Below are 53,518 nucleotides of genomic sequence, written 5' to 3' on the forward strand. Positions count from 1 at the left end.
AGCTCTCCGCTGCGGCTATCGGAGGTTTCACCCTCGCATTCCCTGGCCGATTGCGTCAATCGACCCTGAGCGCTCGCGTCATTGAGGCCGCGCGCGGCCAGCACCTACCCTGCGGGCACTCAACCCACCGGGAGTCGACCATGCTGCGCAATCACTTCGAGACCGAGCACAACCTGTTCCGCGATGCGTTCCGATCCTTCCTCGACAAGGAAGTGGTGCCCCACCAGGAAGAATGGGAGGAGGCCGGTGTGGTGGACCGCAGCGTCTGGCGCAAGGCAGGGGAGATGGGCTTCCTGTTGCCCTGGGCGGAGGAGGAGTACGGCGGAACCGCGCTGAAGGATTTCCGCTACGAACAGATCATGTGTGAGGAACTGGCCGCTATCAACGAGCCGGGCTTTATGATCCCGCTGCACTCGGCGCTGTGCGGTCCCTACATTGCCGAGTACGGCAACGCCGAGCAGAGGGCCCGCTGGCTGCCGGGCATCATCCGTGGCGAGAGCATCCTGGCGGTGGCGATGACCGAGCCGTCGGCCGGCTCCGATCTCGCCGGGATGCGCACCACGGCAGTGGACAAGGGCGACCACTTCGTCCTCAACGGCTCCAAGGTGTTCATCTCCAATGGCCTGCTGGCGGACCTGGTGATAGTCGCGGCGAAGACCGACCCTTCGAACAAGCATGCCATGGGCCTGTTCGTGGTCGAGCGCGGCATGGAAGGCTTCGAGCGCGGGCGCAACCTGAAGAAGCTGGGCATGAAGAGCCAGGACACCGCCGAGCTGTTCTTCAACAACGTCAAAGTGCCGAAGGAAAATCTGCTGGGCGACGCCAAGGGCGGCTTCTTCTACCTGATGAACATGCTCGCCCAGGAGCGCCTGACCAACGCCTGTGGCGCGGTGGCTGGCGCCGAGGCGGCGCTGAACGCGACCATCGACTATGTGAAGGAGCGCAAGGCCTTCGACCGTCCGGTCGCGCACTTCCAGAACACCCGCTTCAAGCTCGCCGAGATGCGCACGCAGATCGACGTGGCACAGGTCTTCACCGACCGCTGCGTGATGGACCACAACCAGAAGAAGCTCACCCCCGAAGTCGCCGCCGAGGCCAAGCTATTCACCACCGAGCTGTTGTGCAAGGTGGTCGATGAGGGCGTGCAACTGCATGGTGGCTGGGGTTACATGTGGGAGTATCCGATCTGCAAGATGTACGCGAACGCGCGTATTCAGCGCATCTTCGCCGGTACTTCGGAGATCATGAAAGAGATCATCAGCCGCGGCATGAAGCTCTGAGGCGCGGCGCCCACGCATCGATTGAGCGAAACAGGAGTGCCCATGAACGGCCCGCTCGCCTCACTGAAGATCCTCGATTTCTCCACCCTGCTGCCGGGGCCGTTCGCCTCGCTGCTGCTGGCCGACATGGGTGCCCAGGTGCTGCGGGTGGAGTCGCCCACGCGCATGGATCTGGTGCGTGTGCTGCCGCCGCACGCGGACGGCACCTCCGCCAGCCACGCCTACCTCAACCGCAACAAGCGTTCCATCGGCCTGGACCTCAAGCAGCCCCAGGCGGTGGAGGTGGTGAAGCAACTGGTGCAGGAATACGACATCGTGCTGGAGCAGTTCCGCCCCGGTGTGATGGACAAGCTGGGCGTGGGCTACGAGGCGCTCAGGGCGATCAACCCGAAGCTGATCTACGTGTCGATCACCGGCTATGGCCAGACCGGCCCGTTCCGTGATCGCGCCGGGCACGACATCAACTACCTGGCCCTGGCCGGCGTCGCCAGCTACACCGGCCGCCGCGACACCGGCCCGCTGCCGCTGGGCGTGCAGTTGGCGGACATCGGCGGCGGGTCGCTGCATGGCGTGATGGGTTTGCTGGCCGCGGTTATCCACCGCCAGCAGACGGGAGAGGGGCAGCAGGTCGACGTGAGCATGACTGACTGCGCCTTCAGCCTGCATGGCATGGCCGGCGCGGGCTTCCTCGCAGCGGGTGTGGAGCCGGAGATGGAAGGCCTCGCACTCAACGGCGGCAGCTTCTACGACTACTACCGCACCCGCGATGGCCGCTGGTTTTCGGTGGGCAGCCTGGAGCCGCAGTTCATGCAGCAGTTCTGTGCCGCCATCGGCCGCCCGGAGCTAGCCGCACGCGGGCTGTCGCCCAAGCCGGAGGATCAGCGGGCGCTCAAGCGTGAGATCGCCATCGAGTTCGAGAAGCACGATTTCAGCGAGTGGCAGGAACGCTTTGCCGTGCTGGACGCCTGCGTCGAGCCGATGCTGTCGTTGTCCGAGGCCGTCGAGCATCCACAACTGCGCGAACGCGGCGTGGTTACCGGCGTTCCTAATGGCAAGGGTGGCGAGCAGCGGCAGATCGCCTGTCCGATCCACTTCTCCGCCGGCCTGCCCGAGCCGCGCCATATCGGTGTCGCATTGGGCGCGCACACGGTCGAGGTGATGGCGGAGCTGGGCTACTCGGCCGAGCAGGTCGAGGCGCTGAAGGCGGCGAAAGTCATCGCCTGAGCGGCATCACTCGCGGCGGGTTTCGCCGGTGAAGATCAGCGTCGCGCGGCAACGCCGGCAGTAATAGCGGCGGCCCTGGGTGACCAGGTTGTGGCGCTGGGCGGAGAAGGGGAATTCGTTGCCCTCGCCGCAGTGGCAGCGGTAGAGATAGCGGGTGGCGCGACGGCGCTTGATCTCGTAGGTGTGGCAGCGGTCCGGCGGCAGCCCATAGATGCCGCGCATGATCAGTTGCCACTCCTCGCCGTGCGGGCGGATGCGCGGGCCGAACATCTGGTGGGCGATCAGGTGGGCCACTTCGTGGGCCACGGTCTGTTGCAGGAAATGGTCGCGGTTTTCCCGGTATAGCTGCGGGTTGAAGCGCAGCAGGTTCTCATCGAGGTGGGCGACGCCGGCCTTCTGGCCGCGTAGCCGGAAGCTCACTTCCGGGCGGGGAAAGCGCCGCTGGAAGAAGGCTTCGGCCTGCTGGTAGCAGGCTTCGACGCGAGCGTTGAGCTGTTCAGGCATACAGTGGTTCTCCGACGGGGGCAGATTATGCCGCAGTCGAAGCGCGGGTGGAGCATTTCTCGTGGCCGCTCGTCCGGGGTGCAGGTTCAGGCAAGCCAGGCGAGTTTCAGGCAAGCGCGCAAAAGAAAACCGGGCCACTGGGGCCCGGTCGTTCATTTCGTGGTCAGGATCAGGTGTATTCCGGGCCAACGCCGCTGCCCCAGAGGATCACCGACAGGGCGATCATCGCCACCAGCACCACCAGTCCCACCGCCAGCACCGAGCTGGAGAACAGGAAACCTTCATCCTTGGGAATGTTCATGAAGGTCGGGATGCCGACGTAGAGCAGGTAGACGGTGTAGCAGATCGCGGCGGTGCCGATGATCATGCCCAGCCACAGGTGCGGATAGAGCGCCGCCAATCCGCCGATGAACAGCGGGGTAGCGGTGTACGCGGCAAATACCACGCACTGGGTCATCGAGGGCGCGGCGTCATAGGTCCGTGCCATCCAGTGGATGAAGGCGCCCATCACGGCGACGCCGGCGAGCATGGCGATATAGGTCATGATGGTCAGCTGCATCGCACTGGCGGCCGTGAGCTTGACCGGTCCTGCATTGCCCAATACCCAGCCGACCTGCGTGGTGCCGATGTAGGCGGAAATGACCGGGATGGCAGCGAGGATCAGGACGTGGGTCAGGTACATGTGGCTGATGGATTCTTCCTCGCCACGGATTTCCTGCCATTCCTGATCGGGATGGGTGAAGAGCCCCCACACATGATGGATCATGTCAGCATTCTCCTCTTCTTATAGAAGGTCGCCCCCCAGCGAAGCGCCGGAGACGCGTAGCCAGCGTCATCCGGTGCTCGGCCGACCTATGCGACCTTAAGTCGCAGTATAGGGAGGGCTAAAGGCCTCGTCGTCCGTGGGTTTAGAGCAAATGGAAGTTTCACGGGCGGCTGTAATAGCGCTCCAGAATTTCCATCGCCTTGTTGATCGATTGCAGTCGCGTGGTGCTGCCGCCCCGGTCCGGATGGTGCTGGCTGACCAGCTGGCGGTAGCGCAGCTTGATCAGCGCATAGTCCACCAGGCCGTCTTCCAGCTCGAAGAGGGCCAGCGCGGCGGCCTTTTCCTCGTTGCCCTGCATGCGCGTCCAGAAGCTTTCCAGCAGCTTCTCCACGTCGCGCTCGGTGGTTTCCTTCAGGTGTTTTTCATCGAGGTAATAGGCACGCAGGGCATCCTGCTCACCGAGAGCCTGCACCCCGCTTATATAAGGCGAGAGGCGGATCTGCAGCGGGCCGATCTCAAGATGCGCGGCGTTCTCTTCCCACAGCCGGTCACGCAGGCGATAGAGCGCGTTGAACACCAGGAAGTGGGTGCGGAACAGCACCAGCTTGTCGATCAGCGGAAGGTTCGGAACATGCGTGGAGTGCCGCGCCTTCAGTTGCTGGATCAGCTGGAATTCGGAGAGCCCGTCAGGCGCTTTGCGCAGCAGCTCGAGGAGCTGGTCGGCGAGGTCGAGGCTGGGGTTGAGGTCGGGAGTCATGTTGTCAGATTAGCAGTGGCCCGATAGAGGGGCTGGGGTACGCGTCGCTTTGCGCGTAGAACTGCTGGCCTGTTCTCGTTAATGGTCATGAATGGCCAAGGCTGGGCAGCACTGAGGCTGGAGAGGAGAGGGCGGGCTACGTTCTGTGCTATGCCGGCCTGTATTGGCGAGTGATTTCGACACTTTTTCGACACGTGGAAGGGGGCTACCTCGCTGGTCCTGGTGCGTTCACCTTGCCCCGGATCGTCTTCAGGACCCCGTGCGCTTCGGTCCGTTGTCGGGAAACGGTCACTTTCAGTAGGATTCCTTTGATGGAATATTCCATGGAGGTTATATTTTGTGGCGTGGGATATCGAGTACACCGACGAGTTCGGTGATTGGTGGGGTTCCCTGTCCGAGGCTGAGCAGGAGTCTCTGGCTGTGACTGTTCGCCTGCTTGAGGAGCGAGGTCCATCCTTGGGGCACCCCTACAGCAGCGGTATCAATGGCTCCCGTCATGGGCATATGAGAGAGCTACGGACTCAACATGGCGGGCGACCTTTCCGAACGCTTTACGCGTTTGATCCCAGACGCTCGGCGATACTGCTGATCGGTGGCGACAAGACTGGCGATGATCGTTGGTACGAATTGAACGTACCCATTGCCGACCGCCTCTATGACGAACACTTGCACCAGCTCCGTGAGGAGGGACTGATCGATGGCTAAGAAATTCTCCGACCTTCGGGCGCAAATGTCGCCTGAGGCACAAGCCCGCGTCGAGGCCAAGGCCCAGGAACTGCTGGCTGAAATGCCGCTGAATGAGTTGCGCCAGGCTCGGGGCTTATCGCAGAAGATGCTGTCTGAAGTGCTGCACGTGCAGCAGCCCGCTATTGCCAAGATGGAGCGGCGTACGGATATGTACATTTCCACCTTGCGCAGCCACATCGAAGCCATGGGCGGTCAGTTGGAAGTGATTGCACGTTTCCCGGATGGCGCGGTGAAGATCAGCAATTTTGGGGATATTGAAGAGGCGGGCGCCTAAGGCGAGTCGTTTCGACAGTTCTTCGGCATTCTGACGCTGTAACGAAAGAGCTCCTGAAGTTCGCTAGGAAAATCAGGGGCTTATCGTTTGCATTTGGGGCGGGGATTTGAACCCATTCTTTGACACCGCCGTTAATGGCGATTACTGGTAAAATAACCGGCTTTTCGTCTTGCCCTTCGGATTCCAGAGCACCATGGCCAGCACCCTTTCGGTCAACCAGAACAAACTGCAGAAACGCCTGCGCCGCCAGGTTGGCGAAGCGGTCACCGACTTCAACATGATCGAGGATGGCGACAAGGTGATGGTCTGCCTGTCCGGCGGCAAGGACAGCTACACCCTGCTGGACATCCTGCTGTACCTGCAGAAGGTGGCGCCGATCCAGTTCGAGATCGTCGCGGTGAACATGGACCAGAAGCAGCCCGGCTTCCCCGAGCACGTGCTGCCGGCCTATCTGGAGTCCATCGGCGTGCAATACCACATCATCGAGAAGGACACCTACTCGGTGGTGAAGGAGAAGGTCCCGGAGGGCAAGACCACCTGCTCGCTGTGTTCGCGTCTGCGCCGTGGCACCCTCTATACCTACGCCGACGAGATCGGCGCGACCAAGATGGCGCTGGGGCACCACCGCGACGACATCCTGGAAACCTTCTTCCTTAATATGTTCTACGGCGGCACCCTCAAGGCCATGCCGCCCAAGCTGCTGTCCGACGACGGCCGCAACGTGGTGATCCGCCCCTTGGCGTACTGCAACGAGAAAGACATCGAAGCCTACTCGGTGCTCAAGGAGTTCCCGATCATCCCGTGCAACCTGTGCGGTTCGCAGGAAAACCTGCAGCGCCAGGTGGTCAAGGAAATGCTGCTGGACTGGGAGCGCAAGTCGCCGGGCCGCACCGAGATCATGTTCCGCGCGCTGCAGAATGTGGTGCCGTCGCAACTGGCCGACCGCAACCTGTTCGACTTCAACAGCCTGCGCATCGACGAGACCGCCACCCCGCGCTTCCTCGATGTGATGAATCTGTAAGACCTCCGCAAGGACGCCCGATGCGCGATTACCCGTGGCTGTACGAATACTGCCTGAACCGTTTCGGCTCGGTCGAAGCCCTGGAGGCCCGTCTGCCTCAAGCCAAGTCCGCGGCCGAGCTGGCGGCGGTCAGCGATGATCGCTACCTGTCGCTGATCAGCCTGCGCATCTTCCGCGCGGGCCTCAAGCACAGCCTGGTGGATGCCAAATGGCCGGCTTTCGAGGAAGTCTTCTTCGGCTTCGATCCGGAGAAGGTCGTGCTGATGGGCGGCGAGCGCCTGGAAAACCTGATGCAGGACGCCCGGCTGATCCGCCACCTGGGCAAGCTCAAGAGCGTGCCGCGCAATGCGCAGATGGTCCTGGATATCGCCCGCGAGTACGGCAGTTTCGGCAAGCTGCTGGCGGACTGGCCGGTGACCGATATCGTTGGCTTGTGGAAACTGCTGTCAAAACGCGGCAACCAGTTGGGCGGACTATCGGCACCACGCTTCCTGCGGATGGCCGGCAAGGATACCTTCATCCCCACCGACGACATGGTCGCCGCGCTCAAGGCGCAGGAAATCATCGACAAGGCGCCCACCAGCCAGAAAGACCTGGCGCTGGTGCAGGCGGCCTTCAACCAGTGGCACGAACAGAGCGGACGGCCGCTGTGCCAGCTCTCGGTGATGCTGGCGCACACGGTCAACCACTGACGCGCGGCCCGGCCGCGGAGGAGAGCGCATGGAATCGGCCATCGAACGCACCGGCGCAGCACTTGCCCGCGCCGAACGCATTCTGGTGATCACTGGTGCCGGGCTCTCCGCCGATTCCGGCATGCCCACCTATCGGGGGCTCGGGGGCCTCTACAACGGTCGCACGGCAGAGGGACTGCCCATTGAGGCGGCGCTTTCCGGACCGATGCTGCGTGACAACCCGGCGCTGTGCTGGAAGTACCTGGCGGAACTGGGCAAGGCCTGCCTGAATGCGCAGCCCAACGCCGGCCACGACGCTATCGCCGAACTGCAACGGCTCAAGCCCGAGTGCTGGGTACTGACGCAGAATATCGATGGTTTCCACCGTCGTGCCGGCTCGCCCCCTGAGCGGCTGATCGAGATTCATGGCGAGTTGGCGCCGTTGTACTGCCAGTCGTGCGGATTGGAGTGCGCCGAGTTGGCCGGGCATCTGGACGGCCCGCTGCCGCCGAAATGCGCGCGCTGCGCAGGCGTGCTGCGCCCGCCGGTGGTGCTGTTCGAGGAGATGCTGCCGGAGGCTGCGATCGACACGCTCTACGCGCAATTGCGCAAGGGATTCGATGCCGTACTGCTGGTGGGGACCACTGCGAGCTTCCCCTACATCATCGAGCCGGTGCTGCGCACACGGGAGGCGGGAGGCTTCACCGCCGAGGTGAATCCGGGCCTGACTGACCTGAGTTCAGTGGTCGAAGAAAGAATGGTGGGTCGAGCCTTAGACATTATGCCGCGCCTGCTGAGTCACATTCCGCGATAAAAAACTTGCATTGAGCCGATTGAGCGGGCAAATTAGCCCGCTATTAAATGGAACTAATGAGACACGGTCGTGCCCATGCTTAAACGCTTCGCACCCCTCGTGCCCATGAGTTTCGTTCTGTTGCTGGCAGCTTGTGCCAGCCATTCGCCGGAATCGCAGCAAAGCCAGGCAGCCGTAGCGCCGACCAGCCGAGCCGCTTTTCTCCAGATTGACCAGAATAAGGTCACGCAGGCGGATGAGTCGCAGAACGAGGGGGCCAAAAACTATAACGGCAGTTCGACCACGCACGTATCCGACATCCTGGATCGCGCGTTCTCGCTGATCGGTACTCCGTATCGCTTCGGTGGGAAATCGGAACGAACTGGTTTCGATTGCAGCGGCTTCGTGGGCTATTTGTTCCGCGAGGAAGCAGGCATCAACCTTCCGCGCTCCACGCGTGAGTTGATCACCATGGACGTCCCGCTGGTCTCGAAAGAAGACCTGCAGCCGGGCGACCTGATCTTCTTCAACAATCGTGGTCGCGGTCGGGTGAGCCATGCCGGTATCTATATCGGTGATGGTCAGTTCATCCACTCCGCCAGCCGCCGTGGCGGTGGTGTGCGGGTGGACAGCCTGGACGAGAGCTACTGGCGCCTGAGCTACATGGAAGCCAAGCGCGTACTCGAACCGGGTTACGAGCCCAAGACGGTGACTCGCTAAACTTAAAGTATTACTTTAAGTATTGCGTTCAAGTCACTGCCGGTGCAAAGTGATGGCATTCCTTAGCAGGGATGCCATCACATGCTCGCTCCACAGCGCGTCATTCTCTTCGCTCTTCTCGCCTCCCTGGCCGCCTGCGCCAGCCGCACTCCGCCGTCGCCTCCGCCCGTGGTGAACGCGCCTTCGCTCCCTGCCTACAATTCGCAAGCGGCCGATGATGTCCTGATCCGTGCCATTGGCCTGGTTGGCACGCCGTATCGCTGGGGGGGCAACACGCCCGATGGCGGTTTCGATTGCAGCGGCCTGATCGGCTACGTCTACCGCGATGCCACCGGTCTGCAACTGCCGCGCTCCACCCGCGAGATGATTACCCTGCGCGCGCCCAGCATCGGTCGCGAATCGCTGCAGAGTGGCGATCTGGTGTTCTTCGCTACCAGCGGTGGACGTGGCGTGAGTCATGCGGGTATCTATGTCGGAGAAGGGCGCTTCGTTCATGCGCCCAGGACGGGCGGGACCGTACGCCTGGACAGCCTCGACAGCGCCTATTGGCAGAAGGCGTTCCTGGAAGCCAAGCGCGTCCTGGCCGTGCAGAGTCTCGCCCTGCATCCCTGATCTTGTCCGGGAGGGGCCATGACCACGCGCACACTGAATCTGGACGATTCCCTCTACCAGTACCTGCTCGATGTTTCCCTGCGCGACTCGCCGATCAAGGCCCGCTTGCGCGAGGAGACCGCCGCATTGCCCATGTCGCGCTGGCAGGTTGCCCCGGAGCAGGGGCAATTCCTCGCGTTGCTGGTGAAGTTAATCGGTGCCCGGCGCCTGCTCGAAGTGGGTACCTTCACCGGCTACAGCGCACTGTGCATGGCCGAGGCGCTTCCCGCTGGCGGGCACCTGCTGTGCTGCGATCTGCCTGGCGACTACAACGAGACTGCGCGTTCCTATTGGCAAGAGGCGCGCGTCGACGGCCGCATCGAGCTGCGCCTGGGGCCGGCGCTGTCCACCCTGGAGAGCCTGGTGGCTGGCGGTGAGGACGGAACGTTCGATCTGGTCTTCATCGATGCCGACAAGGCGCGCTATCCCACCTATTTCGAATACGCCCTGAAGCTGCTGCGCAGCGGCGGGCTGGTGGTCTTCGACAATGTGTTGTGGAGCGGGCGGGTGCTGGAGGTTGAACCGGAGAGCGACGACACGCGGGCCATCCAGCAGCTCAATCGGGCCTTGAAGGAAGATATCCGGATTGACTACTCGCTGGTGCCGATCGGTGACGGCATGAGTCTTTGCCGCAAGCGATGAAATTGCCGGCCTGGCCGCGCGGGGCTAGATTGCTTTGTATCGGGCCGATAGCTCAGCTGGGAGAGCGCCGCGTTCGCAATGCGGAGGTCGTGAGTTCGATCCTCATTCGGTCCACCAGAAACAAAAAGGCACGCCCAATGGCGTGCCTTTTCATTTCTACCGCGTGCCGTCAGGCGATGTCGACCAGGATGACTTCACTGTCTTCCAGGGCGGTCACCGTGACCACTGCTTCATTGGATATCGCAGCACCGTCACGGGCCTCCAGTGCCACGCCGTTGACTTCCACCTTGCCGGTCGCCGGTACCAGGTAGGCGCGGCGACCGTCGCCGAGCTCGTACTCGGCGCTCTGGCCGGCCTTGATGGTCGCGGCGACCAGGCGGCCCTCGGCGCGGATGCGCAGGGCGTCGGCGTCGTTCTCATAGCCGCTGGCCAGGGTGACGAAGCGCCCGGCGCGGTCGCCCTTCGGGAAGGGTTTGGCGCCCCAGGACGGCGTGCCGCCGCGTACCGAGGGGATGATCCAGATCTGGAAGATCTTGGTCACATCCTTCTCGAGGTTGTACTCGGAGTGCACGATGCCGGTCCCGGCGCTCATGACCTGTACGTCGCCGGCTTCGGTACGGCCCTTGTTGCCCAGGCTGTCCTGGTGGGTGATCGCGCCCTGGCGGACGTAGGTGATGATTTCCATCTCGCGGTGCGGGTGCGGCGGGAAGCCGGTGCCGGCGGCGATTTCGTCATCGTTCCAGACGCGGAGGTTGCCCCAGTCCATACGCTCGGGGTCGTAGTACTCGGCGAAGGAGAAGTGGTGCTTGGCATTGAGCCAGCCGTGGTTGGCACCGCCGAGTTGCTGGAAGGGTCTGCGTTCGATCATGGCGAAGTCCTCATGGGCACGGCCGGCGGGATCACCGGCTCGTGCGGTTCATGGGGGCTATGTTCTCTCGCAATCGATCGATATAAAAGCGCAAATATCCGAGCAAATGAATCGATTTTGTCGATTTATTTGCGGCGGGTCAGGACCCGCCCTGGGTGAGGAATTTGCTGAGGAACTGCCGAGTCCGCTCTTCCCGTGGATTGGCGAAGAGCGCCTTGGCGTCGCCCTGTTCGACGATCACGCCCTTGTCGATGAAGATCGCCCGGTTCGCCACGTCGCGGGCGAAGCTCATCTCGTGGGTGACGATGACCATGGTGCGCTTTTCCTGCGCCAGGCCACGGATGGTCGCCAGCACCTCGCCGACCAGTTCGGGGTCGAGCGCCGAGGTCGGCTCGTCGAACAGGATCACGTCCGGCTGCATCGCCAGCGCCCGTGCGATGGCGACACGTTGTTGCTGGCCGCCGGAGAGACGCTTGGGATACGAGTCCTCCTTGCCGGCCAGCCCGACCTTGGCCAGCAACTGGCGGGCGCGCTGGATGGCCTGGGCGCGCGGCTCCTTCTTCACGATCACTGGACCTTCGATCACGTTCTCCAGCGCCGTGCGGTGCGGGAACAGGTTGAAGTTCTGGAACACGAAGCCCACATGCTGGCGCAGCTTGCGGATCAGCCCCTGCTGGCCGCTGAGCGGACGCGAGGCGTCGATGCGGATCTCGCCGACCTGGATGGTGCCGCCGTTGGGCACCTCCAGCAGATTGAGGCAGCGCAGCAGGGTGGTCTTGCCGGAGCCACTGGGGCCGATGATCGCAACCACTTCGCCGGGCTCGACGGTCAGGTCGATACCCTTGAGCACCTCCTGGCCGCGGAACTGCTTGGTGAGCTGGCGTACTTCGATCATGCATCGTGCTCCTGGTCATGGCGGTTGACCCGCTCTTCCAGGCGGTTCTGCAGGTGCGACAGGATGCTGGCGAGCACCCAGTAGAGGAGCGCGGCGGCGAGGTACATGGTGAAGACCTCGAAGGTGCGCGCGGTAATGAGTTGGGCTTGGCGGAACAGTTCGGGCACCTGGATGGTGGCGGCCAACGCGGTGTCCTTCACCAGCGAGATGAAGCTGTTGCCCAGCGGCGGCAGCGCGGTACGCGCGGCCTGCGGGAGGATCACCCGGCGCAATGTCTCGGCGCGGGTCATGCCGATGCTGGCGGCGGCTTCCCATTGGCCACGGTCGATGGAGCCGATGGCGGCGCGCAGGATCTCGCAGACATAGGCGGCCATGTTCAGCGAGAAGCCGATCAGCGCCGCGGGCAGCGGGTCGAGCTCGATGCCCAGTTGCGGCAGACCGTAGTAGATCATGAAGAGCTGGACCAGCAACGGCGTGCCGCGGAAGAACGACACGTAGATGCGGGCGAGCCAGCTCAGGGCGGTGAAACCGTACAGGCGCATCAGCGCCAGTCCGAATCCCAGCAGCAGTCCGAAGAACATGCCGCCTACGCTGAGGACTACTGTGAAGACCGCGCCCTTGAGCAGGAAGGGCGCGGAATCCAGCGCAAGCTGCAGGCTTGCGTCGATCATTGGGTCACGTCAGCCTTGAACCATTTTTCCGACAGCTTTTTCAGGGTGCCGTCGGCACGCAGCTTGTCGATGGCCTTGTTCAGCGCCGCGAGCAGTTCCGGGTTGCCCTTGCGCAGGGCGATGCCGGCTTCCTGGCGAGCGAAGGGCGCGCCGGTCAGGGCCATGGCGCCATTGGTCTTGTTGACCATGTCGAAGGCGGCCAGGCGGTCCACCAGGATCACGTCGATACGGCCGCTGCGCAGGTCCTGGAACTTGGTCGGATCGTCCTCGTAGGTGCGTACGTCAGCCTGCGGAACGTGCTCCTTGAGCCACTGTTCGTAGTTGGTGCCCAGGCCGACGCCGACTTTCACCCCGGCGAGCTTCTCGGGAGTGTCGTACTTGCTTTCGTCACCCTTGCGCACCAGGGCCTGGATGCCGGAAACGGTGTAGGGCTCGGAGAAGTCGTACTTCTTCTTGCGCTCCTCGGAGATGGTCACCTGGTTGATCACCAGGTCCAGGCGCTTGGATTCCAGTGCGGCGAGGATGCCGTCCCACTTGGTCGGCTGCAGCTTGGCCTTGACGCCCAGCTCCTTGGCGATCAGGTCGGAGAAGTCCACTTCGAAGCCGGCGAGCTTGCCGTTCTCGTCCTGGAAGCTGAAGGGCGGATAGGTCCCTTCCAGACCGACGCGGACTTCGCCCTTGGCTTTGATCTGGGCGAGCTGGTCTTCGGCGGCCTGGGCCTGGCCGAACAGGCTGGCGCCAAGGGTGAGGGTCAGGCTGGCAAACAGGAAGTGACGGCGCAGTGCAGTGAAGGTCATGGTGAGCCCCGTTTTTGGTGTTTTAAGCAGGTTAGTCAACGCGTGGCGACTATAGGGTTGTAGTTGTTATTCTATAAAATAATAAAAAATTACATGCTTAGGCTTATTTGATCAAGGATCAAGTCGCCGGGTGGTAGGCGAACAGTGCCGGCGAGCCTCCGGTGTGCAGGAACAGCAGCGGCCCCTGGGCAGCAAAGCGCTGGCGGGCGACGCCATCGAGCAGGCCGGCCATGGCCTTGCCGGTGTAGACCGGGTCGAGCAGCAGCCCTTCGTGGCTGGCCAGCAGGCGCACCGCATCGAGCGTGCCGGCATTGGGCTCGCCGTAGCGCGGGGCGAAGTATTCATCCCAGAGTTCCACCTTCGGCGCCTTGGCCACGTCCTGGCCGAGCAGTTCCAGCGTGCGCTGGATCAGCCCCTCCACCTTGGGCCGCTGCGCAGCGTCGGTGCGCGAAACGGTCACGCCGATGACCGGCAGTTCCGGCAGGGCATCGGCCAGCGCCACGGCCAATCCGGCATGGGTGCCGGCGCTGCCGGAAGCCAGTACCACGGCGGCGAAACGCTGGCCGCTCTGGCGAATCTGATCGGCCAGTTCCAGCCCGGCGCGCACATAGCCCAGCGCGCCGAGGGCGTTGGAGCCGCCGATGGGCACCAGGTAGGGCTTGCGGCCTTCACGCAGCAGGCGTTCGCCGGTCTGCTGCAGCAGTTCGTCGGCGTTGTCCAGATTGGGTACCAGTTCGACCTCGGTGCCGAACAGGTCGAGCAGCAGGCGATTGCCGTTGCTCAGGTAATTGTGGTCGCCAGTGCCGATGGGATTCTCCAGCAGTGCCACGCAGCGCAGGCCCAGCTTGGCCGCGACCGCTGCGGTCTGGCGCACGTGGTTGGACTGGATTGCCCCGGCAGTTACCAGGGTGTCGGCGCCGGCGCGCAGCGCATCCGCGGCGAGGAATTCGAGCTTGCGCACCTTGTTGCCGCCCAGGGCGAAGGGCGTGGTGTCGTCGCGCTTCACGTGGATATCGCGGCCGACGTGTGCGGAAAGCCGCTCCAGCTTCTCCAGCGGTGTCGGGCTGCCGGCCAGTTCGAGTCGGGGGAAGCGGGCGAGCGATTCGCGCAGGGCATTCATGGAGGCGTCTCGGTTCAGCGGGATGAGGACGCCACGATAGAGCGCCCGGGAGCGCGCGGCAATGGACTTAATGCGGCGTTGCGGCGGGTGTCGGCATCACGAGCTCTTCACATGTTTTGTTATAAGGTTACAGGAATATAATCGCCGGCTTCATAGAGCCTTAATCTTCTAAGCTCAGGCTCGCCGGCGCGCCGCTTTCGCTCGAAAGAGGTGGGCGATCCGTTCAATCGTTGGAGCATTCATGAGAGTCGACCTGGACATCGAGGACCGCAGCCTGGAAGGGTTGCCGCGTTTCCAGCGTTCGGCGTACCAGTCGCGTCGCCTGAAGCTGCTGGCCTGGCTCTCGGGGGGGCTTGCCGCGCTGCTGTTCCTGGCGGCGATCTTCATTGGCCTGTTCACCGCCGACTCGCTCTGGCTGCCACTGCTGTGCAACAACGCCGCCGCCCTGCTGTTGCTGGCGGCGGTGAGCCAATCGGCCTGGCGCGTGGCCCACTGGCGCGCGGCGGCAATCGGGACGACGGAGACTGCCCCGGCGCCTGAAGCACCGGTCGATCTTGCCCAGCTCAGTGCCTACGACCGTCTGCTCGAGCGCATCAGTGGTTCGAGCCGGCGCCTGGCGCAGCGCATCGGTGTCGGCGCCCTCTGGTTGGCGGGCCTGGCGCTGGTCGCTCTGTTGATCGTCAAGGCCGGATGGAACCTTGCGACCCCCGCTGTTGCCGTTGGACAGGCTGGCTGGATAGTCACCGGCCTGCTGACCTTGTCGGCGTTCGGCCTGCTGGTGGCGGAGCGACACCTGAATGCCGCGAGCCAGGAAGAGTGGCCCGAAGCTCGCGCGCTGTCGCCGATGGTGCGTGCGGTCATCGCCGTGCAGTTGCTGTCCTTGCCCGGCCTGCTGTTCTCCAATGGCGAGAGTCTGTGGCCGAGCCGGATCGTGGTACTGGTCGGGCTGCTGCCGGCGTTGCTGGCGGTGGAGCTGATCCTGCGCGCGCTGCTTTCGGTCTTCAGCCCCCAGCGCCCGCGCGAGGAGCCCCGGCTGGTTGGTCAAAGCCTGGTCGCCGCGCAATTGCGCTGGCCGCCACGTCCGCTGCAATTCCTGCAGAGCGAGTTGCAGCAGCGCTTCGGCATCGACCTGCGCCAGGTCTGGGCCTTCGGTTTCATACGCCGCGCCTTCCTGCCCGTGGTGGGATTGATGCTGCTGGTGGGCTGGTTGCTCACCGGCGTCAGCGAGATCGCCATGAACGGGCGGGGTGTCTACGAACGTTTCGGCAAGCCCGTGGCGGTCTATCCGCCGGGGCTGCACGTCGGGCTGCCGTGGCCATTTGGGCGCGTGCTGCCGGTGGAGAACGGGGTGATCCATGAACTGGCGACCTCCGGCGATTCCGCCCGGGCGGACCTGCTGGTGGATGCCGAAGGCCCCGCGCCGGAGGCCGCCAACCGCCTGTGGGACGCCTCCCACGTCAGCGAGAACTCGCAAGTGATCGCCAGCGAAGCCGGCGGCCAGCAGAGTTTCCAGATCGTCAACATGGACGTGCGCTTCGTCTATCGCATCGGCTTGAGCGACAAGGCCGCTCTGGCGGCGACCTATAACAGCACCGATGTGCCGGCGCTGATCAGCAGCACCGCCAATCGCGTGCTGGTCCACGACTTCGCCGCGCGCACTCTCGACGGTGTGCTGGGCGCAGAGCGCGAAGCGCTGGCGCGGGACATCGGCAAGGCCGTACAGGCCGACCTCGACCGCCTCGACAGCGGCGTGGAAATCCTCGCCACCGTGGTCGAGGCGATCCATCCGCCGGCCGGTGCGGCCAATGCCTACCACGGCGTACAGGCGGCGCAGATCACCGCGCAGGCCTTGATTGCCCGCGAGCAGGGCAAGGCCGCCGAGCAGACCAACGCCGCCCGGCAGGCCGCCAGCGCTGCGACCGACAAGGCCTCCGCCGATGCCCGGGAAACCCTCGCCCAGGCCCAGGCGGTCGATCTGCGCTTCGGCGCCGAACGCTCCGCCTGGCAGCGTGCCGGGCAGGCCTTCCTGCTCGAACAGTATTTCAGCCAGCTGGGCCAGGGCCTGGCCGGCGCCCGCAGCCTGGTCATCGACCACCGCCTGAACGCGGACCAGGCGCCGACCCTCGATCTGCGCAGCTTCGGCGCGCCGGTCGATCCGCAGCGCGGCAAGCCCGCCAACCGTACCCAGGAGATCGCACCTTGAGTCCGACCCACGTCCACGGCGATCACCCGCACGACCACGACCACGATCATGGGCATGACCATGATCACGGCCACCATCATGAGCATCACCATGACGAGGGGCCGGCGCGCTTCCCCTGGCGCCGTACCGCGCTGGCCAGCCTGCTGGTGCTGTTCGCCGCCGCGACCGCCTGCCTGGTGCAGGTGCGCTCCGGCGAGGCGACGGTGATCACCCGCTTCGGCAATCCGGCTCGCGTCCTGCTCGAACCCGGTCTCGCCTGGCGCCTGCCGATTCCCTTCGAGGCGGCCGTGCCGGTCGACCTGCGCCTGCGCACCACCTCCAGCGGCCTGCAGGACGTCGGCACCCGCGATGGCCTGCGGATCATCGTGCAGGCCTATGTCGCCTGGCAGGTGAAACCCGACCCGGACAGCATCCAGCGCTTCATGCGCGCGGTGCAGAACCAGCCCGATGAAGCGGCCCGGCAGATTCGAACCTTCGTCGGCTCCGCGCTGGAGACCACCGCCAGCGGCTTCGACCTCTCCGATCTGGTGAACACCGATGCCGGCAAGGTGCGCATCGCCGACTTCGAACAGCGCCTACGCGAGCAGATCGAGCGCCAGTTGCTCGACACCTACGGCGTGCGGGTGGTCCAGGTGGGCGTCGAACGGCTGACGCTGCCGAAAGTCACCCTCGGCGCCACGGTCGACCGCATGCGCGCCGAGCGCGAGACCATCGCCACCCAGCGCACCGCCGAGGGCAAGCGCAAGGCCGCCGAGATCCGCTCCGCCGCCGAGCGCGACGCGCGCATCCTGCAGGCCGACGCCACGGTGAAGGCCGCCGACATCGAGGCCCAGTCGCGGGTACAGGCGGCGGACATCTACGGCAAGGCCTACAGCGGCTCGCCGGAGCTGTACAACATGCTGCGTTCGCTGGACACCCTCGGCACCCTGGTCAACTCCGGCACGCGCCTGGTGCTGCGCACCGATGCGGCTCCCTTCAAGGTGCTGGTGGACGGCCCGCCGACGCAGCCGTCCGCCAAACCGGGCAACGCGCAATGACCGAGCGGCGAGAGGAGGGCGCAAGCCCCTGGCTGCAGGCCGGGCGCCTGGCGTTCCTGGCGCTGTACGGCGTGACCCTGCTGGCGGCGCTTGGCTGGGCGCTGTCCAACGTCCGCCAGATCGGACCGGAAAGCCGTGCCGTGGTCCTGCGCATGGGGGCGCTGGAACGCATCCAGAACGCCGGTTTGCTGCTGGCCTGGCCGCGTCCGTTCGAACAGGTGGTGATCCTGCCGTCTGCCGACCGGGTGATCGAGCGCCGGGTGGAGACCCTGCTGCGTTCGGGGCTGGCGCAGAAGTCAGATCTGGATGGCAGCCTCGCCAACGATGCCACCGCGGGCTCCGGCTATCTGCTTACCGGCGATGCCGGTGTGGTGCAGCTGGATGTGCGGGTGTTCTACAAGGTCACCTCGCCGTACGATTTCGTGCTCCAGGGCGATCACGTGCTGCCGGCGCTGGATCGCCTGGTGGCGCGCAACGCCGTGGCGGTGTGTGCATCCCGCGACCTGGACACCATCCTGGTCGCCCGCCCCGAGCTGATCGGCGCCGACAGCAGCGTCGCCGAACGCCGCGAGCGGTTGCGCGGCGACCTGCAGCAGGGCATCAATCGCAGCCTGGCCGCGCTGGTGTCGGCCGGCAATGGGCTGGGTATCGAGATCGAGCGGGTTGACGTGCAGTCCTCCTTGCCGCGCGAGGCGGTGAGCGCCTTCAACGCCGTGCTGACCGCCAGCCAGCAGGCGGAGCAGGGTGTGGCCGCGGCACAGAACGACGCTGCTCGCCAGCTCCAGGCCGCCAACCAGGCCGCCGACCGTACCTTGCAGGTCGCCCATGCCCAGGCCAGCGAGCGCCTGGCCCGCTCCCAGGCGGATACCGCCACCATCACCAGCCTGGCGCAAACCCAGCAACAGCATGCCGACCCCGGGCTGCTGCTGCGCCTTTACCGCGAGCGCGTGCCGGGCATCCTGTCCCGCGCCGGCTCGGTGACCACTGTCGATCCGCGTGATTCCGGACACCTGATCCTGGAAGGCCCGCAGCCGTGAGCAGGCTTATCGCCGGAGGCTGTGAATCAATGTGCGGACAGCCTCGTGGCGAACCGCTACGCTCGCAACACAAGCCCGGCATCTTCGTCCGGGCGGATAACGACAACCAGGAACACCAGGGGCGGGACATCCAATGACATCAGCCGGACTTCACACCACCGATAGAACCCGACGCTCGTTGCGGCGCCTGGCCCTGCAGTGCCTGGGCGCGCTGGCGCTGGTGCTGGGCTGCAGCCTTCCGGCGCAGGCCGACCGGGTCCTGCCGCCGGGCATGATGCTGGCGTTCGTCGACTACGCGCAGTTCCCGATGATCACGCTGAAACGCCCCCGGCCCAGCCTGCTCAAGCAGATCCTCACCCTTGGGCTGTACCGCAAGAACATCACCTATCCGGTGGCGGCGTCCGTGCGCATCCGCGACGAGAACAACCACTTCGTCGTGAATGGAATGATGCCGCTGCTCAAGGGCAAGGTCGTCGCCGTCAAACCCGGCCTCGACAAGCAGATCAACCAGATCTGGGTACTGACCGAAGCGGAAGCCAACGAGTACGCGACCCGGCCGGGGACCCTGTTCCCACCCCTCAACTAATAAAGCAGGCACCTTCGCGGTATGAGCGTTCACCACCATCACGGCCATGCGCACCACGGCCACTCCCATGGCCACCTTACCGGTGGAATGCTCACCCGCGACGAGCAGCGCAGCGCGGCGCGCCAGCTCAGCCTGGCGATGATCGCCCTCGGCCTGCTGGTGCTGGGCCTGCTCTGGCGCTGGTTCGCCCCGCAGCAGGAAGGCGTGGCGCAGATGCTCCTGGGCGTTGCCTCGCTGCTGGTGGCGGTGCCCGTGCTGCGCTCGGGCTGGTACAGCCTGCGGCATCCCAGCCTGCACGGCATCACCGATCAGCTCATCGCCCTGGCCATGCTGGGCGCCTGGGCCACCGGCGACCTGATGACCGCCGCGCTGTTGCCGATCATCATGATCTTCGGCCACGTGCTGGAGGAACGCAGCGTGATCGGCTCGCAGGAGGCCATCGAGGCGCTGGGTCGCCTGACCCGCAGCCAGGCCCGGCTGATCGCCGCCGATGGCAGCGTTCGCGAAGTGGACAACGGCGAACTGCGCGCCGGCGACCAGGTGGAAGTCCGCGCCGGCGACCGCGTGCCCGCCGACGGCCGTGTGCTGGAAGGCCAGGCCAGCCTGGATACCGCGCCGATCACCGGTGAGTCGGTGCCGCTGGAAGCGGGCGTCGGCATGGAGGTCTACGGCGGCGCGATCAACCTCGACGGCCTGCTGCGCATCGAAGTGACCCGTACCGGCGATGCATCCACCCTCGGCAAGGTCATCGCCCTGATGCAGCGCGCCGAACAGTCCAAGCCACCCATCACGCGCCTGCTGGAGCGCTACGCCGGGCGCTACATGGTGCTGGTGCTGCTGATCGCCGCCGTCACCTGGTTCATCACCAACGACCCACAGGCCATGCTCGCCGTGCTGGTCGCCGCCTGCCCCTGCGCCCTGGTGCTGTCGGCGCCGGCCACCGCCATCGCCGGGATCGCCGTCGCCGCCCGCCACGGCATCCTGATTCGCAGTTCGGCCTTCCTTGAGGAACTGGCCGACCTGACCTCGCTGGTGATCGACAAGACCGGCACCCTGACCTACGGCGCGCTGCGCCTGCAGGCGGTACGCCCGGAGGCCGGTGAACGTCGCGATGACATCGAGCGGTTGGCCGCCAGCCTTGGCGCCGCCAGCAGCCACCCGGTCAGCCGTGCACTGGCTTCGCTGGCGCCGCACGATGCGCATCACCCGCTGGCCGATATCCACGAGCGGCAAGGCCTAGGTGTGGTTGCCAAGACGGAGCAGGGCGAGGCCGCCCTCGGCCGACCGGAGCTGTTCGCTCGCCTGGGAATCTCGACACCGGCGGTGCCGGACCACGACGGCCCCATTGCCGGGCTGTCCCTCGGCGGTCGTTTCCGCGCCTGGCTGCTGCTGGCCGACAGCGTGCGCCCGGAGGCTACTCACGCCGTGGCCGACCTGCGGGAATTGGGGATCGGCCGGCAACTGCTGCTCACCGGAGACCGCCAGAGCGTGGCCGATTCGCTGGCCCGCGAAGTGGGCATCGACAGCGTGGTGGCCCAGGCGCTGCCGGAAGACAAGCTCACCCGGGTCAACGAGGAAATCCGCAAGGGCTTCCGCCCGCTGGTGGTGGGCGATGGCATCAACGATTCGCTGGCGCTCAAGGCCGGCGTGGTCGGTGTGGCGATGGGCGCCGGTGGGGCGGATATCGCCCTGGCTTCGGCGGACATCGTGCTGATCGGCAGCGATCTTCGTCGATTGGGGACCTGCGTGCGCCTGAGTCGTCAGTGCCGCAGCACCCTGCAGGTCAACGTGCTTATCGGCCTGGGCTGGACCCTGGCCATCGTCGCCGCCGCCGCTTTCGGCCTGCTGGGCGCCGCCGGCGCAATGATCGCGGCCATCCTGCACAACCTCAGCACCCTGCTGGTATTGGGCAATGCCGGCCGCCTGCTGCGCTTCGACGAAGCCCTCGGCCAGCCGGGCGCTCGTCTTGCCGAGGTGCCGGCATGAGCCGCAGGCCGGCGAGATCGGCTATCATGTGTGCCGTTCCAATCTCTTGCAGAACCTTTTACCCATGACTTCCTCTCAGCAGCCGCCCCGCGACGACAGCGCGGAAAACGCTCAAGACTCCACCACCCTGTCCCTGACTGAGCTCGCCAAGGCTGCCCTGGCGGCACAGAAGCAGGCGAGCACTGCTTATCAGCACCGCAAGGCGCGCGACAAGGCGGAATACCGCCCGCCGCATCCGCGCGGTTCTCGCCGCTCGATGGGCAAGCGCTGAGACGGCATTCAGCTTTTGGACTCTCCGACAACATCGGAGGGTCCGCTGGCTGAACTGCGTCGCTGAATCTGGGTCGAATCCCCACCGCCAGCCACCGGCGGTCGTTCGAATCACCAGCCCGCTTTCGCGAAACCGTCAGGGAATGACGGACGCGCCACCCACAGGCGCATCGCGTAGCAAGGAGATGCCATGAAATACCTGCTCCCCGTACTGTCCCTGCTGGCCCTGGGTGGCTGCATCACCATGACCGGCAACTACGAACTCAGCGCCCACGACGAAGCGGGCAATGCCCTGGGCAAGGGCAAGTTCCTCGCCCACGGCAGCGGCATCTACACCGTGCGCAATTCCCTCTGCTCGGTGTACCCCAAGGCCATCGTGACGATCCACGACGTGGATAACGACCAGGAGCTGGAGGGCGAGAGCCCCTACCATTGCCACAAGTGAAGGCGCGGCCTGCTCCCGGTAGGCGAAACCTGTGATGAAGGCCCGCTAGCTCGGGCCGGGATCATTGGCCGGGCTTGGCTGGCTGCGCGATCTTCTGCGCCTGCCCCTGCTGCAACGTCCACTCCACCACCTGCGCGGCGAGCTGGTCGCTGGCTTTGCCGAAGGCGCTGACCACTTCCGCGACCTGTTTGCCGTCCACCGGCTGGCGGACCTCGAAGCTGCGCGAGGCAACGATGCGCTGGCCGAGGGTGCGCACCAGGCGCGCTTCGTAGCGGATGTGTACGACCGGTTTGCCGCCCTGGTACTCGCTCTGGAAGGCGCGCAGTTCGCCGGTGAGGTCGAGGTCGGCCTGCAGGCTGGATTCGTCGCTGCTCAGGGCGTGGATGCTGCCGTTGGCGGTGAAGGCGTCGAGCAGGCGGTCGCGCAGCAGTCCGGGGGCGCGGTTGGCCCAACGTGCCCCTTGGTAGCTGCTGATCTGGTTGCCTTGGGGGATCACCGCGATGCGGTTGCTGTCCAGCGCGAGGCTCGCGCTGGGCGCGCTGACCCGCAGCGACCAGTCCAGCGTGGCGCTGCTGTGTGTCGGCTGCTGGGCCGCCGGCAGCAGGTAGAAGTCCGGGGTTTCCGCTTCCGGGAGGATCGAGCAGGCGCTGAGCAGTCCGAGCAGGGCGGCGACGCCGAGCAGGCGGGGTAGGGCGGTCATGGCTGGAACTCCTTGTTGCGTTCGCGGCCGAGCAGGTAGCCGGCGGGGTTTTCCTGCAGGCGGCGGGTGACGCCGCGCAGGTCCTCCAGGGTGGAGCGCAGCTCGCGCACCGCCGGGCCGATTTCGCCCAGTCCATTGAGGCCGCCGTTCACCGAGTCGTAGTTGTTGTTGAGCAATTGCTCGACCCGCTCGCTGCTGGCGCGCAGAGCGGCCAGGGTCTTCTGGGTGTCGTCGAGGATGGCCGGGCCACGGCTGCCGAGAGTCTGGTTGGCGCGTTCAAGCAGTGCGCTGGCGTTGGCCAGGGTGATGCGTGCCTGCTCGCTGGCGGCGGCCAGCTGCTTGACGGTCTGGCGGATGTCGTCGCGCTGTTCGGCAATCACGCTGGTGGCCTGGTCGATGTGATCGAGGGTTCGGCTGATGTGGTCGACGTTTTCCTGGGAGAACAGGCGGCTTGTGTTGGTGAGCAGGTTGTTGATGTTTTCGGCAATGTCTCCGCCATTGGCCAGGAACTTGGCCAATGGCGAAGGGATGGTCTTGATCACCGGGATGCTGCCGTCCTTGCTCACCAGTGGCGGGCTGTTCTGGGCGGTGCTGGAGAGCTGGATGATGGCCTGGCCGGTGACGCCGGTGAGTGCCAGCTTGGCGCGGGTGTCTTCGCGGATCGGCGTGCTTTCGTAGACGCGGATGCGCGCACTGACCTTGCTCGGGTCGTTCGGGTCCAGGCGCAGGGACACCACGTCGCCCACGCGGATGCCGCTGTACTGCACGGAGCCGCCTTCGGAGAGGCCGCTCACCGCTTCGTTGAAGATCACGTCGTAGTACTTGAACTTCTGGTCGTTGCTCGACTGCGCCAGCCACAGGGCGAATAGCAGCGCGCCAATCGAGACGAGCAGGGTGAACAGGCCGATCAGCACGTGATGGGCACGGGTTTCCATTCAGCTTTCCTCCCGCAGGTGCTCGGTGGCCTGCAGCGCGGCGCGGCCCCGGGGGCCGTGGAAGTAGTCCTGCACCCACGCGTCGTTGGTCTCGGCTACCTGTTCCAGCGGCCCCACCACCAGCACGCGCTTCTGCGAGAGCACGGCGACTCGGTCGCAGATGGTGTAGAGGGTGTCCAAGTCGTGGGTGACCAGGAACACGGTGAGGCCGAAGGCGTCGCGCAGGGTCAGGATGAGTTGGTCGAAGGCCGCCGCGCCAATGGGGTCGAGGCCGGCGGTGGGTTCGTCGAGGAACAGGATGTCCGGATCCAGCGCCAGGGCGCGGGCCAGGGCGGCGCGCTTGACCATGCCGCCGGAGAGTTCGGCCGGGTACTTGGCACCGGCGTCCGGCGGCAGGCCGGCCAGCGATATCTTCACCTTGGCCATGAACTCGGCATCGCTGCGCGACAAGCCGGCGTGCTCGATCAGCGGCAGGCAGATGTTCTCGCTGACGGTCAGCGAGGAGAACAGCGCGCCGTTCTGGAACAGCACGCCGAAGCGGCGTTCCAGCTTCGAGCGTTTCGGCGGCGGCAGCTCCAGCAGGTTCTGGCCGAAGACTTCCACGCGGCCTTCGCTGGGCTGGCGCAGGCCGATGATGCTGCGCAACAGCACGGACTTGCCGGTACCCGAGCCGCCGACCACGCCGAGGATTTCGCCCTTCATCACGTCGAGGTCGAGGTGCTCGTGCACGGCATGGCTGTCGAAGCGGTTGGCCAGGTCGCGGACGACGATGATCGGTTCGCTCACCAGCCCATCTCCATGAAGAACAGGGCGAACACCGCATCCAGCAGGATCACCACGAAGATCGACTGGACCACGCTGGAGGTGGTGTGCTCGCCCACCGACTGCGCGCTGCCGCTGACGCGGAAGCCTTCCAGGCAGCCGATCACGGCAATGAGGAAGGCGAACACCGGGGCTTTGACGATGCCGACCAGGAAGTGCTGCACGGCGATGTCGTTCTGCAGCATGTAGAGGAACATGCGCGGCGAGATGTCCAGGCTCAGGGCGCAGACCACGCCGCCGCCGAAGATGCCGGACATCATGGCCAGGAAGGTCAGCAGCGGCAGGGTGAACAGCAGGGCGAGCACCCGTGGCAGCACCAGCAGCTCGACCGGGTCCATGCCCTGGGCCTGGATCGCGTCGATCTCCTGATTGGCCTTCATCGAGCCGATCTGCGCGGTGAAGGCGCTGGCGGTGCGGCCGGCGAGGAGGATGGCGGTGAGCAGCACGCCGAACTCGCGGAGGAAGGCGAAGCCGACCAGGTCGACGGTGTAGATCGCCGCGCCGAACTTCTTCAGCACCGTGGCGCCGAGGAAGGCCACCACCGCGCCGACCATGAAGGTGAGCAGGGCGACGATGGGCACGGCGTCCAGGCCGGTCTGCTCCATGTGCGCGGCCAGCGAGGTGAGCCGCCAGCGGCGCGGGCGCAGCAGCGTGCGTGCCAGGGTCTGCAGGGTCAGGCCGATGAAGCCGAGCATGCCGACCACATGGCCGCGCACGGCGATGGTGGCGATGCCGATGCGTTCGAGGATGTCGACGATGGCATTGCCCGGCGGCGGCTTGCGTTCGTCCAGCCGGCACTGGGTGATGGCGCCGCCCACGGCGCGCAGCAGCGCCAGGCGCTCGGCGGGCAGGTTGTGGGTGATCTGTTCGAGCTGGCCCATGCGCGCGCCGCCGATGACGTCGGCGAGCAGCGCCGCACCGGCGGTATCCAGGGCGCCCAGGCCGCTGAAGTCCAGCTCGGCGGGTTGGTCGCCGTGGCGTACGTTGGCGACCTGGGATTCCAGGCTACTGAAATGCGCCAGCGTCCAGTCGCCGCTGACGCGCATCAGCGATGGGCTGGATTGGGGATCGAGCTGGAGCTGGCCGGGCTGTGCAGTCGTCGTCATGTCTCGCATTCTAGCGAGTTTCTGCCGTGCCTCCACTGGACTTGTGTTTCTCCTTTTGGGCGCTCTGGATCGGGCCTTGGCGACGGCCGCGACAGTCTGTTCAATTGACGCCCCAGGCCGCGAGCCTCTAAGCTGCGCGCCTGCTTCAGGTGCCCCCGGCGTGAGTCGGGGGTGAAACAGGGAAGCCGGTGAATTCGGACCTCAGGGTTCGACCATTCCGGCGCTGCCCCCGCAACGGTAAGCGAGCATCGAGCCGCATTTCGCCACTGTGCCATCGGCATGGGAAGGCGCGGTTTCCGGAGCCTGTCACGGCCCCACTCGCAAGCCCGGAGACCGGCCTGCTGCACGCCATGGCATCGCGGGAGGCGCTGCCGATCGCTCCGGCCGGCCTGTGCTGCCGGGGCGTTCCCGTCCTCCGCCTGCCCTTTCGGGTCAGAGCCGCGCGGGTGAGAGCGGCGGAGTGAGTTCACGTGAAGCATTACCTCTATTGGCCGACGGCGCTGGCGCTGGGCGGCTTCTCCTGTATCGGCCTGGCGGCCGGTGAAACGCCGCTGGCGCTCGACGACCAGCTGGTGACGGCCACCCGCACCGAACAACCCGCCGGGCAGAGCCTCGCCTCGGTGAGCGTGCTGGACCGTGCCGATATCGAACGCGTCCAGGCACAGTCGGTGCCCGACTTGCTGCGGCGCCTGCCGGGCATCTCCCTGAGCAGCAACGGCGGCCCCGGCAAGGCCACCAATCTCTACATGCGCGGTAGCGAATCCGACCATGTGCTGGTGCTGATCGATGGCGTCAAGGCCGGTTCGGTGTCCTCCGGCGGTGCGTCGCTGCAGGACCTGCCGGTGGAGCTGGTCGAGCGCATCGAAGTGGTGCGCGGGCCGCGCTCCAGCCTGTATGGCTCCGAGGCCATCGGCGGGGTAATCCAGATCTTCACCCGCCAGGCTGTGGAGCAGGGCTTCAAGCCCTGGGCCTACGCTGGCGCGGGCAGCCAGAGCACCTACGAAGGCAGCGCCGGAGCCTCGGCCGGCAATGGGCGCGGCTGGTTTGCCCTCGGCGTGTCGAGCCTGGACACCGCCGGCATCGATGCCAAGGCCAACGGCGCCAACGGCCACGAGCCGGACAGCGACGGCTACCGCAACCTCTCGGGTTCCCTGCGTGCGGGCTACCGTTTCGACAGCGGCCTGGAGCTGGACGGCAGCCTGTTGCAGACCGACTTCCACAATGACTTCGACACGGTGAACAGCCGCCGCACCCAGGGCTTCGATGCCTACAACGATGGCGTGCAGCGGGTGATCGGCGGCCGTGCGCGCTTCGTCCCACTGGAGCCCTGGCGGGTAAGCCTGTCCGCCGGGCGCAGCGAGGACGACTCCGACGCCTATCAGGACGGCGCCTTCTACTCGCGCTTCGACAGCCGCCGCGACACCGCGTCCTGGCAGAACGACCTGGACCTCGCCCCAGGCCAGACCCTGACCCTGGGCTACGACTGGCAGCAGGACGAGCTGAGCAGCTCCACCGACTACGCGGTGACCTCCCGCGACAACCGCGGCACCTTCGCCCAGTACCTGGGCAGCGTAGGGCGCCATGACTGGCAACTGAGCCTGCGCCACGACGACAACCAGCAGTTCGGCAGCCGCAACACCGGCAACCTCGCCTGGGGCTATGCGCTGACCGACGCCGTGCGCGCTTTCGCCAGCTACGGCACGGCCTTCAAGGCGCCGACCTTCAACGAACTCTATTACCCCGGCTACGGCAACCCCGACCTGGACGCGGAAACCTCGCGCAGCCTGGAAGTTGGCGTGGATGGTCGCCACGATTGGGGGCATTGGGCGGTGAACCTGTACCGCACCATGATCGACGACCTGATCGCCTACGACTCGGCTTTGCGCGCTCCGGACAACATCGACCAGGCGCGCATACGCGGCATCGAATTGCAATTGGGCAGCCAGTGGCACGACTGGGTGTGGAACGCCAATGCCAGCCTGCTCGACCCGGAAAGCCGTGCCAGCGGCAGCCGTGGCAACGACCTGCCGCGCCGTGCCCGGCAATTGTTCAACCTGGACCTCGGCCGGCGCTTCGACGCGCTGAGCCTGGGCGCCAGCCTGCATGCCGAGGGCCATCGCTACGACGACCTGGCCAACCGCAATCGCCTGGGCGGTTTCGCTACGCTGGACCTGCGCGGCGAATACCAACTGAACCCGGAATGGCGCCTGCAAGCTCGCCTGAGCAACCTGTTCGACGCCGACTACCAGACCACCCTGGGCTATGAACAGCCCGGCCGCGCCGTACTCTTCGGCGTGCGCTACCAGGCCCTTTGAGAGGAGAGAGACCGATGAGCGAATCCCCGGAAAAGGACGAACGCCACCGTTCGCGCATGCAGCGCAAGAAATCCGTGATCGACGAGAAGATCGCCCAGGCCCAGGGCGAACGTGGCGTGTTCCTGGTCAACAGCGGCAACGGCAAGGGCAAGAGCAGCTCGGCCTTCGGCATGGTCGCCCGCGCCTTGGGCCACGGCATGAAAGTGGGCGTGGTGCAGTTCATCAAGGGCGCCGCCACCACCGGTGAGGAAGCCTTCTTCCGGCGCTTCCCCGAAGAAGTCAGCTACCACGTGATGGGCGAGGGCTTCACCTGGGAGACCCAGGACCGCCAGCGCGACATCGCCAAGGCTCGCGAGGCCTGGGAGGTCGCCCGCCAGTTGCTGAGCGATCCGCAGGTCGGCCTGGTGGTGCTGGACGAGGTGAACATCGCCCTCAAGCACGGCTACCTGGAGCTGGATGCCGTGCTGGCCGACATCGCGGCCCGCCCGCCGATGCAGCATGTGGTCGCCACTGGGCGCGGCGTGCTGCCGGCGATGGTCGAGGCGGCCGATACCGTGACCGAGATGGGCCTGGTGAAGCATGCCTTCAAGGCCGGCATCAAGGCGCAGAAAGGGGTGGAGTTCTGATGTTCGTGGCTTGCCCTCACCCCAGCCCTCTCCCAAGGGGAGAGGGGGCAGTTGGGTGCTTCATGCATCAACGGTTTGAGTTGATCAACCACTGTGCTGCCGTGTCGTCCGTCCAAAGTGCTGGCCGGCGAGCGCCATACTTTGATGACACGCCGAACGGCTCCCTCTCCCTCAGGGAGAGGGCTGGGGTGAGGGTGCTCTTTGCCTCACTGATGGAGTCCCATTGATGCAACTCCGCCAATGCCCCGCACTGCTGATCGCCGCCCCCGCATCAGGCCAGGGCAAGACCACCGTCACCGCCGCCCTGGCGCGTCTGCACACGCGCCTCGGGCGCAAGGTGCGGGTGTTCAAGTGCGGCCCGGACTTCCTCGATCCGATGATCCTCGCCCGCGCCAGCAACGCGCCGGTCTACCAGCTGGACCTGTGGATGGTCGGCGAGGACGAAAGCCGCCGGCTGCTCTGGGAGGCCGCCGAGGAGGCCGACCTGATCCTCATTGAAGGCGTGATGGGCCTGTTCGACGGCTTGCCTTCGGCCGCCGATCTCGCACGGCGTTTCGGCGTGCCGGTGATGGCGGTGATCAACGGCCAGTCCATGGCCCAGACCTTCGGTGCGCTGGCGGTCGGCATGGCCAGCTATCAGCCGGACCTGCCGTTCTCCGGCGTACTCGCCAACCGCATCGGCAGCCAGCGCCATCGCGACCTGGTGCGTGACAGCCTGCCGGAGTGGATTCGCTGGTACGGCGCGTTGCCGCGCGACACCGAAGTCGAGTTGCCCAGCCGCCACCTGGGGCTGGTGCAGGCCGATGAGCTGGCCGACCTCGACGCCCGCCTGGACGCCGCCGCCGATGCCCTGGCCGCCAGCGCCAGTACCGAGCTGCCGCTGCCGGTGAGCTTCACCGCGCCCGAACTGCGCGCGGCGCAAGGCCGCCTCGATGGTGTGCGCATCGGCGTGGCGCGGGACAATGCCTTTGCCTTCCTCTACCAGGCCAACCTCGACCTGCTGCGCGAGCTGGGCGCCGAACTGGTGTTCTTCTCGCCGCTGCGCGATGCGGCGCTGCCCGAGGTGGACAGCCTCTACCTGCCCGGCGGTTATCCGGAACTGCACCTGCGCGCGCTGGCAGAAAACCAGTCCATGGCCCACGCGATCCGCGCCCATCACGAAGCCGGTAAACCGATCCTCGCCGAGTGCGGCGGCATGCTCTACCTGCTCGACGCGCTGACCGACGTGGCGGGCGAGCGCGCCCAACTGCTCGGCCTGCTGCCCGGCGAGGCACGCATGCAGAAGCGCCTGGCGGCGTTGGCGCTGCAAGCCGTGACGCTGCCCGAAGGCACCCTGCGCGGCCACACCTTCCACCATTCGCTGCTGGACAGCGCTGAAGCGCCGCTGGCCCGAGGCGTCTGCCCGAACGACAAACCGGTGGCCGAGGCGGTGTTCCGCCGTGGCCGCCTGACCGCGTCCTACATTCACTTCTATCTGCCGTCCGACCCGGATGCCGCAGTGGCGCTGTTCCGACCATGACCGACCACGCCTATACCCCCGAAGAGCGTGCCGCGCTCTATCGAGCCATCGCCGAGCGCCGCGACATGCGCCACTTCAGTGGTGGCGAGGTGGCGCCCGAGCTGCTCGCCCGTCTGCTGGAAGCCGCGCACCAGGCGCCCAGTGTCGGCCTGATGCAGCCCTGGCGCTTCATCCGCGTCACCCAGCCGGAACTGCGCCGGTCGATCCACCGCCTGGTGGACGAGGAGCGTGTGCGGACCGCCGAGGCGCTGGGCGAGCGTTCCGGTGAATTCATGCGGCTGAAGGTGGAGGGCGTGCTCGACTGCGCCGAGCTGCTGGTGGCCGCCCTGATGGAGGGCCGCGAGGCTCACGTGTTCGGCCGCCGCACCCTGCCGCAGATGGATCTGGCCTCGCTGTCCTGCGCGATCCAGAACCTCTGGCTGGCATCTCGCGCGGAGGGTCTGGGCATGGGCTGGGTGTCGTTGTTCGACCCGACTGCGCTGGGCGAGCTGCTCGGCCTGCCAGCCGGCGCCGAGGCGGTGGCGGTGATCTGCCTGGGGCCGGTTGCCGAATTCTATCCGGCGCCCATGCTGGCCCTGGAAGGCTGGCGCCAGCCGCGTCCGCTCACCGAGCTGGTATTCGAGAATCATTGGGGAGAGCAGCCATGAACCTGGCGCTACTGACCGTGCTCGGGGTGGCGCTGGACGCGCTGCTGGGCGAGCCCAAACGCTGGCATCCGCTGGTGGCCTTCGGGCGCTTGGCTGATCGCCTGGAACGCCGCTTCAATCGCGCGCGCACTGACGCGGCGACCGACACGCCGGGCCTGGGCTGGCGCAGCCATGGCGTCACTGCCTGGGTGCTCGCGGTGATCCCGCTGACGCTGATCGCCGTGCTGCTGAGCCTGCTGCCTTATGTCGGTTGGATCGTGCAGGTGCTCGCCCTGTACGCTGCGCTGGGCCTGCGCAGCCTGGGCGAGCACGCCGAGCCGGTGGCGCTGGCCTTGCGTGCCGGCGACCTGAATGAAGCGCGCCTGCGCGTGGGCTACGTGGTCAGCCGCGAGACCTCCGCACTGGATGAGACCGCCGTGGCCCGCGCCGCCACCGAGTCGGTGCTGGAGAACGGCAGCGACGCGGTGTTCGCCGCGCTGTTCTGGTTCGCCGTGGCCGGCGCGCCGGGCGTAGTGCTGTATCGCCTGAGCAATACCCTCGATGCGATGTGGGGCTATCGCAACGCGCGCTTCGAGCGCTTCGGCTGGGCGGCGGCGAAGATCGACGACCTGCTCAATTACATCCCCGCGCGGCTGGTGGCGCTGACCTACGCGCTGCTCGGCCACACCCGCCTGGCCCTGCGCTGCTGGCGCACCCAGGCGCCGCAGTGGGACAGCCCCAACGCTGGTCCGGTGATGGCCGCCGGCGCCGGCGCCCTGGGCGTTTCGCTGGGGGGCGCGGCGCGTTACCACGGTGAATTGCATGAACGTCCGCAACTGGGCGAGGGCCCGGCGCCGATCGCGGCGGATATCTGGCGTGCGCTGGCGCTGGTGCGCCAGGGCGTGCTGCTGTGGTTGGCGGCGATCCTGATTCTGGGAGTGCTCTGAATGCTCGAACATGGTGGCCGGTTGCGTCGGGCGGCGCAGCAGTACGGCATCCCGCTGGCGGAGTGGTTGGACCTGTCCACCGGCATCTCGCCCTGGCCGTGGAACCTGCCGGAAATTCCGGCCAACGCCTGGATGCGTTTACCCGAGGACGACGACGGCCTGGAGGCCGCCGCTCGCCGCTATTACGGCGCCGAGCAACTGCTGCCGCTGTCCGGCAGCCAGGCCGCCATCCAGCTGCTGCCGAAGCTGCGGCCGGCGGGCAGGGTCGGCGTGCTCTCGCCCTGTTACGCGGAGCACGCGGAGGCCTGGCGCAGCGCCGGGCATGACCTGCGGGAAGTCGGCGATCACGATGTGGCGCACCAGTTGGAGCACTTCGACGTACTGGTGGTGGTCAACCCGAACAATCCCACCGGCCGGCGCATCGAGCCCGGGGTGCTGCTGGAGTGGCATGCACAGTTGCAGGCGCGCGGCGGCTGGCTGGTGGTGGACGAAGCCTTCATGGACTGCACACCCGAGCAGAGCCTGGTTGCCAGCTGCGCCAGCCGACCGGGGTTGGTGGTGCTGCGTTCATTTGGCAAGTTCTTCGGTCTGGCCGGTGCGCGACTGGGCTTCGCCTTTGCCGAGCCGGACCTGTTGGCGCGCCTGGCGCAATTGCTCGGCCCCTGGTCGGTGAGCGGCCCGACGCGCTGGGTGGCGCAGGCGGTGCTGGGGAACTTCCACGAGCATATCGAGCGCCGCCGCGACCTGGCCGAAGCCAGTCGGCGTCTGGCGGGGCTGCTTGGCGAGCACGGTTTCGCGCCCCAGGGCGGCACGTCGCTGTTCCAGTGGACGGTGTCCATGCAGAGCCACGCGCTGCGTGATCACCTGGCGCGCCAGGGAATTCTCGTGCGCCTGTTCGAGTCGCCCGCCAGCCTGCGCTTCGGCCTGCCGCCGAATGAAGATGGCTGGCAGCGCCTGGAGCATGGCCTGCGCACCTTCAACCAGATGGAGAACCTGCGATGACCACCTTGATGGTGCAGGGCACGACCTCCGACGCCGGCAAGAGCACCCTGGTGACCGCGCTGTGCCGCTGGCTGCGTCGCCAGGGCGTGGCGGTGGCACCGTTCAAGCCGCAGAACATGGCGCTCAACAGCGCGGTGACCGCCGACGGCGGCGAGATCGGCCGCGCCCAGGCGGTGCAGGCCCAGGCCTGCGGACTGCCGCCGCACACCGACATGAACCCGGTGCTGCTCAAGCCCAACAGCGATGTCGGCGCCCAGGTGATCATCCACGGCCGCGCGGTGACCAGCATGAACGCTGCCGCCTACCACGACTATAAGCGGGTGGCGATGCAGGCGGTGCTGGAGTCCCATGCTCGCCTGGCCGCGCAGTATCCGGTGGTGATGGTGGAAGGGGCGGGCTCGCCGGCGGAGATCAACCTGCGCGCCAACGACATCGCCAACATGGGGTTCGCCGAGGCGGTGGACTGCCCCGTGATCCTGATCGCCGATATCGACCGGGGCGGCGTGTTCGCCCACCTGGTCGGCACCCTGGAACTGCTCTCCGAGAGCGAGCGGGCGCGGGTGAAGGGCTTCGTGATCAACCGTTTTCGCGGTGACATCGCCCTGCTCCAGGGCGGTCTCGACTGGCTGGAAGAACGCACCGGCGTCCCGGTGCTGGGCGTGCTGCCGTACCTGACGGATTTCCACCTGGAAGCCGAGGACGCCATCGACATCCGCCAGTCGGCCAAGGTCGGCGAACGCTTGCGCGTGTCGGTGCCGGTGCTGCCGCGCATCAGCAATCACACCGATTTCGATCCGCTGCGCCTGCACCCGCAGGTGGAGCTGAGCTTCGTCGGACCGGGGCAGCCGTTGCCGCCGACCGACCTGATCGTCCTGCCGGGCTCCAAGAGCGTGCGCGCCGATCTCGCCTTCCTCCGCGAGCAAGGCTGGGAGGCGGCGATCCAGCGCCATCTGCGCTATGGCGGCAAGCTGCTGGGCATCTGCGGCGGATTGCAGATGCTGGGTCGCACCCTTGCCGATCCCCATGGGCTGGAAGGCGCGGCGGGGGAGAGCGATGGCCTCGGTCTGCTGGATTTCCGTACCGTGCTGGAGCCGGAGAAGCAGCTGCGCAATGTCAGTGGCCGGTTGGCGCTGGAGGATGCCGAAGTGGCCGGGTACGAGATTCATGCTGGCGTCACCGAAGGCGCGGCGCTGGAGCATCCTGCCGTGCGCCTGAACGATGGCCGCGTCGATGGCGCCCTGAGTGCGGATGGGCAGGTGATGGGCACCTACCTGCACGGCCTGTTCGAGTCCCCGGCCGCCTGCTCGGCGCTGTTGCGCTGGGCGGGGCTGCGCGAGGTGCGGAGCATCGACTACCAGGCGCTGCGCGAGCGCGATATCGAGCGCCTGGCCGATCAGGTCGAGGCGCATCTGGATACTGCACGGCTGAAAGCCCTATGTGGGCTTTAGCTCTTCGTAGGAGCGAGCTTGCTCGCGAACAAACCGTCCCGGATACGCCGGAGTTATGCGGTTCGCGAGCAAGCTCGCTCCTACAGGTTTGGCGCTGGGCGATTGGTCCGCGCGGAGACAATGCATGCTTGAACTGATCCTCGGCGGCGCCCGTTCGGGCAAGAGCCGCCTGGCCGAGCGCCTGGCGCTGGAAAGCGGCTTGCCGGTTACCTACGTTGCCACCGCCCAGGCCGGCGATGGCGAGATGTCTGCGCGCATCCTCCAGCACCGCGAACGCCGTCCCGCACAGTGGGGGCTGGTGGAAGAGCCGCTGGCCCTGGCCGATACGTTGGAGCGCCTGGCCGCTCCCGAGCGCTGCGTGCTGGTAGATTGCCTGACACTGTGGGTCACCAATCTGCTGATCCATGAAGACGGCTGGCGCCTGCGCGGCGAGATCGATGCGCTGCTGGAGGTGCTGCCGCGCCTGCCAGGGCGGATCATCCTGGTGAGCAATGAAACCGGTCTGGGAGTGGTGCCGCTGGGCGAGCTCAGCCGCCGTTATGTCGATGAGGCCGGCTGGTTGCACCAGTCGCTGGCCGAGGTCAGCGAGCGCGTGGTGTTCACCGTCGCCGGCCTGCCCATGGTGCTGAAGGGGGATGCGTTATGAGTTTGCAATGGTGGTTGCAGGGTACCCAGCCGATCGATCGCGTGGCTCAGGACAAGGCCGCCGCGCGCCAGGACCAGCTGACCAAGCCGCGCGGCGCGCTGGGCCGGCTGGAGGAGGAAACCATCCGCCTGGCCGGTCTGCAGGGCCGCGAGCGGCCGACGCTGGATCATGTCTGGATTGCCCTGTTCGCCGGCGATCACGGCGTGGTGGCGGAAGGCGTGTCGGCCTATCCGCAGGCGGTGACCGTGGAGATGCTGCGCAATTTCGTGCGCGGCGGCGCGGCGATCAGTGTGCTGGCCCGCGATCTCGATGCGCGCCTGGAGGTCATCGACCTTGGCACGGCGACGCCGCTGGAGCCGCTGCCGGGCGTGCTGCACGTGATGGTCGGTGCCGGCACCGCGAACTTCACCCAAGAGCCGGCAATGACCGCCGCGCAGTGCCTGATCGCCCTGGAAACCGGGCGCGAGGCGGTGCGCCGTGCGCAGCAGGCCGGCACTGAACTGTTCATCGGCGGCGAGATGGGCATCGGCAATACCAGCGCGGCTGCTGCCCTGGCCTGCGCGTTGCTGGACGAGCCGGCGCAGGTGCTGGTCGGCCCCGGCACAGGGCTGGACGCCCAGGGCGTGACGCGCAAGGTCGAGGTGATCGACCGTGCGCTGGCGCTGCACCGCCCCCACTGCGATGACCCCTTCGAGGCGCTGTGCCGCCTGGGTGGTTTCGAGATCGCCGCGCTGGTCGGCGCCTACCTGGCCTGCGCGCAGAAGGGCATTCCGGCGCTGGTGGACGGCTTCATCTGCAGCACCGCCGCACTCTGCGCCACGCACCTGAATCCCGGTTGCCGCGACTGGCTGCTGTTCGCCCATGCCGGCGCGGAGCCGGGGCATAACCGTGTGCTCGCCGCGTTGGATGCGCAGCCGTTGCTGGACCTCGGCCTGCGCCTGGGCGAGGGCAGCGGCGCGGCATTGGCGGTGCCGCTTCTGCGTCAGGCCTGCCGGCTGCACAGCGACATGGCCACCTTCGCCGAGGCGGCGGTGTCGGACCGCCCGGCATGACGCTGCGCCTGGACCTGCTGCGTCATGGCGAGACCGAGCAGGGCGGTGGTTTTCGCGGGCGCCTGGACGATGCGCTGACCGAGACCGGCTGGGCGCAGATGCGTGCGACGGCTGGTGACGCTTGCCGCTGGTCGGCGGTGGTCAGTTCGCCGCTGCAGCGTTGCGCCGCCTTCGCCGAGGAACTGGCGGGCCGCCACGGGGTGCCGCTGAGCCTCGACGCTGACCTGCGCGAGCTGGATTTCGGCCAATGGGAAGGCCTTTCGCCAGCTAAGCTGATGGAAAGCGATGCCGAGGCGCTGGGGCGTTTCTGGTCCGACCCCTACGCCTTCCCGCCGCCGGATGGCGAGCCGCTGGGTGACTTCGAGTCCCGCGTGTTCCGGGCGCTGGAGCGGTTGTACCGCGACCACGCCGGTGCCTCCCTGCTGGTGGTGACCCACGGCGGCGTGATGCGCCTGCTGGGGGCGTTGGCGGGTGGCTTGCCGGCCCGGCGTTTGCTGGAGGTGGTGGTCGAGCACGGCCAGTGCCTGTCGCTGGCGGTGACGCGTGAGGGCGACGGCTGGCGAATCCAGCAGGCGGAACAGCGATGAGCGAACAACCCGAACGAGAGGAGCCCGTGCCGCCGTCGGGCGACGCACAAGCGACCTTGCCCGTCGGCCAGCCCAGCGACTGGTGCCTGCCGCTGGTGGCGCTGCAGTTCCTCACCCGCCTGCCGGTGCACTTCAAGCAGATGCCGACATCGGAGCAGTTCGGCCGCGCGACGCTGTTCTATCCGCTGGTGGGGTTGCTGATCGGCGGCTTGCTGATGGGCGTGGGCGAGTTGCTGGTCAACGTACACCTGTTGTTGCAGGCGGCGCTGCTGCTGGCGTTGTGGGTGCTGATCAGCGGCGGACTGCACCTGGACGGACTGGCCGACACGGCGGATGCCTGGGTGGGTGGGCTGGGGGATCGCGAGCGCACCCTGGCGATCATGAAGGATCCGCGCTGCGGACCGGTGGCCGTGGTGACGCTGGTGGTGGTGCTGCTGCTGAAGTTCGCCGCGATCACGGCGGTGCTCGGCAATCACCAGTATTGGGCGCTGTTGCTGGCGCCCTGGCTCGGGCGTTGTGCCTTGCCCTTGCTGTTCTTCAATACCGGTTACGCCCGCCCTGGCGGCCTGGGACAGGCGCTGGCCGATCACCTGCCGCGCCGGGCGATGCCCTGGATGCTGGTGGGCAATGCCGCGTTGATGATGCTGGCGGGGCTGCCTGGCATGCTCGCGGTGGCGGTGACGCTGGTGGTCTTCGTCTGGCTGCGCCGCCGCTTCATCGCCCGCCTGGGCGGCACCACCGGCGACACAGCCGGGGCGATGGTGGAGCTGGTCGAATGCGCGGTGCTGGTGGCGCTGGCCGTCTGAGTAGAGCTGTTGTCGGAGCATGGGTGGGCTGAACGTGTAGGAGCGAGCTTGCTCGCGAACCGCATGGCTCCGATGCGGCCGGGAAACTCGTTCGCGAGCAAGCTCGCTCCTACAGGGGCATCGCCGCCATCAGTCGAAGGCGAAATGCTCCGTCTTCAGCCCCATGATCGACCGCACCGGCTTGGCCATCGCCGCCGCATGCCCTTTGGCGCGAGGCAACAGACGGGCGAAGTAGAAGTCACTGGTGGCGATCTTGGCCTTGTAGAAGTCGCTCGACTCGCTGCCGCCCTGGCGCAGGCGCTTGCGCGCCGCGGCTTCCTGCAGCGCCCAGGAATACGCCAGCGCGGCGTAGCCGGAGAACATCAGGTAGTCGTGGCTGGCGGTGCTCACCAGGTCGCGCTGCTTGCGGGCGGTGAGGGCGATGCGCAGCGTCAGCAGGTTCCACTGCGCGCAGAGCTTGAGCAGGATGAGCGCGCGGCCGCGCATGGCCGGCTCCTGCCTGAGCAGCTCCACGGCGAACTTCGCCACCTGCCGGGTGAAGTCGCGCACGGCCTTGCCCTGGGTCATCAGCAGCACCTTGCGGCCGAGCAGGTCCAGCGCCTGGATGCCGGTGGTGCCCTCGTAGAGCGTGGCGATCCGTGCGTCGCGGACGATCTGCTCCATGCCGTGTTCCTTGATGTAGCCGTGGCCGCCGAACACCTGCATGCCGAGGTTGGCGCTCTCCAGGCCCAGTTCGGTCAGGCAGCCCTTGAGGATCGGGGTGAGGAAGCCGAGCTTGTCGTCCCAGCGGTCGTACTCGGCGTTGTCGTTGGTCAACAGGCCCTGGATCATCTTGTCGGCGTACTGGGTGGCCAGGTAGATCAGCGCGCGGCCGCCCTCGGCCACGGCCTTCTGGGTCAGTAGCATGCGGCGCACGTCGCCGTGGTGCATCAGGCTGTCGGCGATCTGTTCTGGCTCCTTGGTGCCGGAAAGGGCACGCATGGAGCGGCGCTCGCGGGCATAGGCGAGCGCGCCCTGGTAGGCCAGCTCGGCGGTGGCTACGCCCTGGATGGCGGTGCCGATGCGCGCGCTGTTCATGAAGGTGAACATGCACTCCAGGCCCTTGTTCGGCTCGCCGATCAGGTAGCCGGTGGCGCCGTCGAAGTTCATCACGCAGGTGGCCGAGGCCTTGATGCCCATCTTCTTTTCCAGCGCGCCGCAGGTGACGCCGTTGCGCGGGCCGAGCCCGCCGCCTTCACCCGGCAGGAACTTGGGCACGATGAACAGCGATATGCCGCGCGTGCCTTTCGGCGCATCGGGCAGGCGGGCGAGGACGATGTGCACGATGTTCTCGGTGAGGTCGTGCTCGCCGGAGGAGATGAAGATCTTGGTGCCGGTAATGGCGTAGCTGCCGTCGGCGTTGGCTTCGGCGCGGGTCTTCACCTGGCCCAGGTCGGTGCCGCATTGCGGCTCGGTCAGGCACATGGTGCCGCCCCAGCGGCCTTCGGTGAGCGGGGTGAGGTAGGTGCGTTTCTGCTCCTCGGTGCCGTGCTGCATCACGGTGTTCATCGCGCCCAGCGACAGGCCCGGATACATGGAGAACGGCCAGTTGGCGGTGCCCAGCATCTCCTGCTTGAGCGCGCCCAGGCTCATCGGCAGGCCCTGGCCGCCGTACTCCACGGGATGCGACAGGCCCTGCCAGCCGCCAGCGACGTAGGCGTCGTAGGCTTCCTTGAAGCCCTTGGGCGTACGCACTTCGCCGTTCTCCAGGTGGCAGCCTTCCTCGTCGCCGCTGTGGTAGAGCGGAGCGATCACCTCCTCGCAGAGCCTGGCGCATTCGCCGAGTATGGCGTCGACCATGTCGGGGGTGGCTTCGCCGCCGTTGACCAGATTCTGGTAATGCGTGGGGAAGTCGAAGACCTCGTTGAGCAGGAAGCGGGTGTCGCGCAGCGGAGCTTTGTAGACGGGCATCGGGGGACCTCGGAGCGGGATGCGCCCCGTCGAATGCGCGGGGCTGGATGGCCGCAGTTATACGGCCGGCTCCGCGGGATGCCCTTGGCTGCGCCAACGCGGCGATCTGGCAGATGGGACAATCGGTCGCGACGGGCGTTGACGCAGCGTCAATTGCGGGTATATACACGTATCCATGCTGACGACCCAATGCCTCTGTACCAAGCTGCGCCGCTCCGCCCGTGCGGTCACCCGTGTCTATGACGATGCCCTGAAGGGTATCGGGCTGACCACGCCGCAATTTTCCCTGTTGCGGCACCTGTCGCGTCTGGAGCAGCCGAGCATTTCCGATCTGGCCGAAGCCATGGGGCTGGACCGCAGTACCCTCGGGCGCAACCTCAAGCCGCTGGAAGCCGAGGGGCTGGTGCGCCTGGCCGAGGGTGAAGACCAGCGCAACCGTATCGTGGTGCTGACTCCGGAAGGGCTGGCACGCATCGAACTGGGCCGCGAGGCCTGGGATGCGGCGCAGCGGGATGTGGCGGCGCACCTGGGCGAGGACAAGCGCCGTCAGCTGGAAGCCTTGCTGGATGAGTTGGCCGAGTTGGAGTGCTAGCGGCGGCCGGCGTGCAATCTGGATCAACGATTAAAAGCGGGTATATACCCGTGTAGGAGCAAACGATGTCGAAGCTATCGCGCACAGGGTTCTGGATACTCCTGTCCGGCGCCCTGATCCTGGCCCTGTCCCTGGGCATCCGCCATGGTTTCGGCCTGTTCCTGGCGCCGATGAGCGCCGAGTTCGGCTGGGGGCGCGAAACCTTCGCCTTCGCCATCGCCCTGCAGAACCTCATCTGGGGCATCGCCCAGCCCTTCACCGGGGCCATCGCCGACCGCTTCGGCGCCATGCGCACAGTGCTGGTGGGCGGCATTCTCTACGCCATCGGCCTGGTGCTGATGGGGTATTCCGACTCGGCCTTCAGCCTGTCGCTGAGCGCCGGCCTGCTGATCGGTATCGGCCTTTCGGGCACGTCGTTCTCGGTGATCCTCGGCGCAGTCGGCCGCGCGGTGCCGCTGGAGCGGCGCAGCATGGCCATGGGCATCTCGGCGGCAGCCGGCTCCTTCGGCCAGTTCGCCATGCTGCCGGGTACCCTCGGCCTGATCAGCTGGCTGGGCTGGTCCGCCGCGCTCCTGGCGCTGGGGCTGCTGGTGGCGCTGATCGTCCCGCTGTCCGGGCTGATGCGTGACAAACCGCTGCCGATCCAGGGCCATGAGCAGACCCTCGGCGAGGCACTGCGCGAGGCCGCCGGGCATTCCGGCTTCTGGCTGCTGTCGCTGGGCTTCTTCGTCTGCGGCTTCCAGGTGGTGTTCATCGGCGTGCACCTGCCGGCGTACCTGGTGGACCGCCATCTGCCGGCCACCGTCGGCACCACGGTGCTGGCGCTGGTGGGCCTGTTCAACGTGTTCGGCACCTACATCGCCGGCTGGCTCGGCGGGCGGATGAGCAAGCCCAAGCTGCTTACCGGCCTGTACCTGCTGCGTGGCGTGGTGATCGTCGCCTTCCTCTGGGCGCCGCTGACGGTATGGACGGCCTACGCCTTCGGCATCGCCATGGGCCTGCTGTGGCTCTCTACTGTGCCGCTCACCAACGGCACCGTGGCCACTCTGTTCGGTGTGCGCAACCTGTCGATGCTTGGCGGCATCACCTTCCTGTTCCACCAGATCGGTGCCTTCCTCGGCGGTTGGCAGGGTGGTTACGTGTACGACCATACCGGCAACTACGATCTGGTCTGGCAGGTTTCCATTCTTCTCAGCCTGCTCGCTGGCCTGCTCAACTGGCCGGTGCGCGAACGCCCGGTCGAGCGGGCGGTGCTGGGGGCGGCGTGAGGCGTCCGCTGGTGATCGTGCTGGCGCTGGGTATCAGCCTGGCGCTGGCTGATCTTGCCTGGTGGGGCTGGCAGCGTGGCGGGCTGGCGCTGATGCAGCTGGGGATGGGCAGTTGCTGAGCCCCGCCGCGCAGCGTAGCGTGGCGGAATAATTCGAGGATCACCGCCATGTCTGCCCGTCTTTCCCTGCTCGCCCTGTCCCTCCTGCTGCCGCTGGCCGCGCAAGCCGCCAACTGCCCGGCGCTGCTCAAGACCCAGGGCGAGTTGCCCAAGCTGCGCTCCAAGGATGTGCTCGACCTGTGCGAGCTGTACGCCGGCAAGCCGCTGGTGGTGGTGAACACCGCCAGCCACTGCGGCTTCACCCCGCAGTTCAAGGGTCTCGAGGCCGTTTATCAGAAGTACAAGGGACAGGGCCTGGAAGTACTCGGCGTACCCTCCGACGACTTCAAGCAGGAAGATGCCGACGCCGCCGAGACCGCGAAGATCTGCTACGGCAACTACGGTGTGACCTTCAACATGACCTCGGTGCAGCATGTCCGTGGCGACGAGGCCATCCCGCTGTTCAAGGATCTTGCCCAGCAGGCCGACCAGGCGCCGCGCTGGAACTTCTTCAAATACGTGGTGGATCGCCAGGGCAAGGTCGTGGCGGAATTTTCCAGCCTGACCAAACCGGACGATCCCGAATTGCAGGCGGCCATCGAAAAGGCTATCGCCAGCCAGCCATGAGCCGTGGGGGTGTCGAAAAGCCGGGCCTATGCCCGGCTTTTTTGTGCCTACGCCGGCTGTGGAGAAATTTCCTGTTACAGAAGTTGTGGCGAGGTGCCACACTTCACTCCCCGGACCGCGTCAGGCGGTCACCGGATCATGGATTGATTCAGGAGATTTCCCTATGGATGGTAAAGCCCTCTTCCTCGTTGCATTGCTCGCCCAGGCCGTCGCCGCTCCGGCGTTCGCCGCCCCCGCCACGTCCAACCAGAGCGAGGCCCCAGCGCCCGCCGCCGCACAGGCCGCCGGGTCGGATGAGGAGATGTCCCCCGAGACCTTCGTCGCCAGCCTGCACTTCCAGAAGGGCAAGGTGGTGGTCGGCGACAACCTCGCCACCTTCGATCTGCCGGATAACTTTGTCTTCCTCGACGGCAAGGATTCCGAACGCGTGCTCGAAGCCTGGGGTAACCCGCCGAGCTCCGAGCCGCCGCTAGGCATGCTGATGCCCGCTGGCGTGTCGCCCTTCGAGCCCGCTGCCTGGGCGGTGACCGTGCAGTACGAGGAGAGTGGCTACGTCTCCGACGAGGACGCCGGCAAGATCGACTACGCCGAGATGCTCAAGGAGATGCAGGACGACCTGCGCGAGGCCAACCCGGAGCGCGAGAAGCAGGGTTTCGAGGCGATCCAGCTGATCGGCTGGGCCGCACCGCCGCACTATGACGCCGCTGAGAAGAAGCTCTACTGGGCCAAGGAGCTGAAGTTCGGCGACAGCAAGGAGCACACGCTGAACTACAACATCCGCGTGCTTGGCCGCAAAGGCGTGCTGGTGCTGAACTTCGTCGCAGGCATGGAGCAGTTGCCGGAGATCGAGCAGAACGTCGGCAAGGTGCTGGCGATGACCGAGTTCAATCCGGGTAGCCGCTACGTGGACTTCAACCCGAGCGTCGACAAGGTCGCCGCCTATGGCCTGGGCGCGCTGATCGCCGGCAAGGTGGCGGCCAAGGTCGGCCTGTTCGCTACCCTGCTGGTCCTGCTGAAGAAGCTGTGGATAGTCCCGGCCCTGGCCATCGGCTGGATTGCCCGTCGCTTCAAGCGCAAGCCCTCGAACGAGGGCTGATTCGCGGGCATGAAAAAGCCGGGCATCGCCTGGCTTTTTTGCTTTTGGTAGGAGCGAGCTTGCTCGCGAACCGCTTGACTCTGATGCAGCCTGGAACAGTGTTCGCGAGCAAGCTCGCTCCTACAAAGGGCTTTGCGCCGCAGTGAACAGGCAATAAAAAAGCCGGGCAACTGCCCGGCTTTTTCGTTGCGCTGAAGGATCAGCCCTTTTCGCCCTGGACGGTCTTGCCGCCCACGGTGCCGTCCTTGAGCATGATCTGGTACTCCTTGCCGTCGGACTCCTGCTGATACAGGCGCACGAGCAGGAAGTCCCAATCCTTGGCGAACCAGAGGATGGTCTTGCGGTTGCTCTTGGTGGGGTCGCGCACGCGCTCTACCTTGATGGCGGTGATCAGGCCGGCCTGGGTGCGGACCTTTTCCTCGCCGAGCACGCGGAAATCGTAGGTATCGGTCTCGGTACCCTCGATCACCTGGTAGCTCATGGCCTTCTTGCCGACGGCAACGTCGTGCTGCAGCGCGAGCTGGTAGGTGGACTTGTCCAGCTGGCCCTTGTTCAGCGGCTGGCGCACCTGGTCGCCGCGGTCGCTGCCCAGCACCTGCTTCTCGGCCCAATCGAAATCGAGCTCGGTCTGCTTGTTCTTGCCCAGACCTTCACGCGCCCAACGGTAGGTCAGGGGCATGTAGACGTCATTTTCGACTTTAAAGGTGCTGCTTTCGGTGAGGCTGGCGAGCAGCATCGACGCCTTGAAATCCAGTTCCCAGCGACCGCCGTCGCCTTGCTTGAGGCTGCGGGAGGCGGTCCCGCTGATCGGCATCTGTTTCCAGTCGGCGGTGTAGCTGGCCTCGAACGGCTTCAGCTCGAAAGCCTGTGCCGGCAGGGTCAGTACTGCCATCAGGAACAGCAGGGCTCTACGCATCACGAATCTCCTAGGTTCGGTACGAATAGCCGGAGGCGGGGAGAGGCTCCCCATCCAGCGTGGCGCCTTGCTCGCCCAGGCGCAAACGGCCTTCGGCGAACCAGTGCATGGCCAGCGGGTAGATCACGTGCTCCTGCAAGTGAACGCGCTGCGCCAGCGTCTCCGGCGTGTCGACAGACTGTACCGGTATTGCCGCCTGTACGACCAGAGGACCTCCATCAAGTTCCTCCGTGACGAAGTGCACGCTGCAGCCATGTTCCGCGTCGCCGGCTTCCAGCGCGCGCTGGTGCGTGTGCAGGCCCTTGTACTTGGGCAGCAGGGACGGATGGATGTTCAACAGGCGGCCGTGGTAGTGGCGCACGAAGCCGGGGCTGAGGATGCGCATGAAGCCGGCGAGCAGCACCAGGTCGGGGCTGAAGCCGTCGATGGCCTGGACCAGCGCGGCATCGAAGCTTTCACGATCGGCATAGGCCTTGTGGTCGAGGACGCAGGTCTCGATGCCGGCCTTGCGCGCGCGCTCAAGGCCGTAGGCGTCCGCGCGGTTGGATACCACCGCGCGGATCACCGCCGACGACGGGGCGTCGGCGAGGCTGTCGATCAGGGCTTGCAGGTTGCTGCCGGAGCCGGAAATCAGCACCACGACATTGCAAGGTGTGGACATCAGTGGCCTTTCAGGTTGTTCAGGACCACGCGCTCGGCGTCGGCGGCACAGGCGTCGATGCTGCCGATGACCCACGGCTGCTCGCCGGCGTCACACAGGGCCTTGAGCGACGCTTCGACCTGGTCCTGGGCCACGCAGATGACCATGCCCACGCCGCAGTTCAGCACGCGGTGCATCTCGGTCTCGTCGACGTTGCCTTTTTCCTGCAGCCAGTCGAAGACCGCCGGGCGCTGCCAGCTGGCCACGTCGATCACGGCCTGGGCGTTGTCCGGCAGTACGCGCGGGATGTTGTCCAGCAGGCCGCCGCCGGTGATGTGGGCCATGGCCTTGACCGCGCCGGTCTGCTTGATCAGCTGCAGCAGCGGCTTCACGTAGATGCGGGTCGGGGCCATCAGCAGGTCGGCCAGGGGCTTGCCGTCCAGTTGGGTGGCCTCGATGTCGGCGCCGGAGACTTCGATGATCTTGCGGATCAGCGAGTAGCCGTTGGAGTGCGGGCCGGAGGAGGGCAGGGCGATCAGGGCGTCGCCGGCGACCACTTTCGAGCCGTCGATGATTTCCGATTTTTCCACCACGCCGACGCAGAAGCCGGCCAGGTCGTAGTCCTCGCCTTCGTACATGCCCGGCATTTCGGCGGTTTCACCACCGACCAGGGAGCAGCCGGCCAGTTCGCAGCCGGCGCCGATGCCGGTGACCACGGTGGCGGCCACGTCGACGTTGAGCTTGCCGGTGGCGTAGTAGTCGAGGAAGAACAGCGGCTCGGCGCCGCACACGACCAGGTCGTTCACGCACATGGCGACCAGGTCCTGGCCGATGCTGTCGTGCTTGTTCAGGTTCAGCGCCAGGCGCAGCTTGGTGCCGACGCCGTCGGTGCCGGAGACCAGCACGGGCTGCTTGTAGCCGGCCGGGATTTCGCACAGAGCGCCGAAGCCACCCAGGCCGCCCATCACTTCCGGACGCGCGGTGCGCTTGGCGACGCCTTTGATGCGTTCGACCAGGGCTTCGCCGGCGTCGATGTCCACACCGGCGTCCTTGTAGCTCAACGAGGGTTGCTTGTTGCTCATAAATCCAGGCCTATAGAGGGGTGATTCGTCTTGCGGCCAGAGCACGCCATCGGCGCGCTCAGCCTGCGCGGGAGGCGCGGGATTTTATCAGGCTTGCCCGGCAGCGGCCATCTCGCGCTGTTGCCGCTGGCTGGACGGCTGTTTAAGGTATAGGCCTTCTTTGCCGCCTCGCACGATGCGGCGTCCCGATTCTTCCGCGAGAGCCCGCCATGCGCCTGACTGCCCGCCTGTTGATCCTCTGCCTGTCGCTGCTCAGTCTGCCGACCTTCGCTGAAACGCTGGGCAACCTTTACCAGGTCCACGAGCCGGTCGCCTCCCAGCAGCCGGACGAACGCAACGCCGGCCTGACCCGCGCCCTGCAGACCCTGGTGCAGCGCCTTACCGGCGACAGCCGTGGCCTGCAAAGCCCGGCAATGGCCGGTTACTTCAAGGACCCGCAGCAGCTGATCAGCCAGTACGGTTACGAAAACGGCCCGCCCATGGCGCTGGTGGTCGACTTCGACCCGACCGCCACCGACAACGCGCTGCGCCAGGCCGGCCTGCAGGTGTGGGGTGCCAGCCGTCCGTCCGTGCTGGCGTGGTGGCTGAACGAGGGGGCCAACGGCAGCAGCCTGGTGGGTGACAGCCAGGAGGCCGCCGCGCCGCTGAACCGTGCCGCCCAGCGCCGCGGCCTGCCGCTGCGCCTGCCGATGGCCGACCTCGGCGAGCAGCAGGTCGGCACCGCTGAAAATCTCAATGCCGCCCAGCCCGATGCGCTGAAATCCGCCTCCGAGCGCTACGGCGCTGATGCCCTGCTGGCGGTGGACGCCAAGGAAGCCGACGGCAAGTGGACCGCCACCTGGCGCGTGTGGATGGGCGACAGCCGCGAACAGGGCCAGGCCCAGGGTGATACCCCCGATGCGCTGGCCGATGCGGTGATGCTGGGGGTTTCCCAGCGTCTGTCGCAACGCTTCGTCGGTTCCGCCGGCGCCGCCACCGCGCAGGTGCTGCAGATCGAAGGTGCTGACCTGGCCCGCTATGCCGAGGTATCGCGCCTGCTGGAGCCCATGGGCGCCAAGCTGGTGTTGGTGCAGGGCGGCAAGCTGGTCTACAACGTGACCGCCAGCCCCGAGCAACTGCGCGCACAACTGGCTCTGGCCCGTCTGCAGGAATCGCCCGCCGAACCGGCCCAGCCGGCGGTGGATGCCAACGGGCAGCCCGTGCCGAATCCCGCCGTGCCGCGGGCGAACGTCCTGCGCTTCCACTGGTAACCTTGCCCGTCGAGACGGGGCCCGGGCGTGGACAAAGTCCCGTTCCCAGGCCCCGGCCGCTCTGATCCGCACTGAATAGCTGCGTTATCCTTCTGATTTGGATAAACTTTCAGTCACCACGGCCCACCCACGCGATTGAAGAAACGCCCGGCCCGCATGACTCCTATGCAGCTCCCCTTAAGCGTACGCCTGCGCGATGACGCAACGTTCGCCAACTATTATCCCGGCGCCAATGCGGCGGCGCTGGGCTATGTCGAGCGTCTGTGCGAACCGGAAGCGGGCTGGACGGAGAGCCTGATCTATCTCTGGGGCGCCGAAGGCGTGGGTCGCAGCCATCTGTTGCAGGCCGCCTGCATCCGTTCCGAACAGCTGGGCGAGCCGTCCGTCTACCTGCCGATGGCGGACCTGGTGCCGTACGGCCCGGAAATCTTCGACAACCTCGAACAGCGCGAGCTGGTGTGCCTCGACGACCTCGATGCGCTGGCCGGCAAACGGGAGTGGGAAGAGGGGCTGTTCCACCTGTTCAACCGCCTGCGCGATTCCGGCCGCAAGCTGCTGCTGTCGGCCTCGGTATCGCCGCGCGAGCTGCCGGTGAAGCTGCCGGACCTGAAATCCCGCCTGACCCTCTCGCTGATCTTCCAGCTGCACCCGCTGACCGACGACGAGAAGCTCCGTGCCCTGCAGCTGCGCGCCTCGCGCCGTGGCCTGCACCTGACCGACGAAGTGGGGCGCTTCATCCTCACCCGCGGTGCGCGCAGCATGCAGTTCCTCTTCGACCTGCTGGACGAGCTGGACAAGGCCTCGCTGCAGGCCCAGCGCAAGCTGACCATTCCCTTCCTGAAGGAAACCATGGGCTGGTAAGGCCCAGGCTTCCCTCGCGGTAGATCAGGCGCTCGTCGCTTCCTGCTTCGGCTCTTCGCCTTCGCCAGCGCGCTTGCGGTCGTACTGGAAGCGCCAGCGCGTGTACACCAGTGCGGAACAGAACAGCGACACGCTGAGGATGATTTCCGCCCAGCCGAAAATGGCGTGGTTGGGATCGAAGGCGTTGAGCACGCCGAGGATGAAGTACAGGTTGATCACGTAGCACGCCCAGGCATGGCCGCGCGCGCTGCCGATCAGGATGCCCGGCGCCACCACCAGCAGCGGCAGCAGCTTGAACGCCAGGACGACCCAGGGTACCCAATGGGCGGCGCCATGGGCGTCGGCGAACAGCACGTCCCAGATGACGATGAGCAGAATCAGGCCGATGAAGCTGCCGAGGGCGATGGCCCGGCTGGCGGCCAGCCGGGGCTTGAGCCATTCCATGGGCGGCAGCGGTTTGTTCTTGCGGGCCATTCAGCTCTCCAGTTTGCGTGCAACTTCGGCCAGGCGCTTGCCCAGCGCGCGGCACAGGGTAATTTCGTGTTCATCGAGGCTGCGCTTGCCGTCCGCTCCGGCGAAGTGGCTGGCGCCGTAGGGCGTGCCGCCGCCGCGGGTTTCCAGCAGCGCCGGCTCGCTGTAGGGGATGCCGGTGACGATCATGCCGTGGTGCAGCAACGGCAGCAGCATCGACAGCTGCGTGGTTTCCTGGCCGCCGTGGAGGCTGGCGGTGGAAGTGAAGACCGCCGCCGGCTTGCCGACCAGCCCGCCGGTCAGCCAGAGGCTGCTGGTGCCGTCGAGGAAGTACTTGAGCGGCGCGGCCATGTTGCCGAAGCGCGTCGGGCTGCCCAGGGCCAGGCCGGCGCAGCCCTTCAGGTCGTCGAGGGTGGCATAGAGAGCACCTTCGGCGGGGATGTCCGGAGCCACGGCTTCGCACTCGGTGGAAACCGCCGGCACCGTGCGCACGCGCGCCTCCAGTCCGCCTTGCTCGACGCCACGGGCGATCTGCCGGGCCATCTCGGCGGTGGCGCCGTGGCGGCTGTAGTACAGGACCAGGATGTAGGGCGTGCTCAAGGCAGTATCTCCAGCACCTTCTCCGGCGGACGGCCGATCACCGCCTTGTCGCCGACGATGAGGATCGGTCGCTCGATCAGCTTGGGATGGCTGGCCATCGCCGCGATCAGTTGCTCGTCGCTGAGCGCAGGGTTGGCCAGGTCGAGCGTCTTGTACTCGTCCTCGCCAGTGCGCAGCAGCTGGCGCGCGCCGATGTCGAGCTTGCCCAGCAGGGCCTTGAGCTCGGCCGCGCTGGGCGGGTTTTCCAGGTAGCGGATGACCTCCGGCTGGATGCCGCGTTCTTCCAGCAGTTCGAGGGCGCCGCGGGATTTCGAGCAGCGGGGGTTGTGGAACAGTGAAATCTGGCTCATGTGCCGGGACTCGCAAGGCCGATGGAGTGGCGGCTATTCTAACCGCCTCCCCGGATCGGACTGAACCGCTGTCGTGCGGCGCGATCCATGAGGACGGTTTTTCTGTGCAGCCAAAGGACAATTCATGCGCGAACGCTTGCAGGGCCTGGTCGAGTTCGGCCGTTATCTGGTCCAGCGCTTCCTCGCCGACAAGGCGCCCAACAGCGCGGCGGCCCTGACCTATACCACGTTGTTCGCCGTCGTCCCGATGATGACCGTGACCTTCGCCATGCTCTCCGCCGTGCCGGCCTTCGAAGGCATGGGCGAGCGCATCCAGTTGTTCGTGTTCCGCAACTTCGTGCCCTCCACGGGCGAGGCGGTGGAGGCCTACCTGCGCAACTTCACCGTGCAGGCGCGACACCTGACCTGGCTGGGCGTGGCGTTCCTGGCGGTCACCGCGTTCACCATGCTGGTGACCATCGAGAGAGCCTTCAACGCCATCTGGCGGGTACGCCAGCCGCGCCGTGGCGTTGCCCGCTTCCTGCTGTACTGGGCGATTCTCAGCCTGGGACCGCTGCTGCTGGGCACGGGCTTCGCCGTATCGACGTACATTACCTCGCTGTCCCTGTTGTCCGGCCCCCACGCCCTGCCGGGCGCGGCGACGCTGCTGAAGTTCATGCCGCTGCTGTTCAGCGTGGCAGCTTTCACCCTGATCTACGCGGCGGTACCCAATGCGCGGGTGCCGTTCCTGCATGCCCTGGCCGGCGGCGTGTTCACTGCCATCCTCTTCGAGGCGGCGAAGTCGCTGTTCGGTCTCTATGTCAGCCTGTTCCCCGGTTACAAGCTGATCTATGGCGCCTTCGCCACGGTGCCGCTGTTCCTGTTGTGGATCTATCTGTCGTGGCTGATCGTGCTGTTTGGCGCGGAGCTGGTCTGCAACCTGTCCTCGACGCGCCTGTGGCGCCGCCGCGCGCTGCCGCGCCTGCTGGTGATCCTTGGGGTGCTGCGGGTGTTCTTCGATCGCCAGCGCCATGGCTTGCCGACCCGTCTGGAGCACCTGCACCGCTCGGGATGGCTGTTGCCGGAAGACGAGTGGGAGGAGATTCTCGACTTTCTGGAGCGAGAACAGCTGGTCTGCCGCGTGGGCGCGACCAGTGCATCCTGGGTGCTGTGCCGTGACCTGGGCAGCTACCGCCTGCATCACCTGCTCAACCGCAGCCCCTGGCCGCTGCCGTGCCTCGATGCCTTGCCGGCGGAGCTGGACGAGCCGTGGTACCCCGCCTTGCGGGAAACCCTGAAACACTATCAGGAGGAACGGCAGGCGCTTTTCGGCGCAAGCCTCGCAGAATGGTTGAAGCCGTCACATTCTGAGTGACGTAAAACGTCAGTTTCGGGCGATTCTGATGCGTCGGAAGTTTCTTGCTTGATGTGGGACGCGCCAATCAAGGCTGTGTGTGAATTGGCACGGTTCTGGCTAAAAGTCTGACAGGACAATGATGTCCTGTAGAAGTTCCTTCAAGGCCAGCGAATCCATGAACGACGACCAGAAAAAAGTAGTACACCTGCATCAGCGTGATCCGCAAAGCGCGCTGGAGAGGCTGAATAGAATTACTGGTCTGCAGTTCAGCAGTTGGCCGGAGTCGTTGTTGCCCACCGTGCAGGATGCGCTGAAGGGCATGCCGCCGCAGACCGAGCCCGAGCCCGAAGTTGTCACCCAGGTACGGCAGTTGGGTTGATCAGAGACTTGTGGCCATCGGTCTGACGGCGCTTTCCTGCTGCTCGACGGCTTGTATGAAAATCTCCTCGACCACCAGGCGCGACAGGCCGACGGCTGTGCGCAATCTCACCTGCATATCCTCGATTCGCTGGCGGAACGGCAGGCGGGCGATGCCCGACAGCAGGATGCGGCTTTGCGCATTCACCGTGCCGTGGTCAACGGCCACTTCCCGAGCCTGTTCGCCATCCCGATAGGTGACCACCAGCGTCACCGGCAACTCCGCTACTCCAGGCAGGTGCAACCAGGCGGCGACGTTGTAGTCGCTCAGGCGACCACCGCTGGCCGAGCTTGCGGAGCGTGCGTTGCTGACGATGTGGCTGGGAACCTTGCTGACGAGCTGGTCGTTGGGCTGCATCGGGACGATCCTGTCGAGAGTGGGCGGCGTACGTGGCGCCTGCCGCATGCTGGGGCTGACGAGAAGCGGCTGGATGATGGGCGTCTAGTCGGTTCGGACGAACGTTCCGAATTATAAGTGGGCAATTTCCGACAAACCGGGCGTACTGCCGATCTTGGCTGTGACTTGTCTCGCAATTCAGCTTTCAGGCAAGCCGTAGCGGATGCCGGGAGACGAGGGGCGTGTTCAGGTTGGTAGGTGGCAGCGGCAGGATCGTCTGGTTGTCAAAGCTGGCCAGTTGCAGCCAGAGGTTCTCACCTTCCACGAACTGCCCGTGGGGCAGCCACAGCCCGTGGTACCAGCCATTGCCGGGTTCCGGGGTGCTCTGCAGCACGCCGGGATGACGCTGGGCATCAGGTGTGCGGCGCAACCAGACAGGACGGGGAAGGCCTTTCAGATAGCGCAGGCCCAGGTGCAGTCCGTCGCTGTTGATGTGCCGCCAGCGCACGATGGCCAGGGTCGGTGTGCCGTTGTTGTTGAGGATCAGCAGCAACTGGCCGACCGGGAACTGGTTGGCGCGATTGCCGGCGCAGCGGATACGGGCGCCGCCGGCGCTGACATCGAGTATCCCGGCTTCGTAGCCGCCCTGGGCGTTGGGGTTGAGCAGGTGCTGCTGGATGGCGCCAAGGCCAACGATCAGCTGGCAGGTACCGGTCTGCTCCGTGCGCTCGTGGCGACGCGGGTGGTGCCCCAGCCAGTGATGGCGGACGCGCTCCAGCAGGGCGCCCTGGTCGGCGTGACGCAAGGGAGCGGGGTCGTCCAGGGCAATCAGCAAGGCGCCCAGTTCCAGGCGGCGCAGCTGTTCAGGTGGTGTATCCGCGATCTGCTCGGCGCTGATGCAGGGCACGTCGGCTCCCAGGTCGACCAGATACCCCTCCTGCTCCTCGGCGTCCCAGGGCTGCAGCCGCCCGAGGGCGGCGAGGGGCGCAAGGGCGCTGAACAGTTGCGGGGCTTCGCCTTCGGTCAGGTGGAAGGGGTTGCTCAGGGCGAGCAGCAGTATCTGCTGGTAGAGGCCGCGCAGCGTGCCGGCGGGAATGGGGTCGAAGGCGGCGGCCACCGGCTCGTCGAGGCACTCCTGCTGTTCGCCGATCCAGTACAGCAGGTGGCAGTCGCGCCAGAGCACGCCGGGCGGCTGCTGGTATTGCTGGTAGTGACGCAGCAGCGCCTGGGCCAGAAAGTGCTGAGCCATGTAAAGGCTCCAGGCCATGTGCGGCCGGGACGGCTTGCGGCCATGCAGGATTTGCAGCGAAAGACGCTTGAAGCCAGCCGCCAGTTCTGTGCAGAAGTGCACGAAGAGCTGCGGAGGGGGCTTTTCGTGGCGAACCCACTGCGAATAGTGGCGATATTCTTCGGTGAGGCTTTGCAGGGTGCGTTGCCTTTCCAGTAAGGTCAGCGCACATCGATTGAGGCGAAACAGCGAGCCAAGGGCCTTCTGCAGTCCTTCCTGCAGGGAAAGACGTCGGGACTCCTGAAGCACAGCTACCAGATTGCTTACTGCATCGGAGTCCTCTTCAAGGATATCCGGCACCTCCAGACGCAAGGCGTCGAGCGTCATGAACACCCCGCATACACGAGGACTGAAGGCATGGGAGTGCGGCTCCGTAATCTGATGGGACTGGTCGCCGGCCTGCTCCTGGCCGGTTGTTCGGCGGACTATGGCATCGATCAGCATGGGCAGAAAGTAACTGCTGCGAGCATGGATGGCCAGTGGCTAGTCATTAATTATTGGGCCGAATGGTGCGCGCCGTGCCGCAAGGAAATTCCCGAGCTGAACAGACTCGCGGAGGAGGGCAAGACGCACGGCTTCCGGGTGTTGGGTGTGAACTTCGACGGGTTGCGCGACGCCGACCTGGCGAAGGCTGCACAGGCTCTGGATGTGCAGTACACCGTGCTGGCTGACGACCCCGCGCCGCGCTACAGCCTGCCGCACAGCGAAGCGCTGCCTGTAACCTATATCGTCGACCCTGAAGGCAAGTTGCGCGAGCAGTTGCTTGGCGAGCAGACCGCCGCCGGCCTGCAGACGCGCCTGACTGCATTGCGGGAGGAGAAGCGCTGATGGCCAGAATCTGTCTGCATGGCTATGTGAGTGGCAAGGTGCAGGGCGTGTACTTCCGCCAGAGCACCCAGGAACAGGCCGAGCGCCTCGATATCGATGGCTGGGCACGCAATCTGGACGACGGTCGGGTGGAGGTGCTGCTCGAAGGCGAGGAGGGCGCCGTGCGCGAGCTGGAGAAGTGGCTGGCTCGCGGGCCGGCGAAGGCGAAGGTGACGGCGGTGGAGCTGGAGCCGATGACGCCTCAGGGAATCACCGGCTTCATCGTGCGCCGCTGAGAGCCTCATTACGATCGGCTGTGCGTCGGCATAACTGCGTTAAAAGCAGGCGAGGAAGCCGCTTGCGGCTAACGCGCTTTAGCGCGGCCCCGCAGGGGCGAGCGCAGCGAGTACTGCTTATTTACCCTCCGCGT

Annotated in this window: 60 protein-coding genes, 1 tRNA gene and 1 riboswitch; of the genes, 40 read left to right on the plus strand and 21 right to left on the minus strand. The window is 66.1% G+C overall.

Features of this window, described 5'->3' with window-relative positions; translation table 11 throughout:
- The first annotated feature begins 140 nt into the window (after positions 1-140).
- Positions 141-1,280: an acyl-CoA dehydrogenase family protein gene (locus ACQ5BL_RS01285; RefSeq protein WP_243805815.1), complete on the plus strand. Its 1,140-nt coding sequence runs from the start codon at positions 141-143 to the stop codon at positions 1,278-1,280.
- 42 nt (positions 1,281-1,322) lie between these two features.
- On the plus strand, positions 1,323-2,504 hold the full coding sequence (locus ACQ5BL_RS01290; protein WP_243805813.1) for a CaiB/BaiF CoA transferase family protein: 1,182 nt from the start codon (positions 1,323-1,325) through the stop codon (positions 2,502-2,504).
- Between the two features lie 6 nt (positions 2,505-2,510).
- On the opposite strand, the gene ACQ5BL_RS01295 is transcribed toward ACQ5BL_RS01290, so the two are convergent.
- The 3 genes from ACQ5BL_RS01295 to ACQ5BL_RS01305 form a co-directional block, all read right to left on the minus strand.
- Complete coding sequence (locus tag ACQ5BL_RS01295; protein WP_243805811.1) at positions 2,511-3,008, minus strand: SprT family zinc-dependent metalloprotease; 498 nt, start codon at positions 3,006-3,008, stop codon at positions 2,511-2,513.
- Positions 3,009-3,177: 169 nt separating this feature from the next.
- On the minus strand, positions 3,178-3,774 hold the full coding sequence (locus ACQ5BL_RS01300; protein ID WP_207885098.1) for a Yip1 family protein: 597 nt from the start codon (positions 3,772-3,774) through the stop codon (positions 3,178-3,180).
- A gap of 160 nt (positions 3,775-3,934) precedes the next feature.
- Positions 3,935-4,531, minus strand: coding sequence for a DNA-J related domain-containing protein (locus ACQ5BL_RS01305; protein WP_243805809.1), 597 nt, complete (start codon positions 4,529-4,531; stop codon positions 3,935-3,937).
- A 339-nt stretch (positions 4,532-4,870) separates the two neighbouring features.
- On the opposite strand from ACQ5BL_RS01305, the gene ACQ5BL_RS01310 reads away from it, so the two are divergent.
- From ACQ5BL_RS01310 to ACQ5BL_RS01350, 9 genes are all read left to right on the plus strand, one after another.
- On the plus strand, positions 4,871-5,236 hold the full coding sequence (locus tag ACQ5BL_RS01310) for a type II toxin-antitoxin system RelE/ParE family toxin (RefSeq protein WP_243805807.1): 366 nt from the start codon (positions 4,871-4,873) through the stop codon (positions 5,234-5,236).
- Positions 5,229-5,552, plus strand: a complete 324-nt coding sequence (locus ACQ5BL_RS01315; protein WP_033940084.1) for an XRE family transcriptional regulator — start codon at positions 5,229-5,231, stop codon at positions 5,550-5,552. The genes ACQ5BL_RS01310 and ACQ5BL_RS01315 overlap by 8 nt, the downstream gene beginning before the upstream one ends.
- Positions 5,553-5,745: 193 nt before the next feature.
- Positions 5,746-6,573: a tRNA 2-thiocytidine(32) synthetase TtcA gene (gene ttcA, locus ACQ5BL_RS01320; RefSeq protein WP_243805805.1), complete on the plus strand. Its 828-nt coding sequence runs from the start codon at positions 5,746-5,748 to the stop codon at positions 6,571-6,573.
- A 20-nt stretch (positions 6,574-6,593) separates the two neighbouring features.
- Entirely contained in the window at positions 6,594-7,265 is a 672-nt protein-coding gene (locus tag ACQ5BL_RS01325) for a DNA-3-methyladenine glycosylase I (protein WP_243805803.1), read from the plus strand.
- 28 nt (positions 7,266-7,293) lie between these two features.
- A complete protein-coding gene (locus ACQ5BL_RS01330) occupies positions 7,294-8,058 on the plus strand; it encodes an NAD-dependent deacylase (RefSeq protein WP_243805801.1) in 765 nt (254 codons plus the stop codon).
- Between the two features lie 69 nt (positions 8,059-8,127).
- Entirely contained in the window at positions 8,128-8,757 is a 630-nt protein-coding gene (locus ACQ5BL_RS01335) for a C40 family peptidase (protein ID WP_430292763.1), read from the plus strand.
- Between the two features lie 81 nt (positions 8,758-8,838).
- The gene (locus tag ACQ5BL_RS01340) at positions 8,839-9,369 is read left to right on the plus strand and encodes a C40 family peptidase (protein WP_207885093.1); all 531 of its coding nucleotides are present in this window, start codon (positions 8,839-8,841) and stop codon (positions 9,367-9,369) included.
- Between the two features lie 18 nt (positions 9,370-9,387).
- Positions 9,388-10,050 (plus strand): class I SAM-dependent methyltransferase, encoded by a 663-nt coding sequence (locus tag ACQ5BL_RS01345; RefSeq protein WP_243805800.1) that lies wholly within the window; start codon positions 9,388-9,390, stop codon positions 10,048-10,050.
- A 41-nt stretch (positions 10,051-10,091) separates the two neighbouring features.
- Positions 10,092-10,167 (plus strand) — tRNA-Ala (locus ACQ5BL_RS01350).
- Between the two features lie 52 nt (positions 10,168-10,219).
- Here ACQ5BL_RS01350 and ACQ5BL_RS01355 read toward each other — a convergent pair.
- The 5 genes from ACQ5BL_RS01355 to ACQ5BL_RS01375 form a co-directional block, all read right to left on the minus strand.
- Positions 10,220-10,918, minus strand: a complete 699-nt coding sequence (locus ACQ5BL_RS01355) for a pirin family protein (protein ID WP_243805798.1) — start codon at positions 10,916-10,918, stop codon at positions 10,220-10,222.
- 139 nt (positions 10,919-11,057) lie between these two features.
- The gene (tcyN, locus tag ACQ5BL_RS01360) at positions 11,058-11,813 is read right to left on the minus strand and encodes an L-cystine ABC transporter ATP-binding protein TcyN (RefSeq protein WP_243805796.1); all 756 of its coding nucleotides are present in this window, start codon (positions 11,811-11,813) and stop codon (positions 11,058-11,060) included.
- Positions 11,810-12,484: a cystine ABC transporter permease gene (tcyL, locus tag ACQ5BL_RS01365; RefSeq protein WP_279577251.1), complete on the minus strand. Its 675-nt coding sequence runs from the start codon at positions 12,482-12,484 to the stop codon at positions 11,810-11,812. The genes tcyN and tcyL overlap by 4 nt, the downstream gene beginning before the upstream one ends.
- Complete coding sequence (tcyJ, locus tag ACQ5BL_RS01370; RefSeq protein WP_243805794.1) at positions 12,481-13,281, minus strand: cystine ABC transporter substrate-binding protein; 801 nt, start codon at positions 13,279-13,281, stop codon at positions 12,481-12,483. Before tcyJ ends, tcyL begins: the two co-directional genes overlap by 4 nt.
- 118 nt (positions 13,282-13,399) lie before the next feature.
- Positions 13,400-14,401, minus strand: coding sequence for a D-cysteine desulfhydrase (locus tag ACQ5BL_RS01375; RefSeq protein ID WP_243805792.1), 1,002 nt, complete (start codon positions 14,399-14,401; stop codon positions 13,400-13,402).
- Positions 14,402-14,642: 241 nt separating this feature from the next.
- Between ACQ5BL_RS01375 and hflK (ACQ5BL_RS01380) the strand changes: the two genes are divergently transcribed.
- The 7 genes from hflK (ACQ5BL_RS01380) (at position 14,643) to ACQ5BL_RS01410 (ending at position 21,965) form a co-directional block, all read left to right on the plus strand.
- Positions 14,643-16,604 carry a protease modulator HflK gene (gene hflK, locus ACQ5BL_RS01380; protein ID WP_243805790.1) on the plus strand — a complete coding sequence of 654 codons (1,962 nt, stop codon included), beginning with the start codon at positions 14,643-14,645 and terminating at the stop codon, positions 16,602-16,604.
- A complete protein-coding gene (gene hflC, locus ACQ5BL_RS01385; RefSeq protein WP_430292764.1) occupies positions 16,601-17,641 on the plus strand; it encodes a protease modulator HflC in 1,041 nt (346 codons plus the stop codon). The genes hflK (ACQ5BL_RS01380) and hflC overlap by 4 nt, the downstream gene beginning before the upstream one ends.
- Positions 17,638-18,678, plus strand: coding sequence for a protease modulator HflK (gene hflK / locus ACQ5BL_RS01390; protein WP_207885080.1), 1,041 nt, complete (start codon positions 17,638-17,640; stop codon positions 18,676-18,678). Before hflC ends, hflK (ACQ5BL_RS01390) begins: the two co-directional genes overlap by 4 nt.
- 133 nt (positions 18,679-18,811) lie before the next feature.
- Positions 18,812-19,264 carry a hypothetical protein gene (locus ACQ5BL_RS01395; RefSeq protein WP_243805786.1) on the plus strand — a complete coding sequence of 151 codons (453 nt, stop codon included), beginning with the start codon at positions 18,812-18,814 and terminating at the stop codon, positions 19,262-19,264.
- Between the two features lie 21 nt (positions 19,265-19,285).
- On the plus strand, positions 19,286-21,250 hold the full coding sequence (locus tag ACQ5BL_RS01400) for a heavy metal translocating P-type ATPase (RefSeq protein WP_243805785.1): 1,965 nt from the start codon (positions 19,286-19,288) through the stop codon (positions 21,248-21,250).
- A gap of 64 nt (positions 21,251-21,314) precedes the next feature.
- Positions 21,315-21,521 carry a hypothetical protein gene (locus ACQ5BL_RS01405; protein WP_243805784.1) on the plus strand — a complete coding sequence of 69 codons (207 nt, stop codon included), beginning with the start codon at positions 21,315-21,317 and terminating at the stop codon, positions 21,519-21,521.
- A 189-nt stretch (positions 21,522-21,710) separates the two neighbouring features.
- Complete coding sequence (locus ACQ5BL_RS01410) at positions 21,711-21,965, plus strand: hypothetical protein (protein ID WP_207885077.1); 255 nt, start codon at positions 21,711-21,713, stop codon at positions 21,963-21,965.
- Positions 21,966-22,026: 61 nt separating this feature from the next.
- Here the strand turns inward: ACQ5BL_RS01410 and ACQ5BL_RS01415 are convergent, their stop codons facing one another.
- The 4 genes from ACQ5BL_RS01415 to ACQ5BL_RS01430 are packed head-to-tail and all read right to left on the minus strand — an operon-like array spanning position 22,027 to position 25,528.
- The gene (locus tag ACQ5BL_RS01415) at positions 22,027-22,665 is read right to left on the minus strand and encodes an ABC-type transport auxiliary lipoprotein family protein (RefSeq protein ID WP_243805783.1); all 639 of its coding nucleotides are present in this window, start codon (positions 22,663-22,665) and stop codon (positions 22,027-22,029) included.
- The gene (locus tag ACQ5BL_RS01420) at positions 22,662-23,600 is read right to left on the minus strand and encodes an MlaD family protein (RefSeq protein WP_207885075.1); all 939 of its coding nucleotides are present in this window, start codon (positions 23,598-23,600) and stop codon (positions 22,662-22,664) included. Before ACQ5BL_RS01420 ends, ACQ5BL_RS01415 begins: the two co-directional genes overlap by 4 nt.
- Positions 23,601-24,386 carry an ABC transporter ATP-binding protein gene (locus ACQ5BL_RS01425; RefSeq protein ID WP_430292765.1) on the minus strand — a complete coding sequence of 262 codons (786 nt, stop codon included), beginning with the start codon at positions 24,384-24,386 and terminating at the stop codon, positions 23,601-23,603.
- Positions 24,383-25,528 carry an ABC transporter permease gene (locus ACQ5BL_RS01430; RefSeq protein WP_243805781.1) on the minus strand — a complete coding sequence of 382 codons (1,146 nt, stop codon included), beginning with the start codon at positions 25,526-25,528 and terminating at the stop codon, positions 24,383-24,385. The genes ACQ5BL_RS01425 and ACQ5BL_RS01430 overlap by 4 nt, the downstream gene beginning before the upstream one ends.
- Positions 25,529-25,658: 130 nt before the next feature.
- Positions 25,659-25,884: riboswitch (cobalamin riboswitch) on the plus strand.
- Between the two features lie 114 nt (positions 25,885-25,998).
- Here ACQ5BL_RS01430 and btuB point away from each other — a divergent pair.
- From btuB to ACQ5BL_RS01485, 11 genes are all read left to right on the plus strand, one after another.
- Positions 25,999-27,843 (plus strand): TonB-dependent vitamin B12 receptor, encoded by a 1,845-nt coding sequence (gene btuB, locus ACQ5BL_RS01435; RefSeq protein WP_243805779.1) that lies wholly within the window; start codon positions 25,999-26,001, stop codon positions 27,841-27,843.
- Between the two features lie 14 nt (positions 27,844-27,857).
- Entirely contained in the window at positions 27,858-28,469 is a 612-nt protein-coding gene (gene cobO / locus ACQ5BL_RS01440) for a cob(I)yrinic acid a,c-diamide adenosyltransferase (RefSeq protein WP_243805777.1), read from the plus strand.
- Between the two features lie 226 nt (positions 28,470-28,695).
- Positions 28,696-29,988 (plus strand): cobyrinate a,c-diamide synthase, encoded by a 1,293-nt coding sequence (locus ACQ5BL_RS01445; protein ID WP_243805776.1) that lies wholly within the window; start codon positions 28,696-28,698, stop codon positions 29,986-29,988.
- Complete coding sequence (gene bluB / locus ACQ5BL_RS01450; protein ID WP_243805774.1) at positions 29,985-30,635, plus strand: 5,6-dimethylbenzimidazole synthase; 651 nt, start codon at positions 29,985-29,987, stop codon at positions 30,633-30,635. Before ACQ5BL_RS01445 ends, bluB begins: the two co-directional genes overlap by 4 nt.
- Positions 30,632-31,561 carry an adenosylcobinamide-phosphate synthase CbiB gene (gene cbiB, locus ACQ5BL_RS01455; RefSeq protein ID WP_243805772.1) on the plus strand — a complete coding sequence of 310 codons (930 nt, stop codon included), beginning with the start codon at positions 30,632-30,634 and terminating at the stop codon, positions 31,559-31,561. The genes bluB and cbiB overlap by 4 nt, the downstream gene beginning before the upstream one ends.
- Positions 31,562-32,563, plus strand: a complete 1,002-nt coding sequence (gene cobD, locus ACQ5BL_RS01460) for a threonine-phosphate decarboxylase CobD (protein ID WP_243805770.1) — start codon at positions 31,562-31,564, stop codon at positions 32,561-32,563.
- Positions 32,560-34,011 carry a cobyric acid synthase gene (locus ACQ5BL_RS01465; RefSeq protein WP_243805768.1) on the plus strand — a complete coding sequence of 484 codons (1,452 nt, stop codon included), beginning with the start codon at positions 32,560-32,562 and terminating at the stop codon, positions 34,009-34,011. The genes cobD and ACQ5BL_RS01465 overlap by 4 nt, the downstream gene beginning before the upstream one ends.
- A gap of 124 nt (positions 34,012-34,135) precedes the next feature.
- On the plus strand, positions 34,136-34,657 hold the full coding sequence (gene cobU / locus ACQ5BL_RS01470) for a bifunctional adenosylcobinamide kinase/adenosylcobinamide-phosphate guanylyltransferase (protein ID WP_207885066.1): 522 nt from the start codon (positions 34,136-34,138) through the stop codon (positions 34,655-34,657).
- Positions 34,654-35,709 (plus strand): nicotinate-nucleotide--dimethylbenzimidazole phosphoribosyltransferase, encoded by a 1,056-nt coding sequence (gene cobT / locus ACQ5BL_RS01475; RefSeq protein WP_243805766.1) that lies wholly within the window; start codon positions 34,654-34,656, stop codon positions 35,707-35,709. The genes cobU and cobT overlap by 4 nt, the downstream gene beginning before the upstream one ends.
- Positions 35,706-36,296, plus strand: a complete 591-nt coding sequence (gene cobC, locus ACQ5BL_RS01480) for an alpha-ribazole phosphatase family protein (protein WP_243805764.1) — start codon at positions 35,706-35,708, stop codon at positions 36,294-36,296. Before cobT ends, cobC begins: the two co-directional genes overlap by 4 nt.
- On the plus strand, positions 36,293-37,102 hold the full coding sequence (locus ACQ5BL_RS01485; protein ID WP_279577250.1) for an adenosylcobinamide-GDP ribazoletransferase: 810 nt from the start codon (positions 36,293-36,295) through the stop codon (positions 37,100-37,102). The genes cobC and ACQ5BL_RS01485 overlap by 4 nt, the downstream gene beginning before the upstream one ends.
- Before the next feature lie 129 nt (positions 37,103-37,231).
- Here ACQ5BL_RS01485 and ACQ5BL_RS01490 read toward each other — a convergent pair whose 3' ends face one another.
- Positions 37,232-39,052 carry an acyl-CoA dehydrogenase C-terminal domain-containing protein gene (locus ACQ5BL_RS01490; RefSeq protein ID WP_243805763.1) on the minus strand — a complete coding sequence of 607 codons (1,821 nt, stop codon included), beginning with the start codon at positions 39,050-39,052 and terminating at the stop codon, positions 37,232-37,234.
- Between the two features lie 175 nt (positions 39,053-39,227).
- Here ACQ5BL_RS01490 and ACQ5BL_RS01495 point away from each other — a divergent pair, with 175 nt between their 5' ends.
- The 5 genes from ACQ5BL_RS01495 to ACQ5BL_RS01515 all read left to right on the plus strand — a co-directional run bounded on the left by ACQ5BL_RS01495 (position 39,228) and on the right by ACQ5BL_RS01515 (position 42,733).
- A complete protein-coding gene (locus tag ACQ5BL_RS01495) occupies positions 39,228-39,644 on the plus strand; it encodes a MarR family winged helix-turn-helix transcriptional regulator (protein WP_207885061.1) in 417 nt (138 codons plus the stop codon).
- Between the two features lie 65 nt (positions 39,645-39,709).
- Entirely contained in the window at positions 39,710-40,912 is a 1,203-nt protein-coding gene (locus tag ACQ5BL_RS01500) for an MFS transporter (RefSeq protein WP_243805760.1), read from the plus strand.
- Positions 40,909-41,031: a hypothetical protein gene (locus ACQ5BL_RS01505; protein ID WP_279577271.1), complete on the plus strand. Its 123-nt coding sequence runs from the start codon at positions 40,909-40,911 to the stop codon at positions 41,029-41,031. The genes ACQ5BL_RS01500 and ACQ5BL_RS01505 overlap by 4 nt, the downstream gene beginning before the upstream one ends.
- 48 nt (positions 41,032-41,079) lie before the next feature.
- Positions 41,080-41,637 (plus strand): glutathione peroxidase, encoded by a 558-nt coding sequence (locus ACQ5BL_RS01510; protein ID WP_243805758.1) that lies wholly within the window; start codon positions 41,080-41,082, stop codon positions 41,635-41,637.
- Between the two features lie 163 nt (positions 41,638-41,800).
- A complete protein-coding gene (locus ACQ5BL_RS01515; RefSeq protein ID WP_243805756.1) occupies positions 41,801-42,733 on the plus strand; it encodes a DUF2167 domain-containing protein in 933 nt (310 codons plus the stop codon).
- 199 nt (positions 42,734-42,932) lie between these two features.
- Here ACQ5BL_RS01515 and ACQ5BL_RS01520 read toward each other — a convergent pair whose 3' ends face one another.
- The 3 genes from ACQ5BL_RS01520 to purM are packed head-to-tail and all read right to left on the minus strand — an operon-like array spanning position 42,933 to position 45,371.
- Positions 42,933-43,649 carry a DUF3108 domain-containing protein gene (locus tag ACQ5BL_RS01520; RefSeq protein WP_207885057.1) on the minus strand — a complete coding sequence of 239 codons (717 nt, stop codon included), beginning with the start codon at positions 43,647-43,649 and terminating at the stop codon, positions 42,933-42,935.
- Positions 43,650-43,659: 10 nt separating this feature from the next.
- The gene (purN, locus tag ACQ5BL_RS01525; RefSeq protein ID WP_207885056.1) at positions 43,660-44,310 is read right to left on the minus strand and encodes a phosphoribosylglycinamide formyltransferase; all 651 of its coding nucleotides are present in this window, start codon (positions 44,308-44,310) and stop codon (positions 43,660-43,662) included.
- Positions 44,310-45,371: a phosphoribosylformylglycinamidine cyclo-ligase gene (gene purM, locus ACQ5BL_RS01530; protein WP_243805754.1), complete on the minus strand. Its 1,062-nt coding sequence runs from the start codon at positions 45,369-45,371 to the stop codon at positions 44,310-44,312. The genes purN and purM overlap by 1 nt, the downstream gene beginning before the upstream one ends.
- Before the next feature lie 209 nt (positions 45,372-45,580).
- Here purM and ACQ5BL_RS01535 point away from each other — a divergent pair, with 209 nt between their 5' ends.
- Together ACQ5BL_RS01535 and hda are read left to right on the plus strand one after the other, a co-directional pair.
- Positions 45,581-46,621, plus strand: coding sequence for a DUF2066 domain-containing protein (locus ACQ5BL_RS01535; protein WP_243805752.1), 1,041 nt, complete (start codon positions 45,581-45,583; stop codon positions 46,619-46,621).
- A gap of 156 nt (positions 46,622-46,777) precedes the next feature.
- Positions 46,778-47,482 carry a DnaA regulatory inactivator Hda gene (hda, locus tag ACQ5BL_RS01540; protein ID WP_152221526.1) on the plus strand — a complete coding sequence of 235 codons (705 nt, stop codon included), beginning with the start codon at positions 46,778-46,780 and terminating at the stop codon, positions 47,480-47,482.
- A gap of 24 nt (positions 47,483-47,506) precedes the next feature.
- On the opposite strand, the gene ACQ5BL_RS01545 is transcribed toward hda, so the two are convergent.
- From ACQ5BL_RS01545 to arsC, 3 genes are read right to left on the minus strand one after another with little or no spacing between them, the layout of a single operon-like run.
- Entirely contained in the window at positions 47,507-47,956 is a 450-nt protein-coding gene (locus ACQ5BL_RS01545; protein WP_207885053.1) for a DUF2069 domain-containing protein, read from the minus strand.
- Positions 47,957-48,553, minus strand: coding sequence for an NAD(P)H:quinone oxidoreductase (wrbA, locus tag ACQ5BL_RS01550; protein ID WP_207885052.1), 597 nt, complete (start codon positions 48,551-48,553; stop codon positions 47,957-47,959). It abuts the gene before it with no gap.
- On the minus strand, positions 48,550-48,903 hold the full coding sequence (arsC, locus tag ACQ5BL_RS01555; protein WP_243805750.1) for an arsenate reductase (glutaredoxin): 354 nt from the start codon (positions 48,901-48,903) through the stop codon (positions 48,550-48,552). Before arsC ends, wrbA begins: the two co-directional genes overlap by 4 nt.
- Positions 48,904-49,027: 124 nt before the next feature.
- Here arsC and ACQ5BL_RS01560 point away from each other — a divergent pair, with 124 nt between their 5' ends.
- Positions 49,028-50,257, plus strand: a complete 1,230-nt coding sequence (locus tag ACQ5BL_RS01560) for a YihY family inner membrane protein (RefSeq protein ID WP_207885050.1) — start codon at positions 49,028-49,030, stop codon at positions 50,255-50,257.
- A gap of 121 nt (positions 50,258-50,378) precedes the next feature.
- The gene (locus tag ACQ5BL_RS01565; protein WP_207885047.1) at positions 50,379-50,618 is read left to right on the plus strand and encodes a hypothetical protein; all 240 of its coding nucleotides are present in this window, start codon (positions 50,379-50,381) and stop codon (positions 50,616-50,618) included.
- Here ACQ5BL_RS01565 and ACQ5BL_RS01570 read toward each other — a convergent pair whose 3' ends face one another.
- Both ACQ5BL_RS01570 and ACQ5BL_RS01575 read right to left on the minus strand, forming a co-directional pair.
- Positions 50,619-51,014 (minus strand): hypothetical protein, encoded by a 396-nt coding sequence (locus ACQ5BL_RS01570; RefSeq protein ID WP_243805748.1) that lies wholly within the window; start codon positions 51,012-51,014, stop codon positions 50,619-50,621.
- Between the two features lie 184 nt (positions 51,015-51,198).
- Complete coding sequence (locus ACQ5BL_RS01575) at positions 51,199-52,608, minus strand: PilZ domain-containing protein (protein ID WP_243805746.1); 1,410 nt, start codon at positions 52,606-52,608, stop codon at positions 51,199-51,201.
- A 30-nt stretch (positions 52,609-52,638) separates the two neighbouring features.
- On the opposite strand from ACQ5BL_RS01575, the gene ACQ5BL_RS01580 reads away from it, so the two are divergent.
- Complete coding sequence (locus ACQ5BL_RS01580; RefSeq protein ID WP_243805744.1) at positions 52,639-53,109, plus strand: TlpA disulfide reductase family protein; 471 nt, start codon at positions 52,639-52,641, stop codon at positions 53,107-53,109.
- A complete protein-coding gene (locus tag ACQ5BL_RS01585) occupies positions 53,109-53,384 on the plus strand; it encodes an acylphosphatase (RefSeq protein ID WP_207885042.1) in 276 nt (91 codons plus the stop codon). The genes ACQ5BL_RS01580 and ACQ5BL_RS01585 overlap by 1 nt, the downstream gene beginning before the upstream one ends.
- The last annotated feature ends 134 nt before the right edge of the window (positions 53,385-53,518 follow it).

The organism is Pseudomonas sp. B1-22, from assembly GCF_050474425.1.
In the GTDB taxonomy this organism is placed as follows: Bacteria; Pseudomonadota; Gammaproteobacteria; order Pseudomonadales; family Pseudomonadaceae; genus Pseudomonas.

Coding starts and splice junctions, on each gene's coding strand:
- ACQ5BL_RS01285 (WP_243805815.1), top strand. CDS start 141: ATGCTGCGCAATCACTTCGAGACCGAGCACAACCTGTTCCGCGATGCG.
- ACQ5BL_RS01290 (WP_243805813.1), top strand. CDS start 1,323: ATGAACGGCCCGCTCGCCTCACTGAAGATCCTCGATTTCTCCACCCTG.
- ACQ5BL_RS01295 (WP_243805811.1), bottom strand. CDS start 3,008: ATGCCTGAACAGCTCAACGCTCGCGTCGAAGCCTGCTACCAGCAGGCC.
- ACQ5BL_RS01300 (WP_207885098.1), bottom strand. CDS start 3,774: ATGATCCATCATGTGTGGGGGCTCTTCACCCATCCCGATCAGGAATGG.
- ACQ5BL_RS01305 (WP_243805809.1), bottom strand. CDS start 4,531: ATGACTCCCGACCTCAACCCCAGCCTCGACCTCGCCGACCAGCTCCTC.
- ACQ5BL_RS01315 (WP_033940084.1), top strand. CDS start 5,229: ATGGCTAAGAAATTCTCCGACCTTCGGGCGCAAATGTCGCCTGAGGCA.
- ttcA (WP_243805805.1), top strand. CDS start 5,746: ATGGCCAGCACCCTTTCGGTCAACCAGAACAAACTGCAGAAACGCCTG.
- ACQ5BL_RS01325 (WP_243805803.1), top strand. CDS start 6,594: ATGCGCGATTACCCGTGGCTGTACGAATACTGCCTGAACCGTTTCGGC.
- ACQ5BL_RS01330 (WP_243805801.1), top strand. CDS start 7,294: ATGGAATCGGCCATCGAACGCACCGGCGCAGCACTTGCCCGCGCCGAA.
- ACQ5BL_RS01340 (WP_207885093.1), top strand. CDS start 8,839: ATGCTCGCTCCACAGCGCGTCATTCTCTTCGCTCTTCTCGCCTCCCTG.
- ACQ5BL_RS01345 (WP_243805800.1), top strand. CDS start 9,388: ATGACCACGCGCACACTGAATCTGGACGATTCCCTCTACCAGTACCTG.
- ACQ5BL_RS01355 (WP_243805798.1), bottom strand. CDS start 10,918: ATGATCGAACGCAGACCCTTCCAGCAACTCGGCGGTGCCAACCACGGC.
- tcyN (WP_243805796.1), bottom strand. CDS start 11,813: ATGATCGAAGTACGCCAGCTCACCAAGCAGTTCCGCGGCCAGGAGGTG.
- tcyL (WP_279577251.1), bottom strand. CDS start 12,484: ATGATCGACGCAAGCCTGCAGCTTGCGCTGGATTCCGCGCCCTTCCTG.
- tcyJ (WP_243805794.1), bottom strand. CDS start 13,281: ATGACCTTCACTGCACTGCGCCGTCACTTCCTGTTTGCCAGCCTGACC.
- ACQ5BL_RS01375 (WP_243805792.1), bottom strand. CDS start 14,401: ATGAATGCCCTGCGCGAATCGCTCGCCCGCTTCCCCCGACTCGAACTG.
- hflK (WP_243805790.1), top strand. CDS start 14,643: ATGAGAGTCGACCTGGACATCGAGGACCGCAGCCTGGAAGGGTTGCCG.
- hflK (WP_207885080.1), top strand. CDS start 17,638: ATGACCGAGCGGCGAGAGGAGGGCGCAAGCCCCTGGCTGCAGGCCGGG.
- ACQ5BL_RS01395 (WP_243805786.1), top strand. CDS start 18,812: ATGACATCAGCCGGACTTCACACCACCGATAGAACCCGACGCTCGTTG.
- ACQ5BL_RS01400 (WP_243805785.1), top strand. CDS start 19,286: ATGAGCGTTCACCACCATCACGGCCATGCGCACCACGGCCACTCCCAT.
- ACQ5BL_RS01405 (WP_243805784.1), top strand. CDS start 21,315: ATGACTTCCTCTCAGCAGCCGCCCCGCGACGACAGCGCGGAAAACGCT.
- ACQ5BL_RS01410 (WP_207885077.1), top strand. CDS start 21,711: ATGAAATACCTGCTCCCCGTACTGTCCCTGCTGGCCCTGGGTGGCTGC.
- ACQ5BL_RS01415 (WP_243805783.1), bottom strand. CDS start 22,665: ATGACCGCCCTACCCCGCCTGCTCGGCGTCGCCGCCCTGCTCGGACTG.
- ACQ5BL_RS01420 (WP_207885075.1), bottom strand. CDS start 23,600: ATGGAAACCCGTGCCCATCACGTGCTGATCGGCCTGTTCACCCTGCTC.
- ACQ5BL_RS01430 (WP_243805781.1), bottom strand. CDS start 25,528: ATGACGACGACTGCACAGCCCGGCCAGCTCCAGCTCGATCCCCAATCC.
- cobO (WP_243805777.1), top strand. CDS start 27,858: ATGAGCGAATCCCCGGAAAAGGACGAACGCCACCGTTCGCGCATGCAG.
- ACQ5BL_RS01445 (WP_243805776.1), top strand. CDS start 28,696: ATGCAACTCCGCCAATGCCCCGCACTGCTGATCGCCGCCCCCGCATCA.
- bluB (WP_243805774.1), top strand. CDS start 29,985: ATGACCGACCACGCCTATACCCCCGAAGAGCGTGCCGCGCTCTATCGA.
- cbiB (WP_243805772.1), top strand. CDS start 30,632: ATGAACCTGGCGCTACTGACCGTGCTCGGGGTGGCGCTGGACGCGCTG.
- cobD (WP_243805770.1), top strand. CDS start 31,562: ATGCTCGAACATGGTGGCCGGTTGCGTCGGGCGGCGCAGCAGTACGGC.
- ACQ5BL_RS01465 (WP_243805768.1), top strand. CDS start 32,560: ATGACCACCTTGATGGTGCAGGGCACGACCTCCGACGCCGGCAAGAGC.
- cobU (WP_207885066.1), top strand. CDS start 34,136: ATGCTTGAACTGATCCTCGGCGGCGCCCGTTCGGGCAAGAGCCGCCTG.
- cobT (WP_243805766.1), top strand. CDS start 34,654: ATGAGTTTGCAATGGTGGTTGCAGGGTACCCAGCCGATCGATCGCGTG.
- cobC (WP_243805764.1), top strand. CDS start 35,706: ATGACGCTGCGCCTGGACCTGCTGCGTCATGGCGAGACCGAGCAGGGC.
- ACQ5BL_RS01485 (WP_279577250.1), top strand. CDS start 36,293: ATGAGCGAACAACCCGAACGAGAGGAGCCCGTGCCGCCGTCGGGCGAC.
- ACQ5BL_RS01490 (WP_243805763.1), bottom strand. CDS start 39,052: ATGCCCGTCTACAAAGCTCCGCTGCGCGACACCCGCTTCCTGCTCAAC.
- ACQ5BL_RS01495 (WP_207885061.1), top strand. CDS start 39,228: ATGCTGACGACCCAATGCCTCTGTACCAAGCTGCGCCGCTCCGCCCGT.
- ACQ5BL_RS01500 (WP_243805760.1), top strand. CDS start 39,710: ATGTCGAAGCTATCGCGCACAGGGTTCTGGATACTCCTGTCCGGCGCC.
- ACQ5BL_RS01510 (WP_243805758.1), top strand. CDS start 41,080: ATGTCTGCCCGTCTTTCCCTGCTCGCCCTGTCCCTCCTGCTGCCGCTG.
- ACQ5BL_RS01515 (WP_243805756.1), top strand. CDS start 41,801: ATGGATGGTAAAGCCCTCTTCCTCGTTGCATTGCTCGCCCAGGCCGTC.
- ACQ5BL_RS01520 (WP_207885057.1), bottom strand. CDS start 43,649: ATGCGTAGAGCCCTGCTGTTCCTGATGGCAGTACTGACCCTGCCGGCA.
- purN (WP_207885056.1), bottom strand. CDS start 44,310: ATGTCCACACCTTGCAATGTCGTGGTGCTGATTTCCGGCTCCGGCAGC.
- purM (WP_243805754.1), bottom strand. CDS start 45,371: ATGAGCAACAAGCAACCCTCGTTGAGCTACAAGGACGCCGGTGTGGAC.
- ACQ5BL_RS01535 (WP_243805752.1), top strand. CDS start 45,581: ATGCGCCTGACTGCCCGCCTGTTGATCCTCTGCCTGTCGCTGCTCAGT.
- hda (WP_152221526.1), top strand. CDS start 46,778: ATGACTCCTATGCAGCTCCCCTTAAGCGTACGCCTGCGCGATGACGCA.
- ACQ5BL_RS01545 (WP_207885053.1), bottom strand. CDS start 47,956: ATGGCCCGCAAGAACAAACCGCTGCCGCCCATGGAATGGCTCAAGCCC.
- arsC (WP_243805750.1), bottom strand. CDS start 48,903: ATGAGCCAGATTTCACTGTTCCACAACCCCCGCTGCTCGAAATCCCGC.
- ACQ5BL_RS01560 (WP_207885050.1), top strand. CDS start 49,028: ATGCGCGAACGCTTGCAGGGCCTGGTCGAGTTCGGCCGTTATCTGGTC.
- ACQ5BL_RS01565 (WP_207885047.1), top strand. CDS start 50,379: ATGTCCTGTAGAAGTTCCTTCAAGGCCAGCGAATCCATGAACGACGAC.
- ACQ5BL_RS01570 (WP_243805748.1), bottom strand. CDS start 51,014: ATGCAGCCCAACGACCAGCTCGTCAGCAAGGTTCCCAGCCACATCGTC.
- ACQ5BL_RS01575 (WP_243805746.1), bottom strand. CDS start 52,608: ATGACGCTCGACGCCTTGCGTCTGGAGGTGCCGGATATCCTTGAAGAG.
- ACQ5BL_RS01580 (WP_243805744.1), top strand. CDS start 52,639: ATGGGAGTGCGGCTCCGTAATCTGATGGGACTGGTCGCCGGCCTGCTC.
- ACQ5BL_RS01585 (WP_207885042.1), top strand. CDS start 53,109: ATGGCCAGAATCTGTCTGCATGGCTATGTGAGTGGCAAGGTGCAGGGC.